The organism is Streptomyces sp. NPDC052910 (assembly GCF_055585605.1).
The window spans coordinates 790,987-848,657 of the sequence record NZ_JBVJJR010000003.1 but is presented as its reverse complement, the minus strand read 5'-3'; the positions used below and the strand labels follow the sequence as shown (position 1 = coordinate 848,657).

Below are 57,671 nucleotides of genomic sequence, written 5' to 3'. Positions count from 1 at the left end.
AGGCGGAGAACGAGCCGGAGGTCGGGTTGGCGGCGGCCATTTCGCCGAGCATCCGCATGACCAGGACGACCATCGCGCCCACGAGGGCGTACGAGATCAGAATGGCGGGGCCGGCGGCGGCGATACCGGATCCGGAACCCACGAAGAGTCCGGCGCCGATGACCCCGCCAATGGCGATCATGGAAAGGTGGCGGTTCTTGAGTCCGGCCTTGAGACCGTCCCCCGTCCCCGGCGCGGTGTCGGCGGGATCGCCGGACGACGCCTTCGTCATGGTCGGCGGTATCGCGCTCATGGGCAGTTTCCTTTGGTTCTCGGGTTGCGAGCCCCCGCATTAGAACTTTTCGAAGGTGTATTTCGGAAGACCCGAATCCGTATCGTTGCATTCACGCGCTGTACCCATCAGGGAGCGTGGCACGGGCACCCGCCGGGACATGCCACACTCGGACGCATGCGCGTGTACCTCGGCTCCGACCATGCCGGTTACGAACTCAAGGCCCACCTCGTCGAGTGGCTCACGGCCCAGGGCCACGAGCCCGTCGACTGCGGCCCCCACCTCTACGACGCCCAGGACGACTACCCGCCGTTCTGCCTGCGGGCCGCCGAGCGGACCGCCGCGGACGAGGGCAGCCTCGGCATCGTGATCGGCGGTTCCGGCAACGGCGAGCAGATCGCCGCGAACAAGGTCAAGGGCGTCCGCGCCGCGCTGGCCTGGAGTGAGCAGACCGCCGCGCTGGGCCGGGAGCACAACAACGCGAACGTGATCGCGGTGGGCGCCCGGATGCACTCCCGGGAGGAGGCGGTGAAGTTCGTCGAGGTGTTCCTCGCCACGCCGTACTCCGGTGAGGAGCGTCACACCCGCCGCATCGAGATGCTCAGCCGCTACGAGACGACGGGTGAGCTGCCCGCCATCCCGGCGCACCACCCGCAGCAGGACTGACCACCCGGACGGACCGGGGGCCCGTGGACACACCGGGTCCCCGTGAACGTCCCCGGGCCCGCCGCGTCGTCGCGGCGGGCCCCTCGCCGTTCCGCCGACCGTCCGGGAGGACGCAGCCATGCCCGAGGGGCACACGATCCACCGCCTGGCGGCGGACCACCGCGCCCTGTTCGCCGGCCGCCCGGTCCGGGCGACGAGCCCGCAGGGCAAGTTCGCGGACGGTGCCGCGCTGGTGGACGGCCGGGTGCTGGAGGAGGCGGAGGCGCATGGCAAGCACCTCTTCCTCGGCTTCGGGCCCGCCGGCTGGATCCACGTCCACCTCGGTCTCTTCGGCAAGTACACCCTCGGCACCGCCCCCACGCCCCCGCCCACGGACACCGTCCGGCTGCGGCTGGCCACCCCCGAGGCGTACGCCGACCTGCGTGGCCCGACCGCCTGCGCGCTGCTGACGGACGGCGAGAAGGACGCGATACACGACCGGCTGGGGCCCGACCCGCTGCGGGAGGACGAGGACCCGGAGCCGGCCTGGCGGCGGATATCGCGCAGCCGGACGAGCGTCGCCGCCCTGCTGATGGACCAGAAGGTGGTCGCCGGGGTCGGCAATGTCTACCGGGCCGAGGTCCTGTTCCGGCATGGCATCGATCCCTACCGGACGGGCCGTGATCTCACCCGGTCCGAATGGGACGCCATCTGGCACGACCTCGTGGCGCTGATGCGCGAGGGCGTGCGGAACAACAGAATCGATACCGTCCGGCCCGACCACACCCCCGAGGCCATGGGCCGGCCGCCGCGGGTGGACGACCACGGCGGCGAGGTCTACGTCTACCGGCGCGCCGGACAGCCGTGCCACGTCTGCGGGGAAGAGGTGCGGACGGCCGGGCTGGCCGCCCGCAACCTGTTCTGGTGCCCGGGCTGCCAGCGGAAGTGAACACCCGGGAGCGTGCGCCCGGCCCGCGCGCCCCGCTCGTACGAGCGAACCCTTTTGCACGCCCGGGCCCTCTTGCCTGCCCGGATCCTCTTGCGTGACCGGATCCTCTTGTACGACCGGTTCCGCCGCCGTACAGCCATGCGGGCAGCCGTATAACCGATCAGGTGAGCGTCTTTCGCATAGTGTTGCGTCCCAGGTGCCCGGCGGGCAGCCGTGTCGGCGCGGCGTGAATCGACGCGCCGCCGAATGGGTGGATAAGGTCCCGAAGCAATGACTGGCGGTGCGGAGACCCCGACGGCCCGGATGCGCAAAGCACTGCACCGGGCCCGTACGAACGTGCGCAAGGCCGGGGTCGACTACTTCCGCGGCGACGGCTCCGACTGGCTGGCCCTCAGCGCCCTCCTCTTCTCCGTGCCCGCCCTCGCCATCGGCACCATCGCCCAGCCCGAGTGGTGCGCCCCCGCCGCCCTGGTCCTGCCCATCGTGGCCGGCGGACTGCTGCTCCGCCCTGCCAGCCTCCTCGGCCTCTACGCGGCGGCGGCGACCGCCCTCATCGTCGAGTCGGCGGTCCTCGACCCCGCCGCGTACGGCGCCGACCGGGTCACCCCCGGCACCATCCTCGTCGTCGCCGCCGTCGGCTTCCTCGGTCTGCTCATCGCCCAGTTCCGCAGCCGCGTCGGAGTCCCGTGGCGGCGTGGCGGAACCATGCTCTTCGACCTCCGCGAACGCATCCGCGTCCAGAGCAAGCTGCCCAAACTGCCGCGCGGCTGGCACCGGGAGATGGCTCTGCGGCCCGCCGGCGGGCAGTCGTTCTCCGGCGACTTCGTGGTCGCCGCCCGCACCAACGGCGGCCGGACCCTCGAAGTCGTCCTCACCGACGTCTCCGGCAAGGGCATGGACGCCGCCTCCCGCGCGCTGCTGCTCTCCGGCGCCTTCGGCGGGCTGCTGGGGTCGCTGCCGCCGCACGCCTTCCTCCCCGCCGCCAACGGCTACCTCCTCCGGCAGGACTGGGACGAGGGCTTCGCCACCTCCGTGCACCTGGTGCTGGACCTGGACAGCGGCGACTACGAGCTTTTCTCCGCGGGGCACGTGCCCGCCCTCCAGCTCAGCGCCGGGTCGGGGCGCTGGGAGGAGAAGGCCGCCGAGGGACCGCTGCTCGGCGTCTACGACGGCGCAGAGTTCGACTCCGTCAAGGGCCGGCTGCGCCCCGGTGACGTCCTGATGCTCTTCACCGACGGACTGGTGGAGACCGCGGAACGCGAACTGACCGAGGGCATGGACCGGCTGACCGGCGAGGCCGACCGGTACGTCACCACCGGATTCGCGGGCGCCGCCTGGCACTTGATCGAGGCCGTGGCCAAGGACGTCAACGACGACCGGGCCCTGCTGCTGATCTGCCGCGACCGGCGCGACTGAGCGGAGCTCCCGGCGGGGGAGACGGAAGCGGCGTCCGGGGTGAATTCCGGGAGAGCACCGGCCTATTACCGATTCTTTCCGCCGCTTTTCGCCTCGCGGTTTCCCGGGCCGCCGAACCCGGGGACATTTCCCCGCCCTTCCGGCACGCCTTCGCGCCGTCCTGTCACCGAGGCCGCGCGGCATTGCGATGTCCGGGCGCGCGTTGATAGACATGTCCGTCGCCGAACGCCCGGCACGACGGCGGAACGCATGCGCGCATCCGCCGACGGCCGCCGGTTATTCCGCCGTACGCCGCACCACGTCGTCCCGCCGCGCTCCCGGCCCGCCGGTCGACCACGCTCACCGCGCCCACTCTTTCCCACGGGGGGAATTGGCATGACCACACCTCAGCCGCCGCACCAGCCACAGGCGCCCTACGGGTATCCGCAGCAGCCCCAGGGCGCCGCGCCGCCGCCCCAGCCCAACCCTTACGCCCGGCAGCAGCCCGGCCCGTACCAGGCCCCGCCCGCCGCGCCGCAAGGCAACCCGTACGGAGAGCCGCACGGAAACCCGTACGGGACCGTCCCGCAGGGAAACCCCCAGGGCAACCCGTACGGGACCGCCCAGGGGAACCCCTACGGCGCCGCCACTCCGCAAGGCCATCCGTACGGGACCGCCCCGCAAGGGGACCCGTACGGGGCCGCCGCCCCGCAGGGAAGCCCCTACGGCGTCCCGCCGCAGCAGCCCGGCCCCTACGGGGCGGCTCCCCAGCAGGCCCCGCAGGGGATTCCGCAGCCCGCGACGCCGGGCGCGCACGGCAGTTGCCAGGTGTGCGGCGGCTTCCCGGCCGCCGAGGTGACCATCCGGCGCCACCAGGGCCTGGTGATCATGATGCGGTTCTTCTCGCAGAAGGGACGGTTCTGCCGCACCTGTGGCACCGCGCTGCTGCGCGACATGACCGCGAAGACCTGCTGGCAGTGGTGGAGCCCGTTCTCGCTGATCATTTTCACGCCGCTGACCCTGCTCTGGAACCTGTTCGTGCACTCCAAGCTGAGGAAGCTCCCGCCGCCGGCGCCCGGCGCCCACGGGCCGCAGCCGGACCCCGGCGCACCGCTCTTCAGCCGCCCGCAGGTGATCGGTCTGCTGGGACCGGTGGGCTGGTACGCGGCCGTGCTGCTGTCACTGTCGCTGACCCGGTAATCCCACCCGTCGCCGCGTCCCCGGCCGCCGGCCGCGCCGCACCGGCGGACCGGGGCGGCAGGCGGAAGGCCCAGTCCATCCGCGGTTCGATCACCGGGCGGAACACCCGCCGCACCGGCGCCGAGCACAGCACCGTCACCAAGGCGACGGCGAGGACCGACACCAGGACCTCGCCCGCCGGCCGGCGGATCCAGTCGTACGCGTCGTACCACTCCCACCACCGGGACAGCTTGATCACGAAGCCGTGCAGCAGGAAGCCGTACATCGTCCCGGTGCCCAGCGTCGTGAACCAGGTCCGCCGGCGCGGCACCCAGGCCAGGAAGCCCACCGTCAGCGCGGCGGCGCACAGGAAGAGGGCGAACGTCATCACCGGTGCCGTCCAGGCGGGCTCGCCCAGGTCCCGGACGGTGGCGTTGCGGTAGAACCAGCCGCTGTCCAGTTGTGGGGCCAGCAGGTACGCCGTGGCCACCGCGCAGCCGAACAGCGGCACCGCCGCGATCCGCACCCAGCGCCGGCGCACCAGCTCGAAGTGGGTGGGCTTCAGGTGCAGGCCGATGACGAAGAACGGCAGGAACTGCATCACCCGCATCACGTCGAACTCGCTGCCCACCTCCGGGGCCAGCATCGCCATGATCGCGACGGCGAAGGACAGCGGGACCGGCCGGCGCACGATCCGCCAGATCGGCGTCGTCAGCCGCCACAGGAAGAGCGCGGCCAGGAACCAGTTGAGGTACCAGGGCTCCAGCAGGGTGAACGGCTCCGGGTCGGCGCCGTCCTCGGCCAGGTGCTGGAACTCCACGTAGGCGAGCTGGAAGATCAGGTACGGCACCAGGACGCCGGTGATCAGCCGCTTGACCTTGGGCGGGCTCATGTCGAAGCCCCGCGAGAAGTAGCCGGAGATCAGGATGAACGCCGGCATGTGGAAGGTGTAGACGGTGAGGTACAGCGCCGTCGCGGCGCGGCTGCCGTGGGTGAGCGGTTCCCAGGCGTGGCCGAGCACGACGAGCACGATGGCCAGGTACTTCGCGTTGTCGAAGAAGGGGTCGCGCGATACGGCGGCGGAACCGGCCGGGGGCGGGCCGGGAGCGGGGGCCGCGGTACGCGCCGGGGACGTGGCGGTACGGGACATTCGACGCACCCTAGCGGGGTCCGGCAAAGCGGTGGCAATCCTTCCGTTCGGCCGCCCGGGGGTGCCCCGAGGGGCTTCCGGTACCCCCACCCTCCGCCGACCGGCCACCGCGGCCGGAAATCGCCCCCCGACGGAGTCGGTCAAATCGTCGATGAATCGTCACATCACCTCCACGGCGGGCGAGTTGATGGCACGATGGTGCGGTGGAGCCCGACGAGGTGGTGCTCCGGGGACCGGGCCAGGTTCTTCGACCGAGGGTGTGATCAGTTGTGGCCATATCGGTGTCTGCGGTGCTGCTCTTGGCGATCATCCTGGTGATGATGATTCGCGGCGGGAAGATCAAAGCCGGCGCGGCCACCGTCGCCGCCCTCTTCGGCTTCTTCCTGGCGTCGTCGGGCATGGCCCCGTCGATCCACCGGTTCCTCAACTCGCTCGCCCAGACGATCAGCAACATCAAGCTCTGACCCGTCGCCCTCCGGAGGACCGGAGGGCGCGGGCACTCGGCGTGGAACACGAGAAACGCCCCCGGCCGGTGGCCGGGGGCGTCGTCCGAGCGGGCGACGGGAATCGAACCCGCGTAGCCAGTTTGGAAGACTGGGGCTCTACCATTGAGCTACGCCCGCGCGCGCCGCTCCCACCCCTACGGGGGTGCGGCACTGACGTGCATCGTAGCGGGTCCCGGCCCCTCGCCGCACACCCCGGTGCCGGTCCCGGTGCGGGCCTCGCCCCGCGGCCCGCCGGCGCCCGCCCCGCGGGACCGTCCGTCTCGTTTGCCCCACGGGCAACCCCCGTGGTCACCGCCATGGTCATCGCCGGGCAACCCCACGGTCACGGCGTGGTCAAAGGTCAGCCCGAGCCCCCGGGGGCATGTACCCTACGTGTCGCACCGACGGGGTGTGGCGCAGCTTGGTAGCGCGTCCGCTTTGGGAGCGGAAGGTCGTCGGTTCGAATCCGGCCACCCCGACCAGCAAGATCGCCTTGTGGGGCTCATCCTGCGTGCGGTTACTATGCAGGTTGCGCGTCTGTGTCTCTAACTACCGGGCGCGATCGGCCGGGGCTCAGCAGAGCCTCGGCAGAAAAACCCGAAGTCAGCCCCAAGGAGACCGAACCGTGAAGAGCGCCGTGGAGACCCTGAACCCGACCCGGGTTCGGCTCACTGTCGAGGTGCCCTTCGAGGAGCTCAAGCCCAGCCTCGACGCGGCGTACAAGAAGATCAACCAGCAGGTCTCGGTGCCTGGCTTCCGGAAGGGCAAGATCCCCGCCCGGGTCATCGACCAGCGCTTCGGCCGCGGTGCGGTGCTGGAGGAGGCCGTCAACGACGCCCTCCCGAAGTTCTACACCGAGGCCGTCAACGAGGGTGAGCTGAACCCGCTGGGTCAGCCCGAGGTGGACATCACGGAGCTGAAGGACGGCGAGCTGCTGACCTTCACCGCCGAGGTCGACATCCGTCCCGCCCTGGAGATCCCGGACTACTCCGGCATCGAGGTCACCGTCGACGCCGTCGAGGTCACCGACGAGGACGTGGAGAAGTCGGTCGAGCAGCTCCGCGAGCGCTTCGCCACCACCTCCCCGGTCGAGCGCGCCGCCGCCGAGGGCGACATCGTCACCCTCGACCTGGAGGCCAAGGTCGACGGCGAGGTGCTGGAGGACGGCGTCGCCAAGGGCGTCGACTACACCATCGGCTCCGGCCAGCTCCTCGACGGCATCGACGAGGCCGTCACCGGCCTGGAGGCCGGCGGTACCGCCACCTTCACCTCCGAGCTCAAGGGCGGCAGCGCCGAGGGCAAGGAGGCCGAGGTCAAGGTCGACGTCACCGCGGTGAAGTCCCGCGAACTGCCCGCCCTGGACGACGAGTTCGCCCAGCTCGCGAGCGAGTTCGACACGCTGGAGGAGCTCAAGGCGGACAGCCGTGAGCGCCTCGCCCGGATGAAGAAGTTCGACCAGGCCACCCAGGCCCAGGAGAAGGTGCTCGACGAGCTCCTGAAGCTGGTCGAGGTCCCGATGCCGGAGAAGCTGCTCGAGGACGAGGTCAACACCCGGAAGCACAACCTGGAGCACCACCAGCTCGGCCAGATGGGTCTCACCCTGGACAAGTACCTGGAGATCCAGGGCAAGTCCGCCGAGGAGTTCGACGCCGAGCTCAAGGAGCAGGCCGAGAAGGGCATCCGCACCCAGTTCGTCCTCGACGAGATCGTCAACAAGGAGAAGCTGTCGGTCGGCCAGGACGAGCTCACCGAGCACCTGGTGCGCCGTGCCCAGTCCTCCGGCATGAGCCCCGACCAGTTCGCCCAGGCCGTCGTCGAGCAGGGCCAGGTCCCGATGCTCGTCGGTGAGGTCGCCCGCGGCAAGGCCCTCGCGACCGTCGTCGAGGCCGCCACGGTCAAGGACACCAACGGCGAGGTCGTCGACCTGGAGGACGAGGAGGACGAGACGGCCGAGACCGTCGAGGCCGCTTCCGAGGACGCCGAGGCGAAGAACGAGGGCTGAGCCCCCGAAGGGCTGAGCCTCCCGAAGGGCTGAGCCCCCGAACGCCCACCGGTCGCGCTCCGCGGCCACCGTGCCCCCGGGCCCGGTGACCGCGGGGACGGCCTTCCGGGACGGGCCCGGACACGGCCCCGCCGCCAGTCGGCGCGGGTCGCGTCCGGGCCCGTCCCGGCTTCGGGTGCCGGACGGCCACGCGGGGGCGCGCCGGTGCCCCCGGGCGCCGCCGGTGGCGGCCCCGCAGGGCCGGAGGGGCCGGAACCTGCGCTCAGAGCGAACAGTTCCTCATGCGGGATGGCGCCCGCCGACCAGCGCGTTAGGGTCCGTAGATACGAGGGCAGGGGAGACGTTGAGCGCGCCGGACCGTACCGGCCCCAAGGCCCCCCGGCCCCGAGTGAAGACGCGGAGACGGCCCGTTGCCGTCAGAGACGAGCAGGTGGATCACGTGACGAATCTGATGCCTTCCGCCGCCGGCGGACCTTCCATCGGTGGTGGCCTCGGCGACCAGGTCTACAGCCGACTGCTCGACGAGCGGATCATCTTCCTGGGCCAGCAGGTCGACGACGACATCGCCAACAAGATCACGGCTCAGTTGCTGCTCCTTGCCGCCGACCCCGACAAGGACATCTACCTCTACATCAACAGCCCCGGCGGCTCGGTGACGGCCGGCATGGCGGTCTACGACACCATGCAGTACATCCCGAACGACGTGGTCACCATCGGCATGGGCCTCGCGGCCTCGATGGGCCAGTTCCTGCTGACCGGCGGCACCCCGGGCAAGCGCTTCGCGCTCCCCAACACCGACATCCTGATGCACCAGGGTTCCGCGGGTCTCGGCGGTACCGCCTCGGACATCAAGATCCAGGCCGAGCAGTTGCTCCGCACCAAGAAGCGCATGGCGGAGATCACCGCCCACCACACCGGCCAGACGGTGGAGACGATCATCCGCGACGGCGACCGCGACCGCTGGTTCAGCGCGGAGGAGGCGAAGGCGTACGGGATCATCGACGAGATCATCACGCACGCCTCCGGCGTTCCGGGCGGCGGCGGCACCGGGGCCTGAGCCCCGGCATTTCCGCCCGACCGTCGAATCCCAGCCAACGACCGCCATCAGGATGGTGAACACCCGCATGAACAACCTCTCCGGCAGCGGCCTGTACACGGGCCCGCAGGCGCAGTTCTCCGGCCTGCCCGCCGAAAGCCGTTACGTCGTCCCCCGCTTCGTCGAGCGCACCTCGCAGGGCGTCCGCGAGTACGACCCGTACGCGAAGCTCTTCGAGGAGCGCGTGATCTTCCTCGGCGTGCAGATCGACGACGCCTCCGCCAACGACGTGATGGCGCAGTTGCTGTGCCTGGAGTCGATGGACCCCGACCGGGACATCTCGATCTACATCAACTCGCCCGGCGGCTCGTTCACCGCGCTGACCGCCATCTACGACACGATGCAGTTCGTGAAGCCGGACATCCAGACGGTCTGCATGGGCCAGGCGGCCTCCGCCGCGGCGATCCTGCTGGCCGCGGGCACCCCGGGCAAGCGCATGGCGCTGCCCAACGCCCGTGTCCTGATCCACCAGCCGTCCAGCCAGACCGGCCGTGAGCAGCTCTCCGACCTGGAGATCGCGGCGAACGAGATCATGCGGATGCGGACGCAGCTCGAGGAGATGCTGGCCAAGCACTCCACCACGCCGATCGAGAAGATCCGCGACGACATCGAGCGCGACAAGATCCTCACGGCCGAGGACGCGCTGGCGTACGGTCTCGTGGACCAGATCGTCTCGACGCGCAAGTCGTCCGTCGCGGTCTGACGTTCTGACGTGACGGTCCGGGAACCGGCCGGCGGCGGGCTCCCGGACCTCCCGGACACCGTGCCGCCGGTACCCCCCTTGGCCGAGTAGGTGCGAGGGGGGCCCGCACGGGGGGCCCGGCAAGGTACCGTCGATAGGCAAGCACCCGGGTTCGCAGAGCAAGGCGGATCCCAGGCGAAGGGGAAGCACCTCGTGGCACGCATCGGTGACGGCGGCGACCTGCTCAAGTGCTCGTTCTGCGGGAAGAGCCAGAAGCAGGTGAAGAAGCTCATCGCGGGTCCTGGTGTGTACATCTGCGACGAGTGCATCGACCTCTGCAACGAGATCATCGAGGAAGAGCTCGCGGAGACCTCCGAGGTGCGCTGGGAGGAACTGCCCAAGCCCCGGGAGATCTACGAGTTCCTCGAGGGGTACGTCGTCGGGCAGGAGGCCGCCAAGAAGGCCCTCTCGGTGGCCGTCTACAACCACTACAAGCGCGTCCAGGCCGGTGAGACCGGCGGGCGTGACCGTGACGACGCCATCGAGCTGTCCAAGTCCAACATCCTGCTGCTCGGCCCCACCGGGTCGGGCAAGACGCTGCTGGCGCAGACGCTCGCCCGCATGCTCAACGTCCCGTTCGCCATCGCGGACGCCACGGCGCTGACCGAGGCGGGCTACGTGGGCGAGGACGTCGAGAACATCCTGCTGAAGCTGATCCAGGCCGCCGACTACGACGTCAAGAAGGCCGAGACCGGCATCATCTACATCGACGAGATCGACAAGGTCGCCCGAAAGAGCGAAAATCCGTCGATCACTCGGGACGTCTCCGGCGAGGGTGTGCAGCAGGCCCTGCTGAAGATCCTGGAAGGCACCACGGCCTCGGTGCCCCCGCAGGGCGGCCGCAAGCACCCGCACCAGGAGTTCATCCAGATCGACACGACGAACGTGCTGTTCATCGTGGGCGGCGCGTTCTCCGGTCTGGAGAAGATCATCGAGTCCCGGGCGGGCGCCAAGGGCATCGGCTTCGGCGCCACGATCCGCTCCAAGCGCGAGATCGAGGCCAGTGACCAGTTCCAGGAGGTCATGCCGGAGGACCTGGTCAAGTTCGGCATGATCCCGGAGTTCATCGGCCGGCTGCCGGTGATCACCAGCGTCCACAACCTCGACCGCGCGGCCCTGCTGAAGATCCTCGTCGAGCCGCGCAACGCCCTGGTCAAGCAGTACCAGCGCCTCTTCGAACTCGACGGCGTGGAGCTGGACTTCGACCGCCCGGCGCTGGAGGCCATCGCCGACCAGGCGATCCTGCGCGGCACCGGCGCGCGCGGTCTGCGGGCCATCATGGAGGAGGTCCTCCAGTCGGTGATGTACGAGGTGCCGTCCCGGAAGGACGTCGCCCGGGTCGTCATCACGGCGGACGTCGTCCAGTCGAACGTCAACCCCACCCTGGTACCGCGCACCCGCGGCAACGAGCCGGGCCCGGGGGAGCGGCACGAGAAGAGCGCGTGACCCGCACCGCTCGCGAGAACGCCCGGCCGGATGCGATCCGGCCGGGCGTTCCGCTTGTCCGGGCCGTCAGTGGGGCCGCGTGGCCGCCCGGTGCAAGGACGCGGTCAGGGCGTCGAGGAACGCGTCGCGGGTGGCCGGCGGCAGGAGGTCGAGGGAGAGGTACGGGTTGAGGTCCTCCAGCTCGACGAGGAGCAGCCCGCCCTCCGGCGTGCGACACGCGTCGACGCGCTGGATGCCGTGGTCCGCGCCGTTCCACTCGACGAAGCGCCGGGCGAACGCGAGGTCCTCCTCGGTGGCCTCGTAGGGCTCCAACGCCCAGCGACGGGCCGGGTCGGGGGCGTACAGGGCGTACTGGAAGCGGTCGTCCACGAAGTAGAACGACACCTCGTACGCGAAGTGGATACGCGGCTGGACGAGGACCTCGCCGTCCGTGACGCGTTCCGCGAGCCGCTCGCGGGGCACGAACTCCAGGCCTATGGAGTCGGCCCCGAGCTTGGGCTTGAGCACGTACTCGTCGACGGCCGGGAGCCGGTCCGTGTCCCGTGCGCGGTCGACGGTCGGGATGACCGGGTAGCCGGCGGCGGTGAGGTCCAGCAGGTACTGCTTCCCGGCCATGTCCGCCTTGCCGGTCAGCCGGTTGTACACCCGGGTGCCGCGCCGGACGGCCTCGGCGCGGAAACGGTCGTACTCAGCCTGATAGTTGAGCACCGGGCCGCTGTTGCGGACGACGACGAGGTCGAAGGCGTCCATCAGCGCGACGGCGTCCAGCGGGTGGCAGAGCGCGATGTCGAACCGCTCGCGGAGCCGGGAGCTCACGAAGATGTCCTCGTCGCAGTACCGGCGTCCCCTGGCCTCGTAGGCGAGGTCGGTGACGTAGAGGACGCGGGGGCGTGCGGGCGACGGGGCGGGTGCGGGCATGGGGGCTCCTGGGAGTGCTCGTGGATCACCGGCCACGCTATCGGCGCCCGCGCCGCCGGCGGAGGCCGGGCCGGGGACCGCCCGGGCCCCCGCTCACTTCTCGCGGGGGACGCGGACCTCGTGGCGGAGCCGGGCCGCCGTCTCGGCACACCGGTCCGGAGAGGAGGCACCGGCCAGGACGGCGTCACGGTCGGCCAGCATCACCACGGCCACCGTGCTGTGGTCGGCCCAGGCACAGAGCGGCAGGTCGGCGGAGCGGCCGGGGGCGGTGACCCGCATGGTCCGGCACTTCATCACGGCGTCGCCGAGACCCGCGGGGGTGACCTTCCGAGGGGTGCCCACGTAGCGGAGTCCTCCGTCGTCACCGGCCTTCCGGCTGCTCTTCTCGATCGTCCGGAACAGGCGGTCCACGGTGACTTCCGGGTGGTCGATCCGGCCCCAGACACCGTGCACCGAGAGCCGCTTGCGCAGGGTGCCCTCTCCGGCCTGGTACTCGGCCCCCGCGGAGTGCGGGTCCCGGATGCCCAGTGCCTCGTCCTCCTTCTTGTCGTCCGAGAGGGGCCCGCTGTCGTCGTCGTTCCTCGTGAACTCGCCGAGCACGGTCCGCGGCATGGCGAGCCGGTAGGGACCGCCGTCGTCTCCCGAACCGCCGGAGCCGCCCCGGAAGAGGAAGAAGCCGCCGGCGAGGGCACCCACGAGGACGGCCAGGCCGACGGTGACGCCGATGACCACGCCCTTGCCCGAGCGCCGCGGGGGCGGGGGCGGGGGAGGGAACGTGGGCGGGAACGGCGGCGGGTGGGCGCCGGGCGGTACGGGTGCGGCCGGGTGCCCGGCGCCGTACGCGGCGGGGGCGGGCGGTCGCGGAGGCGGCGGACCGTAGGAGTCCGGTCGCGTCATCGGCCCACCTCGACCCGGACGGCGTCGCGGAACCGCACGGCCTGCTCGCCCGCCTGCTCCAGCGTCGTGCCGCCGCCGCCCATGGCGGACGCCAGGTCCACGCGCATGACGACGGCGGTGGTGCTGTGGTCGGCCCAGGCGCAGAGCGGGGCCTTGAAGTTGTCGGGGACCCCGCCGGAGGAGCCGCCGGCGGTCTTCACGTACTGGCACTTCATCACGGCGTTCCCGAGCCCCGGGGGCGTGACCTGCTGCGGGCTCCCCTCCAGCTCGCCCTTGCCGTCCTTGCCGCCCTTGGCTTCCTTCTCCAGGGACTGCCCCATGAGGTCGAAGAGCCGGTCGAGGGTCCGGTCCGGGTTCTTGATCTTCCCGTAGACGCCGTTGAAGAAGAGGTACTTCTGGGAGAAGCCCTCGCCGGACTCGTAACCGGCGCCCGCCTTCTCCGCGTCGGCGACGCCGAGCTGGGCGGCCTTGGCCTTGCCGTCGGGGCCGAAGCCCTTGCTCGTCTCGCTGGGGTCCTTCTTGAAGTCCCCGAGCACGTTGTCCGGTGCCGTCAGCTTGTACCGCTTCCCGTCGTCCGGGACGGAACCGCCGCCGCCGTCACTCTTGTTGAGGAACACGAACCCGCCGACGATCGCGCCGACGACGGCCAGCGCGCCGATGGTGATGCCGATGGCCTTGCCCTTGCCCGAGGGCTGTGGGGGTACGGGCGGCGGGTACGGACCGGGCATGCCGGGCTGCTGCCCGTACGGCCCGTACGGAGCGGGCTGCTGCGGCGGCACGCCGTACGGCCCCGGCTGCTGCCCGTAGGGGTGGGGAGGCTGCTGCGGCGGTTGCCCGTACGGACCGGCCGGGGGCTGCTGCGGGGGCGGCCCGTACGGGTTCGGCTGCTGCTGAGGCGGTCGGCCCGGAGGGTAGCCGTAGCCCGGCTGCCCGCCTGGCCCACCGGCGCCCGGCCCGTAGGGGGTGGGCGGGGTCGGCTGACCGTACGGGTTGGGCTGGTCTGAACTCATGTCTTTCCCTTCGGGACCGGTCGCCTCACGGCGCTCGCTACTTGTCCTTGCGGACCTCGTTGCGGATCTTGGCGGTGGCCTCGGCGAGTTCCTTGGCGGGCATCACCGTGCCGGTGGCGTTGGTCGTCGCGAGCGGCGAACTGCTCGTGCTGACACTGTGCTGCACGACGCCCACGGCGCTCGAGTCGCCCCAGACACAGGTGCTCGTGTTGTTCTCACTGGTGATGGTGCTCATGGTGACGACCACCTTCTGCAGCCGGCACTTCATGACCTTGCCGTCGAAACCGCTCGGGCTGAACTCGGTCCACGGCGTCACCGTCTCCACCTTCGCCTGCCGGGCAAGGGGGCTGTCCTGGTTCTTCTTCTGCTTCTCTTCCATATCCCCAATCACGGCACCGACCGACCGGTCGGGGTCGTCGAGATCGCCGTAGACGGCGACGACGGGCAGCCTGTGCTTCTCGGGGTTCTCGTACAGCGCCCGGACGCCCTTACCGTTCTTGATGCCGTGCTTCTCGGTCTCGCCGTCGTTGGCCAGGTCCTCGGTCTTCTCCGCGCCCGCCGCCGCGCTCTTGGTGAACTTGCCGTCCAGCAACTTGTCCGGCAGGACGACCGTGTACGGCTTCACGTCGCCGTCACCGTCCTTGTTCAGGAATACGAACGCCCCGGCGACGATCGCGCCCACCAGCACCAGGCCGCCGATGACGAAACCGATGGTCTTGCCCTTGCCGCCGCCCTGCGGGGGGACCGGTGGCGGGTACGGGCCGGGCATGCCGGGCTGCTGCCCGTAGGGGTGCTGCGGTGGCTGCCCGTAGGGGCCCGGCTGGGCCTGCGGGGGCGCGCTGTACGGGCCGGGCTGCTGCGGTGGGGGGTAGCCGTAACCGGGCTGGCCGGGGGCGCCGCCCGGCCCGTAGGGGTGGGGGCCCTGAGGCGGCTGCGGAGGCTGGCCGTAGGGGCCCGGCTGGTTGAAGCTCATGGTGTGTCGGTGTTCTCTCTGGGGGTGTGGGGGGACGGGGGCGGCGTTCCGCGCCATCCTTTCCGATGCCTTATCCCGGCCTTACCGCGGGTCGGCAACGGTTCCGGCACAGCCGTACGGAGGCGGGACGTCCGCGGCGCGGGCGGCCGGGGGGAACGGTGGCCGGAGATGTGGGGCCGGCCACGGCACGGGGGTGCGGACGCCCGGATCCGGGCAACCGGATGTGCGGCATCGCGTTCTCTCCCCCCGTCGCGACCGCTCCCCGCGGCCGCCGATTCTTCCTGCGCGCTTCCTTCCGCACCTTAACCGTCGCCTCGGACGGCCCTTCGCCCGCCATCGCCTCACCCGGTGGCCCCGAGGGGGGCGCGGCCTGCGTGCGCGTCGGTTCCCCCTACACCTCTCAGGGTGGGGTTCCGGGTCGGGTCAGGGACAAACGGGTTCGTGGCGGGCCGCCTCGGCCCCGTAGAATTTCCCTCGTGACCGAGAACACTCAGCAGCAACACGACAGCGTCCCCGAACTGCCGACCCAGTACGCGCCGGCCGAAGTAGAGGGGCCGCTGTACGAGCGCTGGGTAGAGCGGGGCTACTTCACGGCCGACGCGACGAGCGACAAGAAGCCGTACACGATCGTCATCCCCCCGCCCAACGTCACCGGCTCCCTCCACCTGGGCCACGCCTTCCAGCACACGCTGATGGACGCCCTCACCCGCCGCAAGCGGATGCAGGGCCACGAGGCGCTGTGGCTGCCCGGCATGGACCACGCCGGCATCGCCACGCAGAACAAGGTCGAGCAGCAGCTCGCCGAGGAGGGCAAGTCCCGCCACGACCTCGGCCGGGAGGCGTTCGTCGACCGCGTCTGGCAGTGGAAGGAGGAGTACGGCGGCAAGATCCTCGGCCAGATGCGCCGGCTCGGCGACGGCGTCGACTGGTCGCGCGAGCGCTTCACCATGGACGAGGGCCTGTCCAGGGCCGTCCAGACCATCTTCAAGAAGCTCTACGACGACGAGCTGATCTACCGCGCCGAGCGCATCATCAACTGGTGCCCCCGCTGCCTCACGGCCATCTCGGACATCGAGGTGGAGTACCAGGAGGACGACGGCGAGCTCGTCTCCATCCGGTACGGCGAGGGCGAGGAGTCGCTGGTCGTCGCCACCACCCGCGCCGAGACGATGCTGGGTGACACGGCCGTCGCCGTCCACCCGGAGGACGAGCGGTACGCGCACCTGGTCGGCAAGCGGATCAAGCTGCCGCTGACGGACCGCACGATCCCCGTCGTCGCCGACACGCACGTCGACCCGGAGTTCGGCACCGGCGCCGTCAAGGTGACCCCGGCGCACGACCCCAACGACTTCGCCATCGGCCAGCGGCACGGCCTGCCGTCGATGACGGTCATGGACGAGCGCGGCGTCATCACCGTGCACGGGCCGTTCCTCGGCCTGGACCGCTTCGAGGCCCGGTCGGCGGTCGTCGCCGCGCTGCGCGAGCAGGGTCGGATCGTCGCCGAGAAGCGCCCGTACGTCCACTCCGTCGGGCACTGCTCGCGCTGCGGCACGACCGTCGAGCCGCGGCTGTCGATGCAGTGGTGGGTCAAGGTCGGCCCGCTGGCGCAGGCCGCCGGTGACGCGGTCCGCGACGGCCGGGTGAAGATCCACCCGGAGGACATGTCGAAGCGCTACTTCGACTGGGTCGACAACATGCACGACTGGTGCATCTCGCGCCAGCTCTGGTGGGGGCACCGCATCCCGGTCTGGTACGGCCCCGAGGGCCAGGTCGTGTGCGTCGGCCCGGACGAGGAGCCGCCGTCCGGCGAGGGCTGGCACCAGGACACCGACGTCCTCGACACCTGGTTCTCCTCCGGCCTGTGGCCGTTCTCCACGCTCGGCTGGCCGGAGAAGACGCCGGACCTGGAGAAGTTCTACGCCACCGACGTCCTGGTCACCGGCCACGACATCATCTTCTTCTGGGTCGCCCGGATGATGATGTTCGGCCTCTACGCGATGGACGGCGTCGCGCCGTTCCACACCATCGCCCTCACGGGCCTGGTGCGCGACGAGCGCGGCAAGAAGATGTCGAAGTCCTTCGGCAACGTCGTCGACCCGCTGGACTGGATGGACCAGTACGGTTCCGACGCCGTCCGGTTCACCCTGGCCAAGGGCGCCAACCCCGGGACCGACGTGCCGATCGGCGAGGACTGGGTCCAGGCGTCCCGCAACTTCGCCAACAAGATCTGGAACGCGACACGGTTCGCGCTGATGAACGGCGCCACCGTGGAGGGCGAACTCCCGGCCGCCGAGCGGCTGTCGGCCACCGACCGGTGGATCCTCTCCCGCCTCAACGCGACCGTCGCCGAGGTGGACGCGTACTACGAGGACTACCAGTTCTCCAAGGCGTCCGACGCCCTCTACCACTTCGCGTGGGACGAGGTCTTCGACTGGTACGTCGAGCTGTCCAAGACCACGTTCATGGGCGGCGGCGAGCAGGCGAAGGTCTCCGCGCGCGTCCTCGGCGAGGTCCTGGACGTCACCCTCAAGCTGCTCCACCCGATCGTCCCCTTCGTCACCGAGGCGCTGTGGACGACGCTCACCGGCAAGGAGTCCCTCGTCGTCGCCGACTGGCCGACCGACAACGGGTTCCGCGACGCGGCGGCCGAGGCGGAGATCGAGAACCTCCAGCAGGTGATCACCGAGGTGCGGCGGTTCCGCGCGGACCAGGGGCTCCAGCCCGGTCAGCGGGTGCCCGCGCGACTCAACATGTCCGGTACCGCCCTTGCCGCGCACGAGGGCGCCATCCGGCAGTTGCTGCGTCTGCAGCCGGAGGGTGAGGGGTTCCAGGCGACCGCGAACCTCACCATCGGCGGCGCGACGGTCTCCCTGGACCTGTCCGGGACGATCGACGTCGAGGCGGAGCGGAAGCGGCTCGCCAAGGCGTTGGCGGCGGCGGAGAAGGAGAAGGCTGCCGCCACGGCGAAGCTTGGTAACGAGGCGTTTCTGGCGAAGGCGGCGGAAGCGGCCGTCGAGAAGATTCGTACGCGGCTTGCGAAGGCTGAGGCTGACATCGAGCGGATCAAGGCTCAGATGGACGCGCTGCCGGGCGCGTAAGCGTTGGGGGTTCGCCCCCCGGCCGGGGCGGGATGGGGGTTGCCCCTGTCCCGCCCCTTCCCGTTTCTTGCAAGGGCTGCGCCCCCGCACCCCCGAAGCACGCTGCGCGCGCTGTCCTCAAACGCCGGACGGGCTGTCTTTCAGCCCGTCCGGCGTTTGAGGACAACCGCGCGGAGCGCGGTTTCGGGGTCTGGGGCGCAGCCCCAGGAAACGGTGAAAGGGCGGGGTCGGGGCACCTCACCGCGACCACGGTCGCGACCGCCCCGGATCCCACATCGGCCCCCACGGCCCCTCGACGGGCTCGTCGTGCAGCTCGGCACGGTCGGAGGAACGGCGGCGCCGGTCACGCACCGGCGCGAACAGGACGTACGCCGTCGACACGACGACGAACGCCAGCCGGATCAAGCCCCGCACCGCATCGTCGTGGACGACGAAGACGCTCCCGTACAACGCCACCAACGCCAACCAGCTCCACAGCGGCACCAACCGCCGCTGCCCGCACACGTCCCACAGCAACGTACCGAGCAGCACGGACGCCGTGTAGTACGTGTACACGCTCGGGTCGAGGACGATACGCGCGTTGGCGCCCAGCAGGACGACCGCCGCCCAGCGGCCCCGCCACACCGCGACCGTGCCGAGGAAGAGGCCGAGCGCGGCCTGGGCCGGGCGGGCCCAGCTCGGGGTCTCGGGGTCGTTGGCGCCGAGCCAACGCAGCGCGGAGGCCGGGTTGTTGGGGATGGTGAACTCGGCGGCGGCGAAGGACTGCGCGTCGACGAGGAAGAACGGCACCCAGGCGACGGCGACCAGGCCGGCGCACCAGAGTCCGGCCCGCAGCCACCGTTCCTTCGGCAGGGCGAGCAGCAGCGGGAGGAAGGCCAGGGCGGTGGGCTTGGAGTCCAGGGCGAGGGCCATCCAGATGCCGGTGGCCGCCGCGTCGCAGCGTGTCATGGAGCGGACGGCCAGGGCGGTGAAGAACAGCGCCAGGACGTCGTCGAGGTGGGCGAAGCGGACGGAGACCTCGATCCACATGGGGATGAAGGCCAGTCCGGCGATGAGGACGCGCCGCCGGAGCCGCTGGTGGTTGGTGCCGGTGCCCAGGAAGTGCCGGGCGGCGCTGCGCCCGGTGAGCACCAGGACCACCAGGCCGAGCACCGACATGAACGCCTCGGCGAGGACCTGCCCCACCTCGGCGGGGAAGGGGTTGAACAGGCCGGCCACCAGGAAGCTGACGGGCCCCATCTGGAGTTCGGGGTGGCGGGCGTAGAGGTTGAGGCCGCCGTCGCCCGACGAGCCGTCGTAGATCAGCTCGCCGCCGGTGCGCAGGTAGTGCCAGGAGAAGCCGCCGCTCGGTTCCACCACCGCGAACCAGAGCGCGGCCCACGCGGTGAGCAGCAGCAAGTGCATCCGCGTGCTGAGTTCCGGTATCCGCACAACGCTCCGTTCCGCCACCCGGACGCTTCGGTCCGGGCACAACTGTCACCGGCGGTCAGATGGCGGACGCCGCCCGCAGGTTGCCCCCGGGCGGCGAATGTGAGCAGCGGAACACCGACCTCCGGAACGGGTGCCGAGTTCAGGCCTCGATGGCGACCGGGCCGGAGTCCGTCGTCTCGGCGTTGCGGCGGGTCTTGGCCCAGCCGTTGCGGCCGCGCAGCATCCGGACGAAGCCGCGGGCCGACGCCGGGAAGAGGTGGTAGGCGTACAGCCACAGGGCCAGCCCCCACAGCAGGGCGGTGAGCAGCGAGCGGTCGTCGGCGCGGTCGCGGCGGTAGACCGGGCCCCACAGCACGAACGGCAGCACGGAGACGACGGCCAGGGCGACGACCAGCGGCCACAGCGCCAGCATCCCGCCGAACGCCGCTCCGGCGCCGTCCTCGGCCGCGGTCAGGCCCAGCAGCGCGAACATCAGCGCGCACAGCGCCAGCGTCACCAGGTGGGCGACCGGCTGGAGGAAGGTGTAGAGGGTCTCCAGGATGCCCTTGCCGCCGTAGTGGCGGGAGGAGACGATGCGCGGCGCGTAGCGGACGCACTGGAGGTTGCCCTGCGCCCAGCGGGTGCGCTGGGTGAGGAACCGGCGACCGTGCGGCAGCCCCTCCTGGGAGACCCAGGTGTCGGCGAGGTGGTTGATCCGGTCGCCGGTGAGGATCATGTGCAGGCCCAGCTCGTAGTCCTCCAGCAGGGCGCCGCGCTTCCAGGGCCGCCGCTCGGCCGCGGCTATCCGGTCGAGCGAGGCGAGCCGGGTGAACTGGCCGTTGCCGCCCAGGCCGACGGAGCCGGTGCGGGCGCGGAGCAACTGCATGCCGGCGTTGGAGACGGAGAACTCCATGTCCTGCATGCGCACCAGCAGGCGCGCGAAGGCGTTGCGCACCCGGCCGCGGTCCGGCAGCGGGCGCTCGTCGCCGGTGTTCCGCATCCGGACGCTGACCTGGACGCCGCCGATCTCGGGGTCGCCGAAGCCCTGCGGGCCGCTGACCACGTTCAGGGCGTTCGGGTCCAACTGCCCGTCGGCGTCGACGACGCAGACGACGATGCGCTCGCGGTCGGTCTCCCGGGACAGGAACTGGTTCAGCTCGTCGTACGCGGCGTTGAGCGCCGCGCCCTTGCCCTGCCGGGCCTCGGGACGGTGCCGGCGCACCAGGTGGACGCGGCGGTCGCGCTCGGCGAGCTCGGCGACGATCGCGCCAGTGCGGTCGTCGCTGTCGTCGTCGATGACCCAGACGTGTGCGCGGGGGTGGTCGGCGCGCAGCCGGCCGACGGTCGTGGCGACGACGGCCTCCTCGTCCCGGCAGGGGACGAAGAAGTGCCAGTCGAAGGCGTTCGGATCGCCGTGCTCGGCGAGCGGGCGGCGCGTGTAGGCGTGGCGGGCGCCGGCCCAGTAAAGGAGGAAGCAGGTCAGGAGGAAGAAGGGGAATATGAGGAAGAAGGGGGTCTGGAACACACGGAGTCCTGGTGGGGCGGGTGAGCGGGCGGTGGCGGGGTGCGTGCGCGGTTACGCCGCCAGGCGCACCGGCGTCGCGATCCCGGCCAGCAGTGCCGTGATCCGCTCCGAGGCGAGGCCGTCGCCGAACGGGCTGGGCAGCGCGGCGAGGCGGGCGAGGCCCTCGGGGCCCTCCGCGAGCCGCCGGCGCGCGGCCACGCCGATCGCCGGGCCCGGAGCGACGAGCTCCGCGAAGTCGGTCATCGCCTCCGGCCGCTCCGTGGAGCGCCGGACGACCACCAGCGGGCGGCCGAGGACCGTGCACTCCTCCTGGATGCCGCCGGAGTCGGAGACCAGCAGCGCCGCGTGCCGGGCCAGGGCCAGGAACTCCGAGTAGCCGAGCGGCGCGGTCACCGTCAGCGGCGCGAGCAGCCCGGTGAGGCCGGCCGCCTCGACGCGGGCGCGGGTGCGCGGGTGCAGCGGCAGGACGACCGGGCGGTCGGCGGTGACCAGCGCGGCGAGCTCGGTGAGGATCGCGCGCAGGGCGGCGGGGTCGTCGGTGTTCTCCGGGCGGTGCACGGTGGCCAGCACATAGCCGTCGGCGGTCAGGCCGTTCGCGTCCAGCAGCGCGGCGCGCTCGGCGGCGGACGGGAGCTGGTGATGGACGGCCTCGACGACGGTGTTGCCGGTGACGGCGATCCTCGCGTCCGCCAGGCCCTCGGCGAGGAGGTTGGCGCGGTTGTCCTCGGTGGCCGCGCAGAGCACGTCCGCGACGCGGTCGATGAGGACGCGGTTGTGCTCCTCGGGCATGTTCCGGTCGTGGCTGCGCAGGCCGGCCTCGACGTGCACCAGCGGGATGCCCCGGGCGTTGGCGGCCAGCGCGCCGGCCAGGGCGGCGTTGGTGTCGCCCTGGACGACGACGGCGAGCGGCGGCTCGACGGTGAACAGCTCGTCGAGCTGTTCCAGGGCGGCGGAGATCTGGACGGCACGGGGCTTGCCGCCGACGCCGGTGAGGAGGGTGGGCTCCGGGAGGCCCAGCTCGGTCAGGAATCGGCCGGAGAGGTTCTCGTCGTAGTGCTGACCGGTGTGGATGAGGTGGGTGGCGGGGCCGAGGAGACGGGCCAGGTCCGTGAGCTTGATGAGCTCGGGGCGGGTGCCGAGGACTATGGCGATGCTGCGGGTGGGCAGGGACGCGGGCACGGGGTCTCCTGAGGCTGCGGGGACGAGGGCAGCCTCGAGATTGCGGTGGCTCGGTTGCGCCTCAGGATGAGCGTCGGTTGCTCGACGGTTGCGGGTTCAGGTCGGGACTTTCGTCCCGGGTGGGTTGCCCCTGTCCCGCCCCTTCCCGTTTCTTGCGGGGGCTCCGCCCCCGCACCCCCGAAACCGCGCTCCGCGCGGTTGTCCTCAAACGCCGGACGGGCTGAGATCAGCCCGGACTACGTCCGGTACCGGTACCCCAGCCCCCGCACGGCCTCCACCGGATCCGCCGCCTCGTCCCCCGCCGCCTGCCGCAGCTTGCGGCGCAACCGTAGGACGGCGAACTTGACGCGTTCGCGGCCGGTGGCGTCGTGGTCGTCCCAGACGCGGTCGAGGAGCTGCTCGGTGGTGATGACGCGGCCGCGGTTGCGGACGAGGATCTGGAGGAGGCGGTATTCGATGTCGCTGAGGCGGGCCTCCTGGCCCTGCCAGACGGCGGAGCGGCGCTCGGGGACCAGGCGGAGGCCGTCGTCGAAGGACTCGCCGGCCCAGCGGGCGGGGGCGGCGCGGCGCAGGAGGGCCTCGACGCGGGCGAGGAGCTCGTCGTTGCCGAAGGGTTTGGGGAGGTAGTCGTCGGCGCCGGAGCGCAGGCCGCGGACGCGGTCGGTCTCGGCGCCGCGGGCGGTGAGCAGGAGGACGGGCAGGTCGCTGAGGTCGCGGGTGCGTTCCAGGACCTCCCAGCCGTCGAGTTCGGGCAGGCCGATGTCGAGGATCACCAGGGCGGGGCGTTCGGCGAAGAGGAGGCGGAGCGCCTCGCGGCCGTCGTCGGCGGGGATCACGTGGTACCCGGCGCGTTCGAGGAGGACGCGCAGGGCGAGGGCCAGGTCGGGGTCGTCCTCGACGACGAGGACGCGGGTCACGGGACGTCCTCCCGGACGGCGCCCGGCGGGCCCGCGACCGGGAGGGTGACGCGGAAGACGGCGCCCTCGCCCTCCGTACCGCCCGCGGTCAGCGTGCCGGCGTGCAGTTCGACGAGGGTGCGGCCGATGGCCAGGCCGAGGCCGGTGCCGGGGTAGCCGCCGGAGCGGGCGTTGGCGGCGCGGACGAAGCCGGTGAAGATCTCCTCGCGGGCGTTCTCGGGTATGCCGATGCCGGTGTCGGCGACCTCGATCTCCCAGTGCTCGCCGCGCGGCGCGGCGGTGACGGTGATCCGGCCGTCGGGCGGGGTGAACTTGGCGGCGTTCTCCAGCAGGTTCCCGAAAACGTGCCGGAGCCGGTGGCGGTCGCCGCGCAGGGGCGGGCCGGGGGCGCACTCCAGGACGGTGAAGACGGGCGGCGGGCCGTCGGGCGGGGCGCAGAGGGACTCCAGGACGGCGTCGCGCAGCATGTCGGGCACGTCCACCGGGCCGAACTCCAGCTCCGGCCCGGTGGCCCGCATCCGGGTGGTGAACAGCAGGTCGGCGATGACCCGCTGCATCCGTTCGCCGTTGCGGCGGATGGCGTCCGCGAAGGCCCGCTGCTGGTCGGTGAGGGTGCCGAACGCCGGGTCGACGAGGAGTTCGCCGAAGCTGATGACGGTGGTGAGCGGGGTGCGGAGCTCGTGGGAGGCGGCGGCGGTGAAGGCGTTGCGCTGCCGGGCGAGCTCGGTGAGGGCGACGTTGTCCCGTTCGAGGTCGTGCTCGCGGCGTTTGCGGTCGGTGATGTCCGTGAAGAACCACAGGGCGCCGAGGTAGGTGCCGGCGTGGTGCAGGGGCTCCACTTCGCGGCGGACCACGCGTCCGTCGGCGAGGGGGATCTCGGCCGCCCGGTGGACGGGGCGGCGGGCCAGGATCTCGCCGGGGCTGCCGGAGGCCGCGTGGCCGGGGGCGAAGCGGGAGCGGACGAGGGGGACGACGGGACGCATCGGGGCGCCGCGGGAGAGGTCCACCCGCCCTTCGAGGTCGAACATGCGGGCGAAACGGCGGTTGACCGCCAGGATCTCGTCGGCGGGGCTTTGCAGCAGGGCACCGGCGGGCAGGGCCTCCAGGACGGCCTGGAGCAGGTCACGGTCCTCGGGGCCCATGTTTCTCACCCGCTCCCATGGACGTCTCCGGCGAATCCCTCCGCAATCAAACGAAATCCGCACTAAAACCGTAGGGCAAAGCGGAACATAACGCTCCCGCAGCGCCGTCCCGCGTCCGGCCCCTGCCCCGGCGCACCGCCCCGGATCCGTAGACTGGGCCGCGTGAGCGAGCGCCCCCAGAACGACGAGCACGACGACCACGACGACCTCGGTGAGAAGAGATCCGGCGGCCCCGACGGCACCGACCGGTTCGAGGAGATCGTCGACGCCGAGACCACCCGAGACCCCGACCTGGCGGTGATCGAGGCCGGCAGCCGCACCCTGCGCGCCCAGGCCGGTCCGCCCGAGGGCGACGGCATTCCCGCCCGCCCCGCCGACCCCGAGGTCGAGCGGGCGCTGCGCGAGGTGGAGGCCGAGCTCGCGGGCCGCTGGGGCGAGACCAGGCTCGACCCGTCGCTGGAGCGCATCCGGAAGCTGATGGACATCCTGGGCCGGCCCCAGCACGCGTACCCGTCCATCCACATCACCGGCACCAACGGCAAGACCAGCACCGCCCGCATGATCGAGGCCCTGCTGAGCGCCTTCGACCTGCGCACCGGCCGCTACACCAGCCCGCACGTGCAGACGTACCTGGAGCGGATCAGCCTGGACGGCGTGCCGATCGGCGCCGAGCGGTTCGTCGAGACGTACCGGGACATCGAGCCCTACGTGCGGATGGTCGACGAGAACGAGGACCACCGCCTCTCCTTCTTCGAGGTGCTCACCGGCATGGCGTTCGCCGCCTTCGCCGACGCTCCGGTGGACGTCGCGGTGGTCGAGGTCGGCATGGGCGGCACCTGGGACGCGACCAACGTGGTGGACGGCACGGTCGCCGTGGTGACGCCGATAGCGCTCGACCACACCGACCGGCTCGGCTCGACCCCCGGCGAGATCGCCCTGGAGAAGGCCGGAATCATCAAGCAGGACGCCACCGTGGTCCTCGCCCAGCAGCCGGTGGACGCGGCGCAGGCGCTGCTCAAGCGCGCCGTCGAGGTGGACGCCACGGTCGCCCGCGAGGGCATGGAGTTCGGCGTCGTCGCCCGCGAGGTCGCGGTCGGCGGCCAGCTCCTCACCCTGCGCGGTCTCGGCGGCGAGTACCCCGAGGTGTTCCTGCCGCTGTACGGCGCCCACCAGGCGCACAACGCCGCCGTGGCGCTCGCGGCGGTCGAGGCCTTCTTCGGCATCGGCTCGCAGCACGCCCGCACCCTGGACCTCGACGTGGTCCGCCGCGCCTTCGCCTCCGTCACTTCGCCGGGCCGGATGGAGGTCGTGCGCCGCAGCCCCACCGTGGTGCTGGACGCCGCGCACAACCCGGCGGGCGCCCGGGCGGCGGCCGAGGCGGTCACCGAGGCGTTCGGTTTCAGCCGGCTGGTCGGCGTCGTGGGCGCCAGCGCGGACAAGGACGTCCGCGGCCTGCTGGAGGCGTTCGAGCCGGTCTTCGCCGAGATCGTCGTCACCCGCAACTCCACCGACCGCACCATGGACGTGGACGAGCTGGCCGCGCTCGCCGTCGAGGTCTTCGGCGAGGAGCGGGTCCAGGTGGAGCCGCGGCTGGACGACGCCCTGGAGGCGGCGATCACGCTCGCCGAGGAGGAGGGCGAGTACGCCGGCGCCGGCGTCCTGGTGACCGGCTCGGTCTTCACGGTGGGCGACGCCCGCCTGCTGCTGCGCGGGAGGGACTGACCATGCGGACGCTGTGCGCGAGCACCCTGATCGGTGAATTCTTCATCATCGGCTTCGCCGGGCTGGTGGCCATGAAGGACGACGACCTGTCCACCGGGACGGTCTGGGCGGTCAGCGGGACGGCCATGCTGCTCAGCGTGGTGCTGTGCGGGCTGATCACCCGTCCCGGTGGCGTACAGCTCGGCTGGCTGCTCCAGGCCGGGCTGGTCGCGAGCGGTTTCGTGGTGCCGTTGATGTTCGCCCTTGGCTTGGTCTTCGGCGCCCTGTGGTGGGCGTCGGTGCACTTCGGCCGGAAGATCGACGAGGCGAAGGCGCGGTTCGCGGCGGAGGCGGAAGCCTCGTAGGGCGCGCGCCCGCGCGTCCCGCCCCGGCCCGTACCGGGTGCCGGGCGGTCGCGTACGCCCCTGTACCCTCTGGCCCCACACACACGATCTTCCGCAAGGAGCCGCAGTATGAGCCAGCGCACCCTCGTCCTCCTCAAGCCCGACGCGGTCGCCCGCAAGCTCGTGGGCGAGATCATCGCCCGCATCGAGCGGAAGGCGAACTGGACGATCAGCGCGCTGGAGCTGCGCACCCTGGACCGCGCCGTCCTCGAACAGCACTACGCCGAGCACGTCGGCCGTGACTTCTACGAGCCGCTGATGGCGTTCATGTCGTCCGGTCCGGTCGTCGCCATGGTCGTCGAGGGTGAGCGCGTCATCGAGGGCGTCCGGGCGCTCGCCGGCCCGACCGACCCGATTTCGGCCGCCCCGGGCTCCATCCGTGGTGACTTCGGCACCATCACGCGCGAGAACCTCATCCATGCCTCGGACTCGGTGGAGTCCGCCGAGCGGGAAATCAAGATTTTCTTTCCCGACCACGGCTGATACCGGATCAGGCCGGCTCCCATTCTGATCAGGGGCGACCGATTTCTTTTCGGTCGCCCTCTGACATATGCGTGGGCGATCGGGGGAACCTCTCACTCCGACACGACGTCACCATTACCGGGGCGGACTCGCGTTCCGCCGACAATGGCGGAGCAGCCGTCGCGTCGCTTTCCGTCGGCGAGACTACGATGAGAGCTTCCGCGCCCCGCAGCGCACCACCTGCCGACCTCAAGTAAGCAATCGCTCAAGCTGGGAAGGCCAGACGTATCCTCATGGGGAACAACATGTCGTTCATCGGCCGTGACATGGCTGTCGACCTCGGGACCGCCAACACGCTGGTGTACGTCAGAGGCCGCGGGATCGTCCTCAACGAACCGTCCGTCGTCGCCATCAATACGAACACGGGCGGCATCCTCGCGGTCGGCGCCGAGGCGAAGAAGATGATCGGGCGGACGCCCGGCAACATCGTGGCGGTCCGGCCCCTGAAGGACGGCGTCATCGCCGACTTCGAGATCACCGAGCGGATGCTCCGCTACTTCATCCTCAAAATCCACAAGCGCCGCTGGATGGCCCGCCCCCGCGTGGTCGTCTGCGTCCCCTCCGGTATCACCGGCGTGGAGCGCCGCGCGGTGATCGAGGCCTCCACCCAGGCCGGCGCCCGGCAGGTGCACATCATCGAGGAGCCCATGGCCGCCGCGATCGGCTCGGGCCTCCCGGTCCACGAGGCCACCGGCAACATGGTCGTCGACATCGGCGGCGGCACCACCGAGGTCGCGGTGATCTCCCTCGGCGGCATCGTCACCGCCCAGTCGATCCGCGTCGCGGGCGACGAGCTGGACAACGCGATCATCCAGCACATCAAGAAGGAGTACAGCCTCCTGCTGGGCGAGCGCACCGCCGAACAGATCAAGATCACCATCGGTTCGGCCTACGACCTGGAGCAGGACGAGCACACCGAGATCCGCGGCCGGGACCTGGTCAGCGGCCTGCCCAAGACCGTCGTCATCTCCGCCGCCGAGGTCCGCAAGGCCATCGAGGAGCCGGTCAACTCCATCGTCGACGCGGTGAAGACCACCCTCGACAAGTGCCCGCCCGAGCTCTCCGGCGACGTCATGGACCGCGGCATCGTGCTCACCGGCGGCGGCGCCCTGCTGCGCGGCCTGGACGAGCGGCTGCGCCGCGAGACCGGCATGCCGATCCACATCGCCGAGGACCCGCTGGACTCCGTCGCGCTCGGCTCCGGCAAGTGCGTGGAGGAGTTCGAGGCCCTCCAGCAGGTGCTGGACGCGCAGCCCCGCAGGTGACCGGCGCAGGGCACCGCCGTCCGGCGGAATCGACCTGATATACAGGCAGAACGCTGCCGCTGACCGGCGTCCGCACGGCCCGCCGGTCAGAGGAGACCCGACGAGAAGGGCATGCCGCCGCACGTGAGGGACACACGAGAGAGCCGGCTGCTGTTGGTGCTGCTGATCGCCGTCGCGTTCGCGCTGATCACGGTCGACATCCGGGGCGGCGACCGGTCCCCGCTCGACGGCGCCCGGCGGGCCGCCGCCACCGCCTTCGGGCCGGTGGAGAAGGGCGTCGCCGGAATCGTCGACCCGGTCGCCGACGCGGTCGCCGCCGTCCGCGACTCGGGGGACCGCAGCGACCGGATCACCCGGCTGGAGCGCGAGAACACCGCCCTCAAGCAGAAGCTCGGCAGCGACGACCGCAACAACGCCCGGGTCCGCGAGCTCGACAAGATGCTCGGCACCGCGGGACGCGGCCAGTACGGCATCAAGGGCGCCCAGGTCATCGCCATAGGAGCGGCCCAGGGCTTCTCCTGGACCGTCACCATCGACCTCGGAAGCAACGACGGCGTCAAGCGCGACATGACCGTCCTCAACGGGGACGGTCTCGTCGGCCGCGTCACCACCGTCGGCCCGTCCACCTCGACCGTTCTCCTCGTCACCGACCCCAAGTTCACCGTCGGCACCCGGCTGGAGAAGAGCGGCGAGATCGGCTTCGCGGGCGGCCAGGGCGACAGCAGCCTGCGCGTCGAGCTGCTCAACGGCAAGGCCGCTGTCCGGCCCGGCGACCGCCTGGTCACCTTCGGCTCCAGCAAGGACAAGCCGTTCGTCCCCGGCGTCCCGGTCGGCGAGGTCGTCCGCGTCGAACCCTCCGGCGGCCGGCTCACCCGCACCCTCCAGGTGCGCCCCTTCGTCGGCTTCAGCAAGCTCGACCTGGTCGGCGTCGTCGTCGAACCGCCCAAGGCCGACCCGCGCGACAGCGTCCTGCCGCCCAAGCCCGAGGCGCCCAAACCCACGCCCACGGTGACCGTCACGGCCACCCCGACCCCGAGCGCCGAACCCAGGGACTGACCCCATGCCCATGCGCCTGAACCGGATCCTGCTCTCGACCGCGCTGGTGGTGGTGGCCCTCGTCCTCCAGGTGAGCGTCTTCGCCCGGCTCCACCTCCCCGGCGCCGTCCCCGACCTGCTGCTTCTCGTCGTCGTCGCCCTCGGCCTGGTCTACGGGCACACCGGCGGCGCCCTGGTCGGCTTCGGCGCCGGCCTGCTCGCCGACCTCGCCCCGCCCGCCGACCACGCGACCGGCCGCTACGCGCTGGTCCTCTGCGTCGTCGGCTACCTGGTCGGGCTGGCCCGGCCGGAGACCGGGCGGCTGCGGTCGGCCACCGTCCCGCTGCTCGTCGTCCTCGGCGCGGCCGTCGTCTCCACCCTGCTCTACGCGGGGGTCGGCGCCCTGGTCGGGGACACCGCCGCCCGGCACGTCGGCCTCACCGGCCTGCTGCTCACCGCCGCCCTCTACGACCTGCTGCTGGCGCCCTTCACCGTGCCGTTGATCATGGCGCTGGCCCGGCGGGCCGAGAACGACCCGCTCACCGGCGAGGGCGCCACCGCCGTCGCCGCCGGCGAGGGCGCGTACGGCCGGATGTCCGGCCTGGGCGGCCGCGGGCGCGGCAAGGGACTCGGCGGGTCGAGAGGCGGGCTGCTGTCACGGAGTTCCCGGGGGACGCGGAGCAAGTGGAAGGGCGGCAAGCACCTGTGACAGTCGATCGGTTCGCGTGCCCCCCGGCCCGGGGAGCCGCCCGGTGAGCAACATCCCCGAGACCGGCCGGACCTCCCGGATCACCATCCGGCTGGTCGTCATCCAGATCCTCGTCGTCTCGCTCCTGCTCACGCTGGGCGGACGGCTGTGGTACCTCCAGATCCGCAACGGCGACGAGTACACCGCCGAGGCGGCCAGCAACCACATCCAGCAGGTCATCGTGCCCGCCACCCGCGGTTCGATCCTGGACGCGCGCGGCATCCCGCTCGCCGACAACCAGACGCGGCTGGTCGTCTCGGCCGACCGCACCGACCTGATGAAGATGAAGGACAAGGGCAAGCGCGTCCTCACCCGGCTGGCCGGGGTGCTCGGCCTGAAGCCCGAGGACGTGGCGGCCAAGGTGCGGCTGTGCGACGCCAAGACGCCCAAGCCCTGCTGGGCCGGCTCGCCCTATCAGCCGATCCCCATCACCGACGAGGCCACCACGCAGCAGGCGCTGCAGATCCGCGAGCGCGCCGAGGACTTCCCCGGCATCACCGCCGAGCCGATGGCCGTCCGCCGCTACCCCGGCCCCGGCGGCTCCAACACCGCCCAGGTGCTGGGCTACCTGTCGCCCGTCACCGACGACGAGATCACCAAGGCCAAGGACTCCCGCACCCCGCTGATGCGCTCCGACGAGATCGGCCGGAACGGGCTGGAGCGGCAGTACGACGGCGAGCTGCGCGGCCGGGCCGGCGTCACCCGGTACGAGGTCGACAACCTCGGCCGGGTCATCGGCAAGGCCAAGAGCGACCGTGCCGAGCCCGGCTCCAACGTCGTGACCAGCATCGACGCCCGTGTGCAGGCCATAGCGGAACGCGAGCTCGACCAGGCGATGAAGGACGCCCGGCAGGAGATGGACCGCAACACCGGCACCACCTACAAGGCCGACGCGGGCGCCGTCGTGGTGATGGAGTCCAAGACCGGCCGGGTGGTCGCCATGGCGTCCAACCCCACCTACGACCCCAACGCGTGGGTGGGCGGCATCTCCGCCAAGGACTACCAGGCGCTGACCGGCAAGGACTCCGACTACCCGCTGCTCAACCGGGCCATCCAGGGGCAGGCGGCACCCGGCTCGGTATTCAAGGTCATCTCCGCCACGGCGGCCGTCAACGCGGGTTACTCGTTCACCGACAAATACAACTGTTCGAGTTCGTACAACATCGGTCACCAGGTCTTCAAGAACTTCGAGTCCAAGGGGTACGGCCCCATCGACCTCGGCCGGGCGCTGGAGGTCTCCTGCGACACCGTCTTCTACGACCTGGCCTACCGGCAGTGGCAGAAGGACGGCGGCAACAACCCCAAGCACCCCAAGGACTGGTTCTACCGGACCGCCCGTGAGTTCGGCCTCGGCAAGCCCACCGGCGTCGACCTGCCCAACGAGGTCCGCGGCCGGGTCCCGGACCGCGACTGGAAGAAGCGGTACTGGGAGGCCAACAAGGACGCCTGGTGCAAGCAGGGGCAGGACGCGAACAAGGGGGACAAGGGCGACTACGCCGCCCAGATCGCCAAGGAGAACTGCGAGTCGTTCGCCCGCATGCGCGCCGGCGACTCCGTCAACTACTCCATCGGACAGGGCGACACGCTCGTCACGCCGATCCAGATGGCCACCATCTACGCGGCCATCAGCAACGGCGGCACCCTCTACAACCCGACCGTCGGCAAGGCCGTCGTCAGCCCCGACGGCAAGCGGATCCAGGAGATCCGGCCGAAGGCGCACGGCAGGCTGCCCTTCGACAAGAAGACCCGCGACCAGCTCGACTCCGCGCTGGCCGGCGTCGCCACCCAGGGCAGCGCCGCCTGGCGCTTCCAGGGCTGGCCGCAGAAGGAGATCCCGATGCACGCCAAGACCGGCACCGCCGAAGTCGCGGGCAAGCAGACGACCTCCTGGTTCGCCACGTACACCCAGGACTTCACGATCGTCATGACGATCTCCCAGGGTGGTACCGGATCCGGCGCTTCCGGGCCGGCCGTCCGGAAGATCTACAACGCTCTGTACGGGGTCGACGAGCAGGGCAAGATCGACGCCAAGAAGGCGCTGCTGCCCCACCCGGAGGCCGGCCTGCCGAGGATCGACAAGGACGGCAGCATCGTCGCCGCCCACATCGACCCGCCGCCTGCCGAGCCCGCCCGCAAGGAAGAGAAGCAGGAAGAGTGAGCGACATGAGCGGTATGAGCGCCGACGGCTTCCGCATCCGCCGCTTCGCCCCCCAGCGCTCCGCCTGGGCCCGGCTCACCGACCGCGACTCCGTCGTGCGCCGCCTCGACTGGGTGATGCTGCTCGCCGCGCTCGCCCTGTCCGGCTTCAGCACCCTGCTCGTCTACTCCGCCACCCGCGGCCGCACCGAGCTCACCCACGGCGACCCGTACTACTTCCTGCTGCGCAACGTCCTCAACATCGGCATAGGGGTGGCCCTCGCCGCCGGTGCCGTCTGGGCGGGCCACCGGGCGCTGCGCGGCGTGGTCCCGGTGCTCTACGTGGTCTCCGTGCTCGGCTGCCTCTCCGTGCTCACCCCGCTGGGCGCGACGATCAACGGCGCCCGGTCGTGGATCCAGCTCGGCGGCGGGTTCTCCATCCAGCCCTCCGAGTTCACCAAGATCACCATCACCCTGGGCATGGCCATGCTGCTGGCCCAGGCCGTGGACGCGGGCGACCGGCCGCACCCCGACCACCGCACCGTCCTCCAGGCGCTCGGCATCGCCGCCCTGCCCATCCTCGTCATCCTGCTGATGCCCGACCTGGGCTCGGTGATGGTGCTCGTCGTCATCGTGCTCGCCGTGCTGCTGGCCTCCGGCGCCTCCAACCGCTGGATCGCCGGCCTGCTGGGCGCGGGCGTGCTCGGCTGTGTGCTGATCTGGCAGCTCGGGATACTGGACGAGTACCAGATCAACCGGTTCGCCGCGTTCGCCAACCCCGCCTTCGACCCCGCCGGCGTCGGCTACAACACCAAGCAGGCCCGGATCGCCATCGGCTCCGGCGGTCTCACCGGCTCCGGCCTCTTCCACGGCTCCCAGACCACCGGCCAGTTCGTGCCCGAGCAGCAGACGGACTTCATCTTCACCGTGGCGGGCGAGGAGCTGGGCTTCGTCGGGGCGGGCACGATCATCGTGCTGATCGGCGTGATCCTCTGGCGCGCGTGCCGCATCGCCCGTGAGACGAGCGAGCTCTACGGGACGGTGGTGGCCGCCGGGATCATCGCCTGGTTCGCCTTCCAGTCCTTCGAGAACATCGGCATGACCCTGGGCATCATGCCCGTGACCGGGCTCCCGCTGCCCTTCGTCTCGTACGGCGGCTCATCCATGTTCGCCGCCTGGATCGCCGTCGGACTCCTCCAGTCGATCAAGGTGCAGCGGCCGTTGGCCTCGGCCTGACGGCTCCCGTCCGGCGGTGGCCGACTCGCGCCCTGCCGCCGGGCGCGTCCGCCGACTAGATTCGGCGGCATGGACCGGGCCGGCGGCACCATCGTGCGGGAGATCGAGCGGAAGTACGCGGCCGAGGACGCGACGGCCCCCGTCCGGCTGCCCGATCTCGGCGGGACCGGGCCCGTCGCCCGCGTCGTCGACCGGGGGACGCAGGTCCTCGACGCCGTCTACTACGACACGGCCGACCGCCGGCTCCTCGCCGCCGGCATCACCCTGCGCCGCCGCACCGGAGGCGACGCCGGGTGGCACCTCAAACTGCCCGTCGCCCCCGGCGTGCGCGACGAGGTGCGCGCCCCGCTCACCGACGGAATCCCGCGCCGGCTCGCCGCCCTCGTCCGCGCCCGCACCCGCGGCGCCCCCCTCGTCCCGCTGGCCCGCGTCGTCTCGCGGCGCGACGCACGGCACCTCCTCGACGCCCGCGGCACCCTCCTCGCCGAAATCTGCACGGACTCCGTCACCGCCGGGCAGCCGGCGGGCGAGGTCCCCGGGGCCGGGGAAGCGGGGGCCACGGCCGCCTGGACCGAGATCGAGGTGGAGCTCGCTCCCGGTACCGACCCCGGCCTCCTCGACACCCTCGAACCCGCCCTGCGCGCGGCCGGACTCCGCCCGTCGCCCGCCGCCGGCAAACTCGCGCGCGCCCTCGGCGCCGACGGCGCCGAGACCGCGCCCGAACCGCCCGCACCCGACACCGGCGCCGCCGCCTCGGTCGTGCTCGCCCACCTCCGCGAGCAGGTCGAGGCCCTGGTGACCCTCGACCCCGGCGCCCGGCTCGGCACCGAGGACGCCGTCCACCGGATGCGCGTCGCCACCCGGCGGCTGCGCAGCGCCCTCCGCACCCACGGCCGGCTCCTCGACCCCCGCGTCACCGGCCCGCTGGGTGCCGAACTGCGGTGGCTCGCCGTTGAGTTGGGTGTCGACCGGGACCGCGAGGTGGTCACCGAACGGCTCCGGCGGCACCTCGACGACCTCCCGCGCACCCTGGTCCGCGGCCCGGTCCGCGCCCGCCTGCGCATCTGGGCGAACCGCAGTCGCGCCGAGGCCCGCCGCAGGGTCACCAGCGCCCTCGACGGCGAGCGCTACCTCGCCCTGCTGAACCGGCTCGACGCCCTCGTCACCGACCCGCCGCTGCGCCCCGCCGCGGCGGACGCCTCCGCCAAGGCCCTGGCCAAAGCGGTGCGCCGCGACCGCGAACGGCTCGCGGCCCGCGTCACGCGCGCCCTCGCCACCGCCCCCGGACCGGCCCGCGACGCCGCCCTGCACGACGCCCGCAAGGCCGCCAAGCGGGCCCGCTACGCGGCCGAGGCGGCGGCCCCGGCCCTGGGCAAGGACGCGAAACGGCTCGCCAAGCGGCTCAAGGACGTCCAGACCGTACTCGGCGACCACCAGGACAGCGTCCTCACCCGGGACGCCCTGCGCCTGATCAGCGCCCAGGCGGCGGTGGCCGGGGAGGCGACGTTCACCTACGGACTGCTGTACGGCCGCGAGGAGGCCCGGGCGGCGGAGGGCGAGCGGGCGCTGGCGGGGGTGTGGGAGCGGGTGGCGGAGGGGTGACCGGGCGGCGGCGCGGTCGTCGGGGCGCGCGGTGGTCCCCGCCGCGGCGGGAGCGCTCCCCGGACGGGCCGGTGCGCGTGGGATGTCCCGGATGGGGCCCTCGCCGCCGCCGGATGCCGGAGATCGCCGTGCCGGGGGCATGGTCGCGGCACGTTACGCTTGAGAGTCGCCCCCTGCCAGCTCACGAAAGTTCGTCGAGATGCCTGTCGAATCGGTCTTCCCACAGCTCGAGGCCCTGCTCCCGCATGTGCAGAAGCCCATCCAGTACGTCGGCGGCGAGCTCAACTCCACCGTCAAGCCGTGGGACGAGTGCGACGTCCGCTGGGCGCTCATGTACCCCGACGCCTACGAGGTCGGTCTGCCCAACCAGGGCGTCATGATTCTTTACGAGGTCCTCAACGAGCGCGAGGGGGTACTCGCCGAGCGCACGTACAGCGTCTGGCCGGACCTGGAAGCGCTGATGCGCGAGCACGGCGTGCCGCAGTTCACGGTGGACGCCCACCGGCCGGTCAAGGCGTTCGACCTCTTCGGCCTCAGCTTCTCCACCGAGCTCGGCTACACCAACATGCTCACCGCGCTGGACCTCGCGGGCATCCCGCTGGACGCGGCCGAGCGCACGCTGGACGACCCGATCGTCGTCGCGGGCGGGCACGCGGCCTTCAACCCGGAGCCGATCGCCGAGTTCATCGACTGCGCGGTCATCGGCGACGGCGAGCAGGCCGTCCTGGAGATGACGGAGATCGTCCGCGCCTGGAAGGCCGAGGGCCGGCCCGGCGGGCGCGACGAGGTGCTGTTCCGCCTGGCGAAGACCGGCGGGGTGTACGTCCCGCGGTTCTACGACGTCGAGTACCTGCCCGACGGCCGGATCGCCCGCGTCGTCCCCAATCGCTCCGGCGTGCCGTGGCGCGTGTCCAAGCACACCGTCATGGACCTCGACGAGTGGCCGTACCCGAAGCAGCCGCTGGTCCCGCTGGCGGAGACGGTGCACGAGCGGATGTCCGTCGAGATCTTCCGCGGCTGCACCCGCGGCTGCCGCTTCTGCCAGGCGGGCATGATCACCCGCCCGGTGCGCGAGCGGTCGATCACGGGCATCGGCGAGATGGTCGAGAAGGGCCTGAAGGCGACCGGTTTCGAGGAGGTCGGCCTGCTGTCGCTGTCCTCGGCCGACCACACCGAGATCGGTGACATCGCCAAGGGTCTCGCCGACCGCTACGAAGAGGACAAGATCGGTCTCTCGCTGCCGTCGACCCGCGTGGACGCCTTCAACGTCGACCTCGCCAACGAGCTGACCCGCAACGGCCGCCGCTCCGGTCTGACCTTCGCCCCCGAGGGCGGCTCCGAGCGCATGCGCAAGGTCATCAACAAGATGGTCTCGGAAGAGGACCTCATCCGGACCGTCGCCACCGCGTACGGCAACGGCTGGCGCCAGGTGAAGCTGTACTTCATGTGCGGCCTGCCGACCGAGACCGACGAGGACGTCCTCCAGATCGGCGACATGGCGGTCAACGTCATCGCCAAGGGCCGCGAGGTCTCCGGCTCCAACGACATCCGCTGCACGGTGTCCATCGGCGGCTTCGTGCCCAAGCCGCACACCCCGTTCCAGTGGGCGCCGCAGCTCTCCGCCGAGGAGACCGACGCCCGCCTGGAGAAGCTGCGCGACAAGATCCGCGGCGACAAGAAGTACGGCCGCTCCATCGGCTTCCGGTACCACGACGGCAAGCCCGGCATCGTCGAGGGCCTGCTCTCGCGCGGCGACCGCCGCGTCGGCGCCGTGATCCGCGCGGTCTACGAGTCCGGCGGCCGCTTCGACGGCTGGCGCGAGCACTTCAGCTACGACCAGTGGATGAAGTGCGCGGCCGAGACCCTGCCCCCGCAGGGCGTCGACGTCGACTGGTACACCACCCGCGAGCGCACCTACGAGGAGGTCCTGCCCTGGGACCACCTGGACTCCGGTCTCGACAAGGACTGGCTCTGGGAGGACTGGCAGGACGCGCTCGACGAGACCGAGGTCGACGACTGCCGCTGGACGCCGTGCTTCGACTGTGGCGTGTGTCCGCAGCTCGACCTCGACATCCAGATCGGCCCCACCGGCAAGAAGCTCCTGCCGCTCTCGGTCGTCAACAAGTAGCGCTTCCGACAGGCAACGCTTCCCGCGCCGTCGGCCCCGTCCACCCCGGACGGGGCCGACGGCGTACGCGGACACACGACCCGGATCGGAAGGGCGCGGCCGCCGCCCCTCGGCGTCGTCACGCAGGACTTGCGTTCGAACAGGGGCCCTGCCGGGTTTGAGGGACCCCTGGTGCACGTACTCTAGGTAGCAGTACGACCGCTCTCACGAAGGATCAGACCACTGGGCAAGCGACAGCCCGAAGGCCCGCCGCCCGCACCCGCGGTGCAGCGCATCCGCCTCCGCTACACCAAGCGCGGCCGCCTCCGGTTCACCAGCCACCGTGACTTCCAGCGCGCCTTCGAGCGGGCGCTGCGCCGGGCCGAGGTGCCCATGGCGTATTCGGCCGGTTTCACGCCGCACCCCAAGGTGTCGTACGCCAATGCCGCACCCACCGGCACGGGCAGCGAGGCCGAGTACCTGGAGATCCAGCTCACCGAGGCGCGCGACCCCGCGCGGCTGCGGGAGCTGCTCGACGAGTCGCTGCCCGACGGGCTCGACGTCGTCGACGCGGTGGAGGCGCGGACGTCCTCCTTCGCCGACCGGCTGGAGGGTTCCCTCTGGGAACTGCGGCTGGACGGAGTGGAGGTCGCCGAGGCCGAGCGGGCCGTGGCGGCGTTCCTCGCGGCGGAGACCGTGGAGGTCGCGCGCCGCACCAAGAACGGGATGCGCACCTTCGACGCGCGGGGTGCCGTGTGCCGACTCGAGGCCTCGGCCGCTCCGGCCGATAGGCCCGGTACCGGTGCCTGTGCGATACTGCGGCTGGTTGTTCGGCATTCGACACCCGCCGTTCGACCCGACGACGTCCTGTCCGGGCTCCGCGCCACGGCCGACCTGGCGCCGCCGGTCCCCGCCGCGGTGACCAGGCTGGCGCAGGGGCCGCTCGACGATGAGACCGGAACGGTGACCGATCCGCTCGCGCCCGATCGCGACGCTGCTGCGGCCGTCTCATCAACGGCCTCCGGCGCGGCGACGGCGGCGGGCGGACCAGCGTAAGGACGCGTCACGCGCCGCCGGTGCAGCAGGGAGCCACCCCCCTCCAGGGGGTATCCGCAGTCCGGCAGGCGCACCGACCAGAAGACTTTCGCCGGTGCCGCAGATCGGACCCGGCGAGCGAGACGACAGCTCCCGTGCGGCGACCGCGCCCCGGACGGCGGAACCGCGCTCATCACGCGGACCGGCGGGCCGGAATCGGCGCGGCGCCCGGGAGCGTGACGGGAGAACCGCCCGCATGCTCGAACCCACTGAGCCCATGGAATCCGGGAACGCGCACGACGCGCCCGGGAACGACACCCACCACGCGTCGCCGGCCGGCGGCGCGACCGGGAGCCCCAGCGACACGCTGCCGCCGCGCCGCCGTCGCCGGGTGGCCTCCCGCCCGGCCGGCCCGCCGGTGAGCGAAGCCGCCGGCGACGCCCCCGCCGCGCCGTCCGCGACGCCCGCGCCCGAGGAGGCGCCCGTCGAGACGGCCGCTCCGGCGCGGTCGCGCCGCCGCGCGACCCGTGCCACGGCCGCGGCGTCCGCCGAGACGGCCGCCGCCGACACCGCCGCCGAGGCGCCGTCCGTCGAGACGCCCGCCGCCGAGGCGCCCGCCACCCCGACGCGTCCGCGTCGCCGCGCCGTCCGCAAGGCCGGCGGTCCGGCCGGGACCGCCGCTCAGCAGCCCGCCGACGACGTGAACGCCGCCGAGGCCGCGTCCGCCGAGGCTCCTGCCGCCGAGGCGCCCGCCACGCCGGCCCGTCCGCGTCGCCGGGCGACGCGCAAGACCACCAGCCCCGCCGCGGGCACCGGCGAGGCGCCCGCCTCCGCCGAGCCGGCCGCGGAGCCCACCACCGAGCCCGAGGTCGCACCCGTCGCCGCCGAGGCCGAGGCTCCGGCCCGTCCTCGCCGTCGCGCGGTCCGCCGCGCCGCCGCTCCGGCGGGCCCGCCGCGGGTGGGTTCCGAGTCCGAGCCGGTCGCCGAGGTCGTCGAGACCGCCCCGGCCGGGCCGGCCGAGACCGTCGACGGCGGCGAGGAGGCCGTGGCCGCCGCTCCGCCGCGCCGGCGCCGCCGTGCGGTCCGTCCGGCGACCGCGCCCGTCGTCCCGGTCGAGGACGAGACCGAGGAGCCGGCCGAGACCGACGAGGACGACGTCGACGAGCCCGAAGAGGCCGCGGACGTCGAAGAAGCCCCCGAGGCGCCCGCCGAGCCGGTGCGTCCCGCGCGGTCCCGTCGCCGGGTGACGCGTCCGGCCGGCAGCGCGACCGCCGAGGCAGGCGCCGAGCAGGCCGCGGAGCCCGCCGCCGCCGAGCCCGCCGCCGAATCCGCCCGGCCCGTGGCCGAGGAGCCGCGTTCCCGCCGTACCCGTCGCCGGGGCGGTGCCGCCGAGACCGCCGAGGCCCCCGCCGTCGAGCCGTCGGCCGAGGAGGAGCCGCGCGCCCACCGTACCCGGCGGCGCGCCGTGAGCTCTGAGGTGGAGCAGCAGACCGCCGCCGAGACCGCCGCGCCCGTCGAGGAGGCCGCACCGGGCCGCACCCGGCGCCGGGCGGTCCGTCCGCCGACCGCCGTGTTCCAGGCGCCGGTGTTCACCGAGCCGATGTTCCAGACGCCGGAGTCCGCCGCCGCCGCGTACGCGGCCGGGGAGCGGCCCGTGGAGGAGCCCGCCGCCGAGGAGACGGAGCAGGCGACGCACGGCCGTCGTCGCCGTCGTCGTCGGGGCGAGCCCGCCGAGCCGGTCGTGACCGCCGCCGCCGAGCCCGAGGTCGAGGCCGAGGAGCCCGAGGAGCCCGCCGAGGAGCCGGAGGCCCTGGAAGGCGCCGCCGAGGACGACGAGCAGGGCGAGCGTCCCTCGCGCCGTCGCCGTCGGGGCGGCCGTCGCCGTCGCCGTGGCGAGGCCGCGGACGCCGAGGGCGAGGAGACGGACGAGACCGAGGCCGGGGCCGACGAGGCCGAGCACGACGACGAGGAGGCGGAGTCCGAGGACGACCGCGCCGAGTTCGCCGGTTCGGGGACCGCGGGCAGCCGCCGTCGCCGCCGTCGCCGCCGCCGGTCCGGTGAGGCGATGGAGGAGGCGAACGGCACCGACGACCCGGAGCGCACCGTCGTCAAGGTCCGCGAGCCGCGCGACCGCCTCAAGGAGGGCGGCACCGGCTTCGACGAGGTCCAGTCCATCAAGGGCTCGACCCGCATGGAGGCCAAGAAGCAGCGCCGCCGTGAGGGGCGCGAGCAGGGCCGCCGCCGGGTGCCGATCATCACCGAGGCCGAGTTCCTGGCGCGCCGCGAGGCCGTCGAGCGCGTGATGGTCGTCCGCCAGAACGGCGACCGGACGCAGATCGGCGTGCTGGAGGACAACGTCCTCGTCGAGCACTTCGTCAACAAGGAGCAGGCCACCAGCTACGTCGGCAACGTCTACCTGGGCAAGGTCCAGAACGTGCTGCCGTCGATGGAGGCCGCGTTCGTCGACATCGGCAAGGGGCGCAACGCCGTCCTCTACGCCGGTGAGGTCAACTTCGACGCGCTCGGCATGGGCAACGGCCCGCGCCGCATCGAGTCCGCGCTGAAGTCCGGCCAGTCCGTGCTCGTGCAGGTCACCAAGGACCCGATCGGCCACAAGGGCGCCCGCCTGACCAGCCAGGTCTCGCTGCCCGGCCGTTACCTGGTCTACGTGCCCGAAGGCTCGATGACCGGTATCAGCCGCAAGCTGCCCGACACCGAGCGGGCGCGCCTGAAGCAGATCCTCAAGAAGATCGTCCCCGAGGACGCGGGCGTCATCGTGCGCACCGCCGCCGAGGGCGCGAGCGAGGACGAGCTGCGCCGCGACGTCGAGCGGCTCCAGGCGCAGTGGGAGGACATCCAGAAGAAGTCCAAGATGATCTCCACCAGCTCGCCGAGCCTGCTGTACGGCGAGCCGGACATGACCGTCCGCGTGGTCCGCGACATCTTCAACGAGGACTTCTCCAAGGTCATCGTGAGCGGCGAGGGCGCCTGGGAGACCATCCACGGCTACGTCTCGCACGTCGCGCCCGACCTGGTCGACCGGCTGCAGAAGTGGACGTCGGACGTCGACGTCTTCGCCACGTACCGGATCGACGAGCAGCTCATGAAGGCGCTGGACCGCAAGGTCTGGCTGCCGAGCGGCGGTTCGCTCGTCATCGACCGCACCGAGGCGATGGTCGTCGTCGACGTCAACACCGGCAAGTTCACCGGCCAGGGCGGCAACCTGGAGGAGACGGTCACCAGGAACAACCTGGAGGCGGCCGAGGAGATCGTGCGCCAGCTCCGGCTGCGCGACCTCGGCGGCATCATCGTGATCGACTTCATCGACATGGTGCTGGAGTCCAACCGGGACCTGGTGCTGCGGCGCCTGCTGGAGTGCCTGGGCCGGGACCGGACGAAGCACCAGGTCGCCGAGGTGACCTCGCTGGGCCTGGTGCAGATGACCCGCAAGCGGGTCGGGCAGGGGCTGCTGGAGTCCTTCTCCGAGTCGTGCGTCCACTGCAACGGCCGTGGCGTGATCGTCCACATGGACCAGCCGGCGTCGGTCGGCGGTGGCGGTGGTGGCGGCAAGCGCGGCAAGAAGCGCGGTGGCGGCAAGGGCGGTGCGGGTTCGCAGGGCGAGTCCGCTGAGACCGCCGAGTCCGTCGAGACCGCCGAGTCCGCGGAGGAGACGCTGGAGGCGCCCGAGGCTCCCGAGCTGGAGCCGTCGCCGGTGACCGAGGCGGAGCTGGTGCCGTCGGTCGGCGGGGGCGAGGACGAGTGGTTCTCCAGCCCGGCCGAGGCGGAGGCCGCCGCGGCGACCCGTGGCGGCCGTGGCCGCCGCCGGGCGACCCGGAAGGCGTCCGCGCCGGCGGGTGCGCCGAAGCGGGCCGAGCGGGCCGAGCGTGCCGCCAGGGCCGAGCGGGCCGAGGCGGAGGACGTCGTCGAGCCGGTCGTCGAGCCCGCTGCCGAGCCGGTGGCGGAAGCCGTCGTCGAGCCGGTCGCGGAGGTCACTGCCGAGCCGGTGGCGGAGCCCGTCGCCGAGCCCGCCGCGGAGCCCGTCGCCGAGCCGGAGCCCGCTCCGGCTGCGCCGGCCCGTCCGCGCCGTCGCGCCACCCGGAAGGCCACCGCTCCGGCGGGGCCGCCCGCGGGTGCCACGGAGGCGGCCGTGGTCGTCGTCACCGCCCCCGCGGCGGTCGAGGCCGCTCCGGAAGCCGTCGAGGCGTCCGCGGTGGCCGAGACCGGCGAGGCTCTGGTGACGCCGGAGACGCCGGAGGCGGCTGACGTCGCCGAGGCGGAGGTGGAGGAGTCCGAGGCGGCTCCGGCCAAGAAGACGGCCCGTAAGACGGCCGCCAAGAAGGCCACCACCAAGAAGGCCGCGGCGAAGAAGACGACGACCGCGAAGAAGGCGGCGGCGAAGAAGACGGCCACCAAGTCGACGACCGCCAAGAAGGCGGCCACGACCAAGAAGGCGGCCACGAAGAAGACCGCTGCCGCGAAGAAGGCGCCGGCCAAGAAGGCCGTGGCTTCGGAGGAGTAAGGGTCCGCCCTTGAGGGGCGGGACGGGGGTTTCGCCCCTGTCCCGCCCCTTCCCGTTTCTTGCGGGGGCTGTGCCCCCGCGCCCCCGAAACCGCGCTCCGCGCGGTTGTCCTCAAGCGCCGGACGGGCTGAGTGCAGGCCCGGTTTGACCCCTTGCCTGGGGCCCCGTAACCTTGCCTTTCGGCGTCTGTACGCCCACCCCTGAGCAAATCCCTCCCGGTTCCGCCGGGAGAGGCCGCTCATCCACTCGGAGAGCACGGGCTCGCGCCCGTCTGAGCGGCTGGCATCAGAGGTCCCGATTACTAGCGAGAGTGAGATCCGCGTGTACGCAGTCGTGCGTAGCGGTGGTCGTCAGCACAAGGTTGCTGTCGGCGACATCGTCGAGGTTGACAAGATTTCCGACGGCAAGGTGGGCGACCAGGTCGAGCTCTCGACGCTGCTCGTCGTCGACGGCGAGTCCGTCACCAGCGACCCGTGGGTCCTGGCGGGCATCAAGGTGCAGGCCGAGATCGTGGACCACCACAAGGGTGCCAAGATCGACATCCTGAAGTACAAGAACAAGACCGGTTACCGCAAGCGGATTGGTCACCGCCAGCAGTACACCGCGCTGAAGATCACCGGCATCCCGACGGCCGCGAAGTAAGGGACTGAGGAGACATGGCACACAAGAAGGGCGCATCGTCCACCCGGAACGGTCGCGACTCCAATGCTCAGCGGCTCGGCGTGAAGCGCTTCGGCGGTCAGGTCGTCAGCGCCGGTGAGATCCTGGTCCGCCAGCGTGGCACCCACTTCCACCCGGGTGCCGGTGTCGGTCGCGGTGGCGACGACACGCTGTTCGCGCTGAACGCCGGTGCGGTGCAGTTCGGCACCCACCGTGGCCGCAAGGTCGTCAACATCGTTCCGGTCGCCTGATCTTCCGATCACGGTTTCCGTAGAGCGATACAGCGAGGGCGGACCTCCCTTCCCCTGCGGGGAAGCGGGTCCGCCCTCGCTGCGTTACAACAGACACACCCCACCTACGTATCGGAGGCAACCCGCTATGACCACCTTCGTGGACCGCGTCGAGCTGCACGTCGCCGCGGGTAACGGAGGCCATGGCTGCGCCTCCGTACACCGTGAGAAGTTCAAGCCGCTCGGCGGCCCGGACGGCGGCAACGGCGGTCGCGGCGGCGACGTGATCCTGGTCGTCGACCAGTCCGTCACCACGCTCCTCGACTACCACCACAGCCCGCACCGCAAGGCCACCAACGGCAAGCCGGGCGAGGGCGGCAACCGCTCGGGCAAGGACGGCCAGGACCTGGTCCTGCCGGTCCCGGACGGCACCGTCGTGCTCGACAAGCACGGGAACGTGCTCGCCGACCTCGTCGGCCAGGGCACCACCTTCGTCGCCGCCCAGGGCGGTCGCGGCGGCCTCGGCAACGCGGCGCTGGCCTCGGCCCGCCGCAAGGCGCCCGGCTTCGCGCTGCTCGGCGAGCCCGGCGACCTCCAGGACATCGTCCTGGAGCTCAAGACCGTCGCCGACGTGGCCCTCGTCGGCTACCCGAGCGCCGGCAAGTCCTCGCTGATCTCCGTGCTCTCCGCCGCGAAGCCGAAGATCGCCGACTACCCGTTCACCACGCTCGTCCCGAACCTCGGCGTCGTGACGGCCGGCTCGACCGTCTACACCATCGCCGACGTCCCCGGCCTGATCCCCGGCGCCAGCCAGGGCAAGGGCCTGGGCCTGGAGTTCCTGCGGCACGTCGAACGCTGCTCGGTGCTGGTGCACGTGCTCGACACCGCGACGCTGGAGTCCGAGCGCGACCCGCTGAGCGACCTCGACGTCATCGAGGCCGAGCTCAAGGAGTACGGCGGCCTGGAGAACCGGCCGCGGATCGTCGTCCTCAACAAGGTCGACATCCCCGACGGCCAGGACCTCGCCGACATGATCCGCCCCGACCTGGAGGCCCGCGGCCTGCGCGTCTTCGAGGTGTCGGCCGTCTCCCGGCACGGCCTCAAGGAACTGTCCTTCGCACTCGCCGGCATCGTCGCCGAGGCGCGCGCCGCCAAGCCGAGGGAGGAGGCGACCCGCATCGTCATCCGTCCCAAGGCCGTGGACGACGCGGGCTTCACCGTCACCCTTGAGGACGACGGCATCTACCGGGTGCGCGGCGAGAAGCCGGAGCGCTGGGTGCGGCAGACCGACTTCAACAACGACGAGGCCGTCGGCTACCTGGCCGACCGCCTCAACCGCCTCGGCGTCGAGGACGCGCTGATGAAGGCCGGTGCCCGCGCCGGCGACGGCGTCGCCATCGGCTCCGAGGAGAACGCGGTCGTCTTCGACTGGGAGCCGACCATGGCCGCCGGCGCGGAGATGCTCGGCCGTCGTGGCGAGGACCACCGGCTGGAGGCGCCGCGGCCTGCCGCGCAGCGGCGGCGGGACAAGCAGGCGGAGCGGGACGAGGCGGAGCAGGAGTACGAGGGGTTCGACCCGTTCGCGTAAGCGGCGCCCTGCGGGGGCGGGTCCGGGGGTTCGTGCCCCTGACCCGCCCCTTCGCCGTTTCCTGGGGCTGCGCCCCAGACCCCCTTGTCGCGGCTCCGCCGCTCGTCCTCAAGCGCCGGACGGGCTGAATCAGCCCGTCCGGCGCTTGAGGACAACCGCGCGGAGCGCGGTTTCAGGGGGGCTGGGGGCTCGCCCCCAGGAAACGGCGAAGGGGCGGGACCGGGGCAAACACCCCTGTCCCGCCCCTCCGCACACGGTGCGGGAATCGCCTCAGCGGCCCTGTACGGGGCTGAACCAGTCGCCCCCGCCCCCGGCGGCCGGGGAAGGCTCCTCGCCCGGGAGAAGGGCGCCCGCGCCCTCCCGCTGGCCCGGAATCTCGGACGCCGCCGCCCGCGCGGCGACGCGGGCCGCGCGCTCGTCGGCCTCGTGGGCCAGGTCCAGGGCGGCCTGGTTGAAGCGGACCAGGGACGGCGGGTCGGACGGGCCGAGCAACTGGACCTTGAGCTGGGCGCGCGCCTCGGCGAGGCGGTCCAGGCGCGGGTCGCGGACCGCGGCGAGCAGCGCGCGGACGCCGGAGCCGTCGGGGGTCAGGATGGTGGCCGCGGTGACGGTCGGGAAGTTCGCGAGGAACTCCTCCTCGCTCATGCCGCTGGTGTTGGCCACCGCGTACGGCTTCTCGCTGATCAGGTAGTCCGAGACGACGCTGGAGACGTCGCTGATCAGCACGTCGGCCTGGTTGAAGCAACTGTAGAGCGCCGGCCGCGGGCCGGTGACGATCTGGTGCTCCCACTCGGGCAGCGAGGCCCAGTACGCCGCCTCCCAGGCGGCCGTGGCGGCCTCGACCGCCGCGGCCCGGCCCGGCTCCGGGGCGGTCTGGATCAGCATCCGCTCGGTCTCGTCCACGCTGGGACGGAAGGTGCTGGTGGTGAGCGCCTGGAGCTCCGCCGTCAGGCGCTCCAGCTCGGCGGTGGCCTCCGGGCCCGGGCGCGGGCCCTCGCGCCGGGTGTTGGCCTCGCGGATCATGTCCTTGATGCGCCGGTTGGCCTCGCCCGCGCGCGGGTCGACGGAGCCGGTCATCGGGTGCGGCTTGTAGAGCAGCCGGACGGTGGGGTCGGCGAGCAGCTCGCGGACGATGTTCTCGCCGGCCAGCATGACCGAGGTGTTGCCCGGGTTGCCGTCCCAGCCCTCCCAGGTGGGGGCGTACAGCACGGTGGTGTACGGGCGGACGGGCGGACCGGCGTACGGCCGGATCGGGGCGAGCTGCGGACGGCCGACCTCGACGACGTCCCGGTCGTCCACGCCGATGTCGGCGAGCTGGTAGCGCTCGCGCGCGGCCGGGCCGGCGACCCAGATCTCGTCGTACGCCTTGGAGTACGGGTTGCAGCTCGAGAGCTTGTCGCTCTCGCCGTGGTTGATGAACGCGTGCTTGATCGACGGCATCCGCAGGACCTGCGAGGTCTTGCCGGAGTTCGACGGGTGCAGCAGCACCTTGAGGGTGGACTTCTCCAGGGCCATCAGGTGGTGGACCTTGGGGATGCACACGATCGGGATGTCCGTGGCGTCGATCTTCTTCACCATGAAGCGCTCGCGCAGCACGATGATCGGGTTGCCGTCGAGCTGGGCGAGCGTGGAGAGCCACATGTTCGCCTGGTAGGCGGAGCTGGTGCCGCCGGAGAAGTACATGCCGACGGTCGGCCGGTAGTCGGCCAGCCAGCGGTCGAGCCACTCTATGGCCTGCTCCTCGGAGGCGATCCGCTTGGCCGGGCGCAGCCAGCTCGCCAGGTACAGCAGCCCGCCGAGGGCCAGCAGCAGGGCCAGGCCGACGCCGGCCATGGCGCCCGCGGCCTTGCCGGAGCCCACGGTGACCAGCAGGCCCACCGTCGCCGGGACGGCGAAGCGGACCAGGCGGCGGCCGTGCTGGCGGGCCAGGATGCGCGGCGGGGCGGCGGTCAGGTGCAGCCCGGACGCGTCGATGTTGCGGGTGACGAACGGCAGGGTGCGCGAGCGGCGGACCAGGATGGCGACCGCCTGGCAGCCGAGGTGGGCCGCGTAGAAGAGGACGACGCCGACGAAGACCGGTGCGTAGTCGCGCAGCGAGCCGTCGTCGTGCAGCCGCAGCAGCCCCAGCATGATCACCATGTCGCGCAGCAACTGCCGCACCATGACGTCGAACCGGACCTTGCCGAGCAGGGCGAGCAGACCGGGGTCGCGGTGCTGCAGATAGAGATCGAGCGCGAGGCCCGCCGCCGAGGTGGCGATCAAGAGCGGCACGTTGGGCAGCAGCGCGCCCACGAGCTGGAGTACGAACGACACCAGCATCGTGAGTAGCGCCGCGGCCTGTACGGCTCGGCGGGGGACTGTTCCGGCAGGCACTGGGCGGGCTCCTGGCAGGAGAACTGAAGGATCGGGATGGACCGGGTCGGACACGTCATGGGACAACGGTCGGGACAACGGCCGCAACCGACCGTATGACGGCCGCTGGGCCAGGAGCAATCTTCGGTCACGGCAACCGTCACAAAATAGGGTCGAACGACCACAATCGTCAGACGGTAGATTGGCCGCTCCCAGCGGGAGACGGGCCGCGCCGGCACGGCGTCGGCGGGCGAGAGCAGAGGTGCGGAGCACAGTGCGGGCAGGGACGGCGGAGGAGACGGCGACCGGAGCGGACGGAGGGATCCGGCCGGAGGTCACCGGCGCCCGCAGGATCGTGGTCAAGGTGGGCTCGTCCTCTCTCACCACCGCGGGCGGGGGACTGGACGCCGACCGGGTTGACGCGCTCGTCGACGTCCTGGCTCGGGTCCTGGGCGGCACGCCCGGCCAAGCGGGCGGCCGGGAGATCGTGCTGGTCTCGTCCGGTGCCATCGCCGCCGGCCTCGCCCCGCTCGGCCTCGACCGGCGGCCGAAGGACCTCGCCCGCCAGCAGGCCGCCGCCAGCGTCGGCCAGGGGCTGCTCGTCGCCCGTTACACCGCGTCCTTCGCGCGCTACGGCCGCCGCGTCGGACAGGTCCTGCTGACCACCGACGACACCAGCCGGCGCGCGCACTACCGCAACGCCCGCCGCACCCTGGACCAACTGCTGGCCATGGGCGCCGTCCCGGTCGTCAACGAGAACGACACGGTGGCCACAGACGAGATCCGGTTCGGCGACAACGACCGGCTCGCCGCCCTCGTCGCCCACCTCGTCCGCGCCGACCTGCTCGTTCTCCTCTCCGACGTGGACGGCCTCTACGACGGCGACCCCAGCATCCCGGGCACCTCGCGGATCGCCGAGGTCACCGGGCCCCGGGACCTGGAGGGGATCTCCATCGGCAGCGCCGGCAAGGCCGGCGTCGGCACCGGCGGCATGGTCACCAAGGTCGAGGCTGCCCGGATCGCCGCCGCCGCGGGCATCCCGGTCGTCCTCACCTCCGCCAGCCACGCCGCCGACGCCCTGCTCGGCCGCCCCACCGGCACCCTCTTCCACCGCACCGGCCGCCGCTCCGCCGACCGGCTGCTGTGGCTGGCCCACGCCTCCGCCCCGCGCGGCGCGCTCACGCTGGACGACGGCGCGGTGCGCGCGGTGGTCCAGGGCACCGGCTCGCTGCTGCCGGCGGGCATCGCGGCCGTCGAGGGCGAGTTCAGCGCCGGTGACCCGGTCGAGCTGCGGGACGGCGCGGGGCGCGCGGTGGCCCGCGGGCTGGTCGCCTACGACGCGGCGGAGATCCCCCGCCTGCTCGGCCGCTCCACCCGGGACCTGGCCCGCGAGCTCGGGCCCGGCTACGAGCGCGAGGTCGTGCACCGCGACGATCTGGTCGTCCTGCGGCCCTGAGGCGTCCCGCCGCTCAGCGCGGTGCCCCGGCCGGTGCCGCGCCCGTACGCCGTCCCGTTCCTCTGACGGCCGTCAGCGAAGCGGCCGGTGTGCCGCCGGGGAAGCCGTGGGTGCGTCACGGGGGTGTGGGAGCGGCCGCCGCGGGCAGTAGCGGGAAAAGGTACGGCATCCGGGCACGTGCGGAGGGCTGTCCCGAGGTAAGTCCAGCCTTTCCTCCGGCCTTTCCGCAAAACCACCCCGTGGCCGTCCGCGGGCTGGTCAACTCTTGAGTGCCGGGTCCGCGCCGGGCTCAGGGGCCGTACCGGACCCGGGGCCGGGTCGTACCGGAAGGGGCCGCCGCGGGCGGGCGGCGTCCCGGACGGGGAGGAACCGGCGCGCGGGAGAACCAGCACGACTCGGCTCCGTCGCGGACGCGCACGGGACCGGCCAGACAGGGAGGCCGCCGGTGAGACGAGGGCGCCCAGGGGCCCCGCCCCGAGGTGGGGGATCGGTCTCCCGCATCCCGCGGGCCGCGGGGGAGGAGCCCGTCCTGACCAGCGTCGGGGCGCACGGCACGGGGGAGGACACCGGCACGGACCGGCCGGACGGCGCGCCGGCGGGTGCGAGCGGCGGGTCCCGGCTGTGGCACGTCACCCTCAGCGTCTCGGGGGCCGAGGCGCCGCTGGGCGAGGTCCGGCGGGCGCTGGAGCAGCTCGCCCACGACCACCCCTTCCTCCTCACCAGCCGCTACGCCAACGACCACGCCGAGATCCGGTACTGGGAGGAGGCCCGCGACCTGCACGACGCGGCCGCCGTCGCCCTGCGGCTCTGGGGCGAGCACCGCTCCACGGCCCGGCTGCCGCCGTGGGAGATCGTCGGGCTGGAGGTCATCGACCGCGAGACGTACCACCAGCGGGTGGCGGAGGGCTGCGGACCGCTGCCGGCCGCCCCGGTGGGGGTGCACCCGTTCTGACCGGCGGCGGGCGCGGGCCCCGGGGGCGTCCGAGGGGTGAACGGTCCGCGCGGGGCGGCGTCCGGCGCAACTAAGCTGCGTCCCCATGAGCAGCGACACCCCCACCTCCGGCCCCCTCCCCGAGTCCCCCGTGCTCCGTGCCGCGGTCCGTGCCCGTACCGCCGCCGCCGAGCTCGCGCCGCTGCCACGCGCGGCCAAGGACACGGCGCTGCTCGCCGTCGCCGACGCCCTGGAGGCCCGGACCGACGAGATCGTGGCCGCCAACGCCGAGGACGTCGCGCGGGCCCGCGCCGCCGGCACGGCCGAGGGTGTCGTCGACCGGCTGACCCTCACGCCGGAGCGCGTCCGGGCCATCGCCGCGGACGTGCGCAGCGTCGCCGGCCTGCCCGACCCGGTCGGCGAGGTGGTGCGCGGCTCCACCCTGCCCAACGGCATCGACCTGCGGCAGGTCCGGGTGCCGCTCGGCGTGGTCGGGATCGTCTACGAGGCCCGGCCGAACGTGACGGTGGACGCCGCCGCCCTCTGCCTGAAGTCCGGCAACGCGGTCCTGCTGCGCGGCTCCTCCTCGGCGTACGCGTCGAACACCGCCCTGGTGGCCGTGGTGCGCGAGGCCGTCGCGGGTACGGGGCTGCCGGCGGACGCCGTGCAACTGGTGCCGGGGGAGAGCCGGGAGTCCGTCCGGGAGCTGATGCGCGCCCGCGGCCTGGTCGACGTGCTGATCCCGCGCGGCGGCGCCTCGCTGATCAGGACCGTCGTCGAGGAGTCCACCGTCCCGGTGATCGAGACGGGCACCGGCAACTGCCACGTCTACGTGGACGCCGAGGCCGACCTCGACACGGCCGTCCGGGTGCTCGTCAACTCCAAGGCGCACCGCGTCAGCGTCTGCAACGCCGCCGAGACCCTCCTCGTCCACCGGGACATCGCCGGGCGGCTGCTTCCGGCCGCGCTGGACGCGCTGGCCGAGGCCGGGGTGACGGTGCACGCCGACGAGCGGGTGCGGGCGCTGGCCGGCGGGACGAAGGCGACGGTGGTGCCCGCCACGGAGGAGGACTGGGCGACCGAGTACCTCTCCTACGACATCGCGGCCGCGGTGGTGGACTCGCTGGACGACGCCGTGCGGCACATCCGGCGGTGGTCCTCCGGACACACCGAGGCGATCGTCACCACCTCACAGCAGGCGGCCAGGCGCTTCACCCGATTGGTGGATTCCACGACGGTCGCGGTGAACGCGTCCACACGGTTCACGGACGGCGGCCAGTTCGGCTTCGGCGCGGAGATCGGCATCTCCACCCAGAAGCTGCACGCGCGCGGCCCGATGGGACTGCCCGAGCTCACCTCGACCAAGTACATCGTCACGGGTGACGGGCACATCCGGGGCTGACCTGCGGCGGGGGCGGTGACGGGCCGGGTGCCGCGCGGGTGCGGCGGCCCTAATTCCCGTACCGCCCGCGCGGATTGACCGCTTCGGGTCTACGCTGGGGGCGTGCCGGACGACGTGGGGGGCAGGCCGTTCCCGGACGGCGAGGAGCCCGACAGCCACCACCGCGGAGGCGAGGACGAGTTCGCCGCGGTGGTCTTCGACGAGGAGTTCGTGCGGGCCGCCGTGGTGCACGAGCCCAGCGCGGCCGAGCGCGTGCTCGCCGCCCGGGCCCGCTCGGGCGGCGGACCGGGCGAGGACGACGGGTACGAGGGCCGCGACGCGTACGGACGGCGCGCCGGCGGACGGACCCGCCGCCGCACCGGCGGCGGACCGGGCGCCTGGCGGACGCTCACCCACGACCTGGATCCGGACGACGCCTACGGGCCCTACGGCCGCTACGGCAGCCGGCGCGGGCCCTACCGGGGCCGGCCGCGCTGGTATCGACCGGTGGCCTGGCTGCTCTGCGTCCTGCTGGGCATCGGCGCGGTGGCCCTGGCCTTCGCGGCGGTCTACCGGGGGGCGTCCTCCGGAGACCGGCGGAACCCCGCCCCGCCGCCCGCCACCACCGGGGTGGACGCGCCGCCGCGGCGGCAGGGAGCCCTGCCGCACGCGGACCGGCCGGACGCCGTGGCGGACCCGGGCGCTCCCGTCGCCTCGGCGGCGTCCGCGGCCACGGCCCCGGCGGCGCCGCGGCACGGCTGACCGCCGGAGCGTCCTCGTCACCCTGGGTGATCATGGCCGGGGTGACCTGCGACGACATTCTTTGCCGGCGTCTGACGGGCCCGGGCGGCGCGTCCGGGGGCCCGCGCCGGAAGTTGTCGTGTACCAGCGCGTTTACGGAAGGGCCCGGCGACCTACCCTTGAGGTATGGAAGGGCCTGGAGACCCGCCTGAGGGGACGCCCGAGGGTGCCCCGGGAGGTGGTGACGAAGAGTACCGGTCGGTCGTCTTCGACGAATCGTTCGTCCGGGCTGCCCGCCTCCAGGAGTTCTCGGCCCGGGAGCGGCTGGGCGATCACGCCCCGGCCGTGCGCACGCGGCACGCCTGGGCCCGGCTCGGCGCCTCGCGCCAGTTGCTGCTCCTCGTCCTGCTGATCGCGCTGGCCTTCGGCACGGCCGTCTACATGGGTCTGCGCCACCCCTACAAGGAGCCCCGGCCGCCGTCCGCCGAGCCGCTGCAGACCACCGTCATACCGCTCGCCCCGCGCGGCACGGTGCCCGGCGGTGCCGCGGAGCGACTGTTCGCCGGCAGTCCGGCCCGGCACTTCGGGGAGGGCGCCGAGGGCGTCACACTGCCCGCCGTGCGGCGCACCCAGAACTTCTCCGAGGGGCTGGTGATGGCCGCCCTGGCCACCGCCAAGGAGTACACCGTCAAGTCCGCGCTGGACCGGGACGTGCTCGGCGGCGGCGACGGACGGGCCGTGCGCCCCCTGCTCGCGCCCGCGCAGCAGGACCAGTACGACCGCAGCTTCGACCGGCCGGCGGACGACGGGCGGCACGCGATCACCGGCTGGCTGGTCCGCTTCGACCCAGCCCAGGTGGCCGTGGACGACGCCCCCGCCCGCGTCCAGGGCGCCTTCTCCCTCACCGAGGTCTCCCCGGCCGCGCTGGAGGTCTCCGCCGACCACACCTTCGTCTACGCGGTCCGCCCGGCGGCGGCCGGGCCGGCGAAGGCGGGGGCGGCGGACACCTCGCTGTTCACCGTCCGCCGGATCATCCGCTTCCGCTTCGACCGGGACGACCTCCAGGACCACCACCTCCAGGTGCTCCAGAGCACCGTCGAGGCGGGGCCGGAGTCCTGCGGCGCGGACGACGCGGCCTACCTGCGGCCCGTCCTGGCCGGCCGCACGGCCGACGGCGGCCGGCAGCCCGTCACCGACCCGTACGCGACGGGCCGGCCGGCGGGCGGGCTCTGCGGCGTACTGGCGCCGGAAGCCCTGGCCCCGGCGGGACGCTGATCGGGCGACGCCGGGCCGGCGGCCCTACGGCGGCTCCCTGCCGAGTCCTCCGGCTTCCGGTCAGCCCTCCGGCTTCCGTCAGCCCTTCGGCTCCCCGTCGCGCGGTGCGTCCCGGGGCTCGTCCCGCGGGCCGTCCTTCGGCCGGCCGGCGGAGCCGGAGCGCCCGGTGAAGGTGTCCCGCAGCCGGCCGCCCAGGTCGTTGGCCCCGCCCGCGATGTCCCGCACCAGCCCCATCAGCGGGTCCTTGCTCGACCGCACGGACTCCGCGTAGTGGTTGGCCGAGTCGCGGAAGGAATCGGACACCGAGGCGTCCTTGTCCTCCGCGCGCCGCGGGTAGTGGCCGTCCATGAGGCGTTGGAAATCGCGGCTCTCCGCCCAGCGCTTGAGCTCGGCCGCCCGCACGGTGGCGAACGGGTGGCTGCGCGGCAGCACGTTCATGATCTTCAGGACGGAGTCCCGCAGATCGCCGCCCGCCTCGTACTCCTCGGCCTGGGCGAGGAAGGCGTCCACGTTCATCTCGTGCAGGTGGTTGCCGCCCGCCAGCTTCATCAGGCCGCGCAGCGACGCCTGGAGATCCTGGCCCACCAGCAGCCCGGCCCGGTCCGCCGACAGCTCCGACTTGCGGAACCACTCGCGCAGCGCCGTCACGATCGCGGTGACCGCTATGCCGCCCAGCGGGATCCAGGCCACCTTCAGCGCGAAGTTGGTGAGGAACAGCAGGATCGTCCGGTAGACCGAGTGGCCCGACAGGGCGTGACCCACCTCGTGGCCCACGACCGCCCGCATCTCCTCCTCGTCCAGCAGCTCGACCAGGCCCGTCGTCACCACGATGACCGGCTCGTCCAGGCCGACGCACATGGCGTTGGGCTGCGGGTCCTGCGTGACGTACATCGGCGGGACCTTGGGCAGGTCGAGGATGTAACAGGCGTCCAGGAGCATGGTGTGCAGGTGCGGGAACTGCCGGTCGCCCACCCGCACCGAGTCGGACAGGAACAGCAGCCGCAGGCTGCGCTCCGGCAGCAGGCCGCTCAGGGCCTTGAAGACGGTGTCGAAACCGCTCAGCTTGCGCAGGGCGACCAGGGCGGAACGGTCCGCCGGGTGTTCGTACGCCCGGGACGAGATGTCCGGGAAACGCCTCCGGTCGCGGCCCGGTGCGCGCCCCTCCCCGTCCCCCTCCGCGCGGCCGGAGCCGTTCGCGGCGTTGCTGTCACTCATGGCGACCCCCTCAACTGGGCTCGATCGTGGCCCGTCCCCCGGCTGACGGACCCCACCCTAGGCGCTGCCACCGACAGGGCTACCGTGGAGGGCATGTCCGCTCTCCAGGGTTTCACCCACCTCGCGGCCTCCCCGGCGTTCACCGGGCCGCTGGCCGTCTCCGCCCACGATCAGGGACCGGGGCCGGTGCTGCGCACGGTCGTCATCGTCGCCCTGATCGGCGTGCCGCTCACCGCCTGGCTGCTCCTCCGCGGGTACCGCGGGAAGGGCTGAGCCCCGGCCCGCCGCCCCGACCGGACCGCCGCGCGGAGTCGGCGTGAGCGCGACGACCGCCTCCGCATACGATGTGGCGGAAGTCTCCCACCGATCGTCTCCGGAGAGGTCCTGCCGACGATGTCCCTCACCTCAGCCCACTCGGCCCTGGTCACGTTCGCTTCCGAGAGCGAGCACGTCGACACCCACGAGAGCCTGAGCCCCTACGTCACCGGCGGCTCCGCGCTCTTCATCCTGCTCCTCCTGCTCTACGTGACCACGCGTTTCAACCGGGACCGCTGACCGGCCGGGGCGCACTCCCCGCGGGGCCGGCGTACCGCCGTGCCCAGTAGGGTCTGCACGCATGGAAGAGCAGACAGAGCCCGCGAAGCGGCGGCTCGGCGTCATGGGCGGGACGTTCGATCCGGTCCACCACGGCCACCTGGTCGCCGCGAGTGAGGTCGCTTCGCAGTTCCACCTGGACGAGGTGGTGTTCGTCCCGACCGGCCACCCCTGGCAGAAGAGCCACAAGGCGGTGTCCCCGGCCGAGGACCGCTACCTGATGACGGTCATCGCCACGGCGTCCAACCCGCAGTTCTCGGTCAGCCGGATCGACATCGACCGCGGGGGACCGACGTACACCGTCGACACGCTCCGGGACCTGCGCGCCCTCAACGACGACGCGGACCTGTTCTTCATCACCGGCGCGGACGCGCTCGCGCAGATCCTCACCTGGCACAACACGGACGAGTTGTTCTCCCTCGCCCACTTCATCGGCGTCACCCGCCCCGGGCACATACTGGCCAACCCGGGGCTGCCGGACGACCGGGTCTCGTTCGTCGAGGTCCCGGCCCTCGCCATCTCCTCGTCCGACTGCCGCGCGCGCGTGGCGGAGGGCGAGCCCGTCTGGTATCTGGTGCCGGACGGTGTCGTGCGCTACATCGCCAAGCGCAAGCTGTACCGTCACGACGGCTGACAACCGGCCGAACCGGCTCCAGCGCCATCGAGGGGCACCGTTGAACGACCGCCAGGACCCGTACGCGCACGATCCCCACGTGCACGATCCCCACCTCCGGGACGCGTACGGCCGGGATCCGTACGGACAGCAGCCGCAGGTGTACGGCTACGACGCCTACGGCAGTCCGGTGCACCACCCCGACGACCCGCGGATGGCGTACGACGCCTACGGCAGACCGCTCGCCGGACTCGACGGCGGGCAGCAGGCGGACGGCCTGGGAGCGGGCGGTGGCCGGCCGCAGGGGTACGACCTGGGCTACGGCTACGACCCGTACGCCGCCGATGGCCAGACGAGCGGGTACCAGCAGGCGCAGGAGTACCCGTCGTACCAGCAGCAGGCGTACGGCGTGGGGGACCAGCAGGGACAGCCCCTCCAGGGGCACGTGCGGGTACAGGCCCAGGCTCCGGCCGCACATCCCCAGGCTCCGTCCCCGGCGGCCGACCAGGCCCCCACGGCGGACCGGCCCCAGGAGTGGATCCCCCGGCAGGCCGACCATGCCGACCGTGCCGGCCGGGCGGACGCCCCCGGCGGCGCGGAGACCGCGGCACCGGCCGGAACCGTCCCCGAGCCGCGGCACGCGCCGGACGACGAGCCGGCGGCCCCGGCGTACCACACCGAGCAGTTCTCCTTCGTCGAGGCGCCGGACGAGGACGCCGAGGACGTCATCGACTGGCTGAAGTTCAGCGAGAGCCGGACCGAGCGCCGGGACGAGCGCAAGCGCCGGGGCCGCAACCGCTACGTCGCGCTGGCCGTGGCGGCCGTGCTGGCCCTGGGCGGGGTGCTCGGCTACCTCTTCCTCACGGGCGGCGACGGGAAGGACGGCGGCACGGCGGCCGGCGGCGGCCAGAAGCGCGACGTCATCGTCGTCCACCTGCGGCAGACCAAGGGCGGCGGGAGCTCGACGGCCCTGCTCGTCGACAACGCGACGACCAGGAAGGCCACCGCCGTCCTGCTGCCCAACTCGCTCGCCGTCGCCAAGGAGGGCGGCGGGGCCACGACCCTCGGCAAGTCGGTCCAGGAGGCGGGCACCGGGGGCACCCGTGACGCCCTGAACACTCTGCTCGGCTCGCAGATCAAGGGAAGCTGGCGGCTGGACACCCCGTACCTGGAGAACCTCGTCCAACTGATCGGCGGTGTGTCGGTGGACGCCGACGCCGACGTCCCCGGCGCCAAGCCGGGAGACGAACCGCTGGTGCGCCGGGGTGCCGGTCAGAGCCTCAACGGCCAGGCGGCCGTCGCCTACGCCATCCACCGGGTGCCGGGGGAGGCCCCCGAACGGCAGCTCAACCGGTTCGGGCAGGTCATGCAGGCCGTCCTGAAGAAGATGTCCACCGACCCGAAGGCCGCGACCACCACGGTCGAGGCGCTGGCGCAGATCCCCGACCCGTCGCTCTCCGTCCCCCAGCTCGGCGCCTCCCTGGCCCAACTGGCGGCCCGCGCCAAGGCGGGCGCGTACCGCACCACCGTGCTGCCCGTGCGGCCGGACGGCACCCTCGGCGGGGAGGAGGCGGACGGCGTGGTCAAGGAGGTGCTCGGCGGCGCCGTCGGGAGCGCGGGCGCCGGTACGACGCCGCGGGTCAGCGTGAAGAACGCCACAGGCGGCGCGACCGGCGCCGGGGCGGCCCGGGTCGCCCTCGTCAACGGCGGCTACACCTACCTCGACGCGGGCACGGCCGCCCCGGCCGGCTCCTCCGCCGTCTACTACGCGGACGACAAGCGGGCGGCGGACGCCCGGGAGGTCGCCAAGACGCTGGGGCTGCCGGCCGGCGCGGTACGGAAGGGGCGGCCGGCGGACGTCGCGGCCAACGCGGACGTGACCGTGGTGCTGGGCCG

Annotated in this window: 47 protein-coding genes and 2 tRNA genes (2 of these 49 only partly in view); 35 read left to right on the top strand and 14 right to left on the bottom strand. The window is 72.4% G+C overall.

The features are described from left to right. On the bottom strand, window positions 1–292 hold the start of the coding sequence (locus ACZ6X9_RS14815; RefSeq protein WP_469778364.1) for an amino acid permease. Its footprint begins 1,142 nt before the window's first position; 292 of the gene's 1,434 nt are visible here — the first part of the coding sequence; the start codon lies at window positions 290–292; its stop codon lies beyond the left edge, outside the window. 156 nt (window positions 293–448) lie between these two features. Here ACZ6X9_RS14815 and ACZ6X9_RS14810 point away from each other — a divergent pair, with 156 nt between their 5' ends. The 4 genes from ACZ6X9_RS14810 to ACZ6X9_RS14795 all read left to right on the top strand — a co-directional run bounded on the left by ACZ6X9_RS14810 (window position 449) and on the right by ACZ6X9_RS14795 (window position 4,460). Further along, window positions 449–937: a ribose-5-phosphate isomerase gene (locus ACZ6X9_RS14810; protein WP_469778363.1), complete on the top strand. Its 489-nt coding sequence runs from the start codon at window positions 449–451 to the stop codon at window positions 935–937. Between the two features lie 118 nt (window positions 938–1,055). Next, entirely contained in the window at window positions 1,056–1,865 is an 810-nt protein-coding gene (locus ACZ6X9_RS14805) for an Fpg/Nei family DNA glycosylase (protein ID WP_469778362.1), read from the top strand. 270 nt (window positions 1,866–2,135) lie between these two features. Then, entirely contained in the window at window positions 2,136–3,281 is a 1,146-nt protein-coding gene (locus ACZ6X9_RS14800) for a PP2C family protein-serine/threonine phosphatase (protein WP_469778361.1), read from the top strand. A gap of 375 nt (window positions 3,282–3,656) precedes the next feature. Then, window positions 3,657–4,460, top strand: coding sequence for a hypothetical protein (locus tag ACZ6X9_RS14795; protein ID WP_469778360.1), 804 nt, complete (start codon window positions 3,657–3,659; stop codon window positions 4,458–4,460). Here the strand turns inward: ACZ6X9_RS14795 and ACZ6X9_RS14790 are convergent. Further along, the gene (locus ACZ6X9_RS14790; RefSeq protein ID WP_469778359.1) at window positions 4,378–5,589 is read right to left on the bottom strand and encodes an acyltransferase family protein; all 1,212 of its coding nucleotides are present in this window, start codon (window positions 5,587–5,589) and stop codon (window positions 4,378–4,380) included. The two genes, ACZ6X9_RS14795 and ACZ6X9_RS14790, sit on opposite strands and share 83 nt — an antisense overlap. Before the next feature lie 269 nt (window positions 5,590–5,858). Here ACZ6X9_RS14790 and ACZ6X9_RS14785 point away from each other — a divergent pair, with 269 nt between their 5' ends. Next, on the top strand, window positions 5,859–6,053 hold the full coding sequence (locus tag ACZ6X9_RS14785; protein ID WP_185944962.1) for a hypothetical protein: 195 nt from the start codon (window positions 5,859–5,861) through the stop codon (window positions 6,051–6,053). A gap of 88 nt (window positions 6,054–6,141) precedes the next feature. Here ACZ6X9_RS14785 and ACZ6X9_RS14780 read toward each other — a convergent pair. Further along, window positions 6,142–6,212, bottom strand: a tRNA-Gly gene (locus ACZ6X9_RS14780). Window positions 6,213–6,479: 267 nt separating this feature from the next. Between ACZ6X9_RS14780 and ACZ6X9_RS14775 the strand changes: the two genes are divergently transcribed. The 5 genes from ACZ6X9_RS14775 (at window position 6,480) to clpX (ending at window position 11,360) form a co-directional block, all read left to right on the top strand. Beyond that, window positions 6,480–6,556, top strand: a tRNA-Pro gene (locus ACZ6X9_RS14775). 143 nt (window positions 6,557–6,699) lie between these two features. Continuing rightward, a complete protein-coding gene (gene tig, locus ACZ6X9_RS14770; RefSeq protein WP_469778358.1) occupies window positions 6,700–8,076 on the top strand; it encodes a trigger factor in 1,377 nt (458 codons plus the stop codon). Between the two features lie 451 nt (window positions 8,077–8,527). Next, entirely contained in the window at window positions 8,528–9,133 is a 606-nt protein-coding gene (locus ACZ6X9_RS14765) for an ATP-dependent Clp protease proteolytic subunit (RefSeq protein WP_051072744.1), read from the top strand. 52 nt (window positions 9,134–9,185) lie between these two features. Further along, on the top strand, window positions 9,186–9,875 hold the full coding sequence (locus tag ACZ6X9_RS14760; protein ID WP_469778357.1) for an ATP-dependent Clp protease proteolytic subunit: 690 nt from the start codon (window positions 9,186–9,188) through the stop codon (window positions 9,873–9,875). Between the two features lie 192 nt (window positions 9,876–10,067). Then, the gene (gene clpX / locus ACZ6X9_RS14755) at window positions 10,068–11,360 is read left to right on the top strand and encodes an ATP-dependent Clp protease ATP-binding subunit ClpX (RefSeq protein WP_469778356.1); all 1,293 of its coding nucleotides are present in this window, start codon (window positions 10,068–10,070) and stop codon (window positions 11,358–11,360) included. A gap of 66 nt (window positions 11,361–11,426) precedes the next feature. Here clpX and ACZ6X9_RS14750 read toward each other — a convergent pair whose 3' ends face one another. From ACZ6X9_RS14750 to ACZ6X9_RS14735, 4 genes are all read right to left on the bottom strand, one after another. Next, the gene (locus ACZ6X9_RS14750; RefSeq protein WP_469778355.1) at window positions 11,427–12,278 is read right to left on the bottom strand and encodes an ATP-grasp domain-containing protein; all 852 of its coding nucleotides are present in this window, start codon (window positions 12,276–12,278) and stop codon (window positions 11,427–11,429) included. A 93-nt stretch (window positions 12,279–12,371) separates the two neighbouring features. Then, a complete protein-coding gene (locus tag ACZ6X9_RS14745) occupies window positions 12,372–13,175 on the bottom strand; it encodes a hypothetical protein (RefSeq protein WP_469778354.1) in 804 nt (267 codons plus the stop codon). Next, entirely contained in the window at window positions 13,172–14,185 is a 1,014-nt protein-coding gene (locus ACZ6X9_RS14740) for a hypothetical protein (protein ID WP_469778353.1), read from the bottom strand. Before ACZ6X9_RS14740 ends, ACZ6X9_RS14745 begins: the two co-directional genes overlap by 4 nt. A gap of 37 nt (window positions 14,186–14,222) precedes the next feature. Further along, window positions 14,223–15,158 (bottom strand): hypothetical protein, encoded by a 936-nt coding sequence (locus ACZ6X9_RS14735; protein WP_469778352.1) that lies wholly within the window; start codon window positions 15,156–15,158, stop codon window positions 14,223–14,225. 476 nt (window positions 15,159–15,634) lie between these two features. Here ACZ6X9_RS14735 and ACZ6X9_RS14730 point away from each other — a divergent pair, with 476 nt between their 5' ends. Then, window positions 15,635–18,256 (top strand): valine--tRNA ligase, encoded by a 2,622-nt coding sequence (locus tag ACZ6X9_RS14730; protein WP_469778351.1) that lies wholly within the window; start codon window positions 15,635–15,637, stop codon window positions 18,254–18,256. Between the two features lie 237 nt (window positions 18,257–18,493). Here the strand turns inward: ACZ6X9_RS14730 and ACZ6X9_RS14725 are convergent, their stop codons facing one another. The 5 genes from ACZ6X9_RS14725 to ACZ6X9_RS14705 all read right to left on the bottom strand — a co-directional run bounded on the left by ACZ6X9_RS14725 (window position 18,494) and on the right by ACZ6X9_RS14705 (window position 24,429). Continuing rightward, entirely contained in the window at window positions 18,494–19,660 is a 1,167-nt protein-coding gene (locus ACZ6X9_RS14725) for a hypothetical protein (protein ID WP_469778658.1), read from the bottom strand. A gap of 166 nt (window positions 19,661–19,826) precedes the next feature. Next, window positions 19,827–21,191 carry a glycosyltransferase gene (locus tag ACZ6X9_RS14720; RefSeq protein ID WP_469778350.1) on the bottom strand — a complete coding sequence of 455 codons (1,365 nt, stop codon included), beginning with the start codon at window positions 21,189–21,191 and terminating at the stop codon, window positions 19,827–19,829. 51 nt (window positions 21,192–21,242) lie between these two features. Continuing rightward, window positions 21,243–22,370: a non-hydrolyzing UDP-N-acetylglucosamine 2-epimerase gene (gene wecB, locus ACZ6X9_RS14715; protein ID WP_469778349.1), complete on the bottom strand. Its 1,128-nt coding sequence runs from the start codon at window positions 22,368–22,370 to the stop codon at window positions 21,243–21,245. 236 nt (window positions 22,371–22,606) lie between these two features. Beyond that, window positions 22,607–23,287, bottom strand: a complete 681-nt coding sequence (locus tag ACZ6X9_RS14710; protein ID WP_469778348.1) for a response regulator transcription factor — start codon at window positions 23,285–23,287, stop codon at window positions 22,607–22,609. Next, window positions 23,284–24,429 carry a PAS domain-containing sensor histidine kinase gene (locus ACZ6X9_RS14705; RefSeq protein WP_469778347.1) on the bottom strand — a complete coding sequence of 382 codons (1,146 nt, stop codon included), beginning with the start codon at window positions 24,427–24,429 and terminating at the stop codon, window positions 23,284–23,286. The genes ACZ6X9_RS14710 and ACZ6X9_RS14705 overlap by 4 nt, the downstream gene beginning before the upstream one ends. A 162-nt stretch (window positions 24,430–24,591) precedes the next feature. Here ACZ6X9_RS14705 and folC point away from each other — a divergent pair, with 162 nt between their 5' ends. The 15 genes from folC (at window position 24,592) to obgE (ending at window position 45,217) form a co-directional block, all read left to right on the top strand. After that, window positions 24,592–26,151, top strand: a complete 1,560-nt coding sequence (folC, locus tag ACZ6X9_RS14700; protein ID WP_469778346.1) for a bifunctional tetrahydrofolate synthase/dihydrofolate synthase — start codon at window positions 24,592–24,594, stop codon at window positions 26,149–26,151. Window positions 26,152–26,153: 2 nt separating this feature from the next. Further along, window positions 26,154–26,495 (top strand): DUF4233 domain-containing protein, encoded by a 342-nt coding sequence (locus ACZ6X9_RS14695; RefSeq protein ID WP_469778345.1) that lies wholly within the window; start codon window positions 26,154–26,156, stop codon window positions 26,493–26,495. Window positions 26,496–26,603: 108 nt separating this feature from the next. Further along, window positions 26,604–27,017: a nucleoside-diphosphate kinase gene (gene ndk, locus ACZ6X9_RS14690; protein WP_004950901.1), complete on the top strand. Its 414-nt coding sequence runs from the start codon at window positions 26,604–26,606 to the stop codon at window positions 27,015–27,017. A gap of 284 nt (window positions 27,018–27,301) precedes the next feature. Beyond that, complete coding sequence (locus tag ACZ6X9_RS14685) at window positions 27,302–28,321, top strand: rod shape-determining protein (RefSeq protein ID WP_004950903.1); 1,020 nt, start codon at window positions 27,302–27,304, stop codon at window positions 28,319–28,321. A 123-nt stretch (window positions 28,322–28,444) separates the two neighbouring features. Further along, window positions 28,445–29,377 (top strand): rod shape-determining protein MreC, encoded by a 933-nt coding sequence (gene mreC / locus ACZ6X9_RS14680; protein WP_469778344.1) that lies wholly within the window; start codon window positions 28,445–28,447, stop codon window positions 29,375–29,377. 10 nt (window positions 29,378–29,387) lie between these two features. Then, the gene (gene mreD, locus ACZ6X9_RS14675; protein ID WP_469778657.1) at window positions 29,388–30,065 is read left to right on the top strand and encodes a rod shape-determining protein MreD; all 678 of its coding nucleotides are present in this window, start codon (window positions 29,388–29,390) and stop codon (window positions 30,063–30,065) included. 43 nt (window positions 30,066–30,108) lie between these two features. Continuing rightward, a complete protein-coding gene (gene mrdA / locus ACZ6X9_RS14670; protein WP_469778343.1) occupies window positions 30,109–32,262 on the top strand; it encodes a penicillin-binding protein 2 in 2,154 nt (717 codons plus the stop codon). A gap of 5 nt (window positions 32,263–32,267) precedes the next feature. Next, window positions 32,268–33,476 (top strand): rod shape-determining protein RodA, encoded by a 1,209-nt coding sequence (gene rodA, locus ACZ6X9_RS14665; protein WP_469778342.1) that lies wholly within the window; start codon window positions 32,268–32,270, stop codon window positions 33,474–33,476. A 69-nt stretch (window positions 33,477–33,545) separates the two neighbouring features. Further along, the gene (locus tag ACZ6X9_RS14660) at window positions 33,546–35,078 is read left to right on the top strand and encodes a CYTH and CHAD domain-containing protein (protein ID WP_469778341.1); all 1,533 of its coding nucleotides are present in this window, start codon (window positions 33,546–33,548) and stop codon (window positions 35,076–35,078) included. 199 nt (window positions 35,079–35,277) lie between these two features. Continuing rightward, on the top strand, window positions 35,278–37,206 hold the full coding sequence (locus tag ACZ6X9_RS14655; RefSeq protein WP_469778340.1) for a TIGR03960 family B12-binding radical SAM protein: 1,929 nt from the start codon (window positions 35,278–35,280) through the stop codon (window positions 37,204–37,206). 264 nt (window positions 37,207–37,470) lie between these two features. Beyond that, window positions 37,471–38,241, top strand: a complete 771-nt coding sequence (locus ACZ6X9_RS14650) for a TIGR03936 family radical SAM-associated protein (protein WP_469778339.1) — start codon at window positions 37,471–37,473, stop codon at window positions 38,239–38,241. Window positions 38,242–38,476: 235 nt separating this feature from the next. Next, entirely contained in the window at window positions 38,477–42,739 is a 4,263-nt protein-coding gene (locus ACZ6X9_RS14645; RefSeq protein ID WP_469778338.1) for an Rne/Rng family ribonuclease, read from the top strand. A gap of 321 nt (window positions 42,740–43,060) precedes the next feature. Beyond that, window positions 43,061–43,381, top strand: a complete 321-nt coding sequence (gene rplU, locus ACZ6X9_RS14640; protein ID WP_004950921.1) for a 50S ribosomal protein L21 — start codon at window positions 43,061–43,063, stop codon at window positions 43,379–43,381. A gap of 14 nt (window positions 43,382–43,395) precedes the next feature. Beyond that, the gene (rpmA, locus tag ACZ6X9_RS14635; protein WP_004950923.1) at window positions 43,396–43,650 is read left to right on the top strand and encodes a 50S ribosomal protein L27; all 255 of its coding nucleotides are present in this window, start codon (window positions 43,396–43,398) and stop codon (window positions 43,648–43,650) included. 127 nt (window positions 43,651–43,777) lie between these two features. Then, complete coding sequence (gene obgE / locus ACZ6X9_RS14630) at window positions 43,778–45,217, top strand: GTPase ObgE (RefSeq protein ID WP_469778337.1); 1,440 nt, start codon at window positions 43,778–43,780, stop codon at window positions 45,215–45,217. 270 nt (window positions 45,218–45,487) lie between these two features. Here the strand turns inward: obgE and ACZ6X9_RS14625 are convergent, their stop codons facing one another. Continuing rightward, the gene (locus ACZ6X9_RS14625) at window positions 45,488–47,536 is read right to left on the bottom strand and encodes a hypothetical protein (protein ID WP_469778656.1); all 2,049 of its coding nucleotides are present in this window, start codon (window positions 47,534–47,536) and stop codon (window positions 45,488–45,490) included. A 307-nt stretch (window positions 47,537–47,843) separates the two neighbouring features. Between ACZ6X9_RS14625 and proB the strand changes: the two genes are divergently transcribed. The 5 genes from proB to ACZ6X9_RS14600 all read left to right on the top strand — a co-directional run bounded on the left by proB (window position 47,844) and on the right by ACZ6X9_RS14600 (window position 53,353). Next, window positions 47,844–49,025: a glutamate 5-kinase gene (gene proB, locus ACZ6X9_RS14620; protein ID WP_469778336.1), complete on the top strand. Its 1,182-nt coding sequence runs from the start codon at window positions 47,844–47,846 to the stop codon at window positions 49,023–49,025. A gap of 445 nt (window positions 49,026–49,470) precedes the next feature. Continuing rightward, window positions 49,471–49,977 carry a hypothetical protein gene (locus ACZ6X9_RS14615; RefSeq protein ID WP_469778335.1) on the top strand — a complete coding sequence of 169 codons (507 nt, stop codon included), beginning with the start codon at window positions 49,471–49,473 and terminating at the stop codon, window positions 49,975–49,977. 85 nt (window positions 49,978–50,062) lie between these two features. Further along, entirely contained in the window at window positions 50,063–51,358 is a 1,296-nt protein-coding gene (locus ACZ6X9_RS14610) for a glutamate-5-semialdehyde dehydrogenase (RefSeq protein ID WP_469778334.1), read from the top strand. Window positions 51,359–51,460: 102 nt separating this feature from the next. Beyond that, entirely contained in the window at window positions 51,461–52,099 is a 639-nt protein-coding gene (locus ACZ6X9_RS14605; RefSeq protein ID WP_469778333.1) for an SCO2584 family spore wall biosynthesis protein, read from the top strand. Window positions 52,100–52,264: 165 nt separating this feature from the next. Beyond that, window positions 52,265–53,353 carry an SCO2583 family membrane protein gene (locus ACZ6X9_RS14600; protein WP_469778332.1) on the top strand — a complete coding sequence of 363 codons (1,089 nt, stop codon included), beginning with the start codon at window positions 52,265–52,267 and terminating at the stop codon, window positions 53,351–53,353. Window positions 53,354–53,431: 78 nt separating this feature from the next. Here ACZ6X9_RS14600 and ACZ6X9_RS14595 read toward each other — a convergent pair whose 3' ends face one another. Next, complete coding sequence (locus tag ACZ6X9_RS14595) at window positions 53,432–54,568, bottom strand: M48 family metallopeptidase (protein ID WP_469778331.1); 1,137 nt, start codon at window positions 54,566–54,568, stop codon at window positions 53,432–53,434. A 93-nt stretch (window positions 54,569–54,661) separates the two neighbouring features. Between ACZ6X9_RS14595 and ACZ6X9_RS14590 the strand changes: the two genes are divergently transcribed. The 4 genes from ACZ6X9_RS14590 to ACZ6X9_RS14575 all read left to right on the top strand — a co-directional run. After that, entirely contained in the window at window positions 54,662–54,841 is a 180-nt protein-coding gene (locus tag ACZ6X9_RS14590; protein ID WP_469778330.1) for a hypothetical protein, read from the top strand. 120 nt (window positions 54,842–54,961) lie between these two features. Continuing rightward, the gene (locus ACZ6X9_RS14585; RefSeq protein ID WP_469778329.1) at window positions 54,962–55,123 is read left to right on the top strand and encodes a hypothetical protein; all 162 of its coding nucleotides are present in this window, start codon (window positions 54,962–54,964) and stop codon (window positions 55,121–55,123) included. Between the two features lie 61 nt (window positions 55,124–55,184). Beyond that, window positions 55,185–55,796 (top strand): nicotinate-nucleotide adenylyltransferase, encoded by a 612-nt coding sequence (gene nadD, locus ACZ6X9_RS14580; protein WP_040889678.1) that lies wholly within the window; start codon window positions 55,185–55,187, stop codon window positions 55,794–55,796. A 79-nt stretch (window positions 55,797–55,875) separates the two neighbouring features. Beyond that, window positions 55,876–57,671, top strand: partial view of an LCP family protein gene (locus ACZ6X9_RS14575; RefSeq protein WP_469778328.1) — the 5' portion only. Its footprint extends 16 nt past the window's final position; the window shows 1,796 of its 1,812 coding nt (coding positions 1–1,796); the start codon lies at window positions 55,876–55,878; its stop codon lies off the right edge, out of view.

Coding starts and splice junctions, on each gene's coding strand:
- nadD (WP_040889678.1), top strand. CDS start 55,185: ATGGAAGAGCAGACAGAGCCCGCGAAGCGGCGGCTCGGCGTCATGGGC.
- ACZ6X9_RS14660 (WP_469778341.1), top strand. CDS start 33,546: ATGGACCGGGCCGGCGGCACCATCGTGCGGGAGATCGAGCGGAAGTAC.
- obgE (WP_469778337.1), top strand. CDS start 43,778: ATGACCACCTTCGTGGACCGCGTCGAGCTGCACGTCGCCGCGGGTAAC.
- ACZ6X9_RS14750 (WP_469778355.1), bottom strand. CDS start 12,278: ATGCCCGCACCCGCCCCGTCGCCCGCACGCCCCCGCGTCCTCTACGTC.
- ACZ6X9_RS14760 (WP_469778357.1), top strand. CDS start 9,186: ATGGTGAACACCCGCATGAACAACCTCTCCGGCAGCGGCCTGTACACG.
- ACZ6X9_RS14765 (WP_051072744.1), top strand. CDS start 8,528: ATGCCTTCCGCCGCCGGCGGACCTTCCATCGGTGGTGGCCTCGGCGAC.
- ACZ6X9_RS14800 (WP_469778361.1), top strand. CDS start 2,136: ATGACTGGCGGTGCGGAGACCCCGACGGCCCGGATGCGCAAAGCACTG.
- ACZ6X9_RS14610 (WP_469778334.1), top strand. CDS start 50,063: ATGAGCAGCGACACCCCCACCTCCGGCCCCCTCCCCGAGTCCCCCGTG.
- rodA (WP_469778342.1), top strand. CDS start 32,268: ATGAGCGGTATGAGCGCCGACGGCTTCCGCATCCGCCGCTTCGCCCCC.
- ACZ6X9_RS14705 (WP_469778347.1), bottom strand. CDS start 24,429: ATGGGCCCCGAGGACCGTGACCTGCTCCAGGCCGTCCTGGAGGCCCTG.
- ACZ6X9_RS14600 (WP_469778332.1), top strand. CDS start 52,265: ATGGAAGGGCCTGGAGACCCGCCTGAGGGGACGCCCGAGGGTGCCCCG.
- ACZ6X9_RS14805 (WP_469778362.1), top strand. CDS start 1,056: ATGCCCGAGGGGCACACGATCCACCGCCTGGCGGCGGACCACCGCGCC.
- ACZ6X9_RS14685 (WP_004950903.1), top strand. CDS start 27,302: ATGTCGTTCATCGGCCGTGACATGGCTGTCGACCTCGGGACCGCCAAC.
- ACZ6X9_RS14655 (WP_469778340.1), top strand. CDS start 35,278: ATGCCTGTCGAATCGGTCTTCCCACAGCTCGAGGCCCTGCTCCCGCAT.
- ACZ6X9_RS14745 (WP_469778354.1), bottom strand. CDS start 13,175: ATGACGCGACCGGACTCCTACGGTCCGCCGCCTCCGCGACCGCCCGCC.
- ACZ6X9_RS14790 (WP_469778359.1), bottom strand. CDS start 5,589: ATGTCCCGTACCGCCACGTCCCCGGCGCGTACCGCGGCCCCCGCTCCC.
- ACZ6X9_RS14725 (WP_469778658.1), bottom strand. CDS start 19,660: ATGCACTTGCTGCTGCTCACCGCGTGGGCCGCGCTCTGGTTCGCGGTG.
- ACZ6X9_RS14595 (WP_469778331.1), bottom strand. CDS start 54,568: ATGAGTGACAGCAACGCCGCGAACGGCTCCGGCCGCGCGGAGGGGGAC.
- mreD (WP_469778657.1), top strand. CDS start 29,388: ATGCGCCTGAACCGGATCCTGCTCTCGACCGCGCTGGTGGTGGTGGCC.
- ACZ6X9_RS14625 (WP_469778656.1), bottom strand. CDS start 47,536: ATGCTGGTGTCGTTCGTACTCCAGCTCGTGGGCGCGCTGCTGCCCAAC.
- rpmA (WP_004950923.1), top strand. CDS start 43,396: ATGGCACACAAGAAGGGCGCATCGTCCACCCGGAACGGTCGCGACTCC.
- ACZ6X9_RS14585 (WP_469778329.1), top strand. CDS start 54,962: ATGTCCCTCACCTCAGCCCACTCGGCCCTGGTCACGTTCGCTTCCGAG.
- ACZ6X9_RS14795 (WP_469778360.1), top strand. CDS start 3,657: ATGACCACACCTCAGCCGCCGCACCAGCCACAGGCGCCCTACGGGTAT.
- ACZ6X9_RS14810 (WP_469778363.1), top strand. CDS start 449: ATGCGCGTGTACCTCGGCTCCGACCATGCCGGTTACGAACTCAAGGCC.
- ACZ6X9_RS14735 (WP_469778352.1), bottom strand. CDS start 15,158: ATGAGCTTCAACCAGCCGGGCCCCTACGGCCAGCCTCCGCAGCCGCCT.
- ACZ6X9_RS14695 (WP_469778345.1), top strand. CDS start 26,154: ATGCGGACGCTGTGCGCGAGCACCCTGATCGGTGAATTCTTCATCATC.
- ACZ6X9_RS14740 (WP_469778353.1), bottom strand. CDS start 14,185: ATGAGTTCAGACCAGCCCAACCCGTACGGTCAGCCGACCCCGCCCACC.
- ndk (WP_004950901.1), top strand. CDS start 26,604: ATGAGCCAGCGCACCCTCGTCCTCCTCAAGCCCGACGCGGTCGCCCGC.
- ACZ6X9_RS14590 (WP_469778330.1), top strand. CDS start 54,662: ATGTCCGCTCTCCAGGGTTTCACCCACCTCGCGGCCTCCCCGGCGTTC.
- ACZ6X9_RS14645 (WP_469778338.1), top strand. CDS start 38,477: ATGCTCGAACCCACTGAGCCCATGGAATCCGGGAACGCGCACGACGCG.